General features: G+C 56.7%; 54 protein-coding genes and 1 tRNA gene (2 of these 55 running past the window's edge). 15 read left to right on the forward strand and 40 right to left on the reverse strand.

What is annotated here, in order from left to right; translation table 11 throughout:
• The 4 genes in view from AC812_RS06280 to AC812_RS06295 are tightly spaced (each overlapping or abutting the next) and all read left to right on the forward strand, a layout consistent with a single transcriptional unit that may run on beyond the window.
• Positions 1-848 carry the 3' portion of an ABC transporter ATP-binding protein gene (locus AC812_RS06280; RefSeq protein WP_061919212.1) on the forward strand. It extends 691 nt beyond the left edge of the window, so only the last 848 of its 1,539 coding nucleotides appear in the window; its start codon lies off the left edge, out of view; the stop codon is at positions 846-848.
• Complete coding sequence (locus AC812_RS06285) at positions 845-1,882, forward strand: ABC transporter permease (RefSeq protein WP_061919214.1); 1,038 nt, start codon at positions 845-847, stop codon at positions 1,880-1,882. Before AC812_RS06280 ends, AC812_RS06285 begins: the two co-directional genes overlap by 4 nt.
• A complete protein-coding gene (locus AC812_RS06290; protein WP_061919216.1) occupies positions 1,879-2,775 on the forward strand; it encodes an ABC transporter permease in 897 nt (298 codons plus the stop codon). Before AC812_RS06285 ends, AC812_RS06290 begins: the two co-directional genes overlap by 4 nt.
• Positions 2,772-4,172, forward strand: coding sequence for an ADP-ribosylglycohydrolase family protein (locus tag AC812_RS06295; protein ID WP_061919218.1), 1,401 nt, complete (start codon positions 2,772-2,774; stop codon positions 4,170-4,172). Before AC812_RS06290 ends, AC812_RS06295 begins: the two co-directional genes overlap by 4 nt.
• A 1-nt stretch (position 4,173) precedes the next feature.
• Here the strand turns inward: AC812_RS06295 and AC812_RS06300 are convergent, their stop codons facing one another.
• From AC812_RS06300 to guaB, 6 genes are read right to left on the reverse strand one after another with little or no spacing between them, the layout of a single operon-like run.
• Positions 4,174-5,478 (reverse strand): ABC transporter ATP-binding protein, encoded by a 1,305-nt coding sequence (locus AC812_RS06300; RefSeq protein ID WP_061919220.1) that lies wholly within the window; start codon positions 5,476-5,478, stop codon positions 4,174-4,176.
• Between the two features lie 4 nt (positions 5,479-5,482).
• On the reverse strand, positions 5,483-7,219 hold the full coding sequence (locus tag AC812_RS06305; RefSeq protein ID WP_082149220.1) for an ABC transporter permease: 1,737 nt from the start codon (positions 7,217-7,219) through the stop codon (positions 5,483-5,485).
• On the reverse strand, positions 7,216-8,220 hold the full coding sequence (locus AC812_RS06310; protein ID WP_061919225.1) for an NAD-dependent epimerase/dehydratase family protein: 1,005 nt from the start codon (positions 8,218-8,220) through the stop codon (positions 7,216-7,218). Before AC812_RS06310 ends, AC812_RS06305 begins: the two co-directional genes overlap by 4 nt.
• Complete coding sequence (locus tag AC812_RS06315) at positions 8,213-9,433, reverse strand: thiolase family protein (RefSeq protein WP_061919226.1); 1,221 nt, start codon at positions 9,431-9,433, stop codon at positions 8,213-8,215. The genes AC812_RS06310 and AC812_RS06315 overlap by 8 nt, the downstream gene beginning before the upstream one ends.
• Positions 9,434-9,456: 23 nt before the next feature.
• Positions 9,457-10,392 carry a Gmad2 immunoglobulin-like domain-containing protein gene (locus AC812_RS06320; RefSeq protein ID WP_061919227.1) on the reverse strand — a complete coding sequence of 312 codons (936 nt, stop codon included), beginning with the start codon at positions 10,390-10,392 and terminating at the stop codon, positions 9,457-9,459.
• Between the two features lie 14 nt (positions 10,393-10,406).
• Positions 10,407-11,861 carry an IMP dehydrogenase gene (guaB, locus tag AC812_RS06325; RefSeq protein WP_061919229.1) on the reverse strand — a complete coding sequence of 485 codons (1,455 nt, stop codon included), beginning with the start codon at positions 11,859-11,861 and terminating at the stop codon, positions 10,407-10,409.
• Between the two features lie 48 nt (positions 11,862-11,909).
• On the opposite strand from guaB, the gene AC812_RS06330 reads away from it, so the two are divergent.
• Positions 11,910-12,509 carry a DNA-3-methyladenine glycosylase gene (locus AC812_RS06330; protein WP_082149222.1) on the forward strand — a complete coding sequence of 200 codons (600 nt, stop codon included), beginning with the start codon at positions 11,910-11,912 and terminating at the stop codon, positions 12,507-12,509.
• Here AC812_RS06330 and AC812_RS06335 read toward each other — a convergent pair.
• Positions 12,498-13,442, reverse strand: a complete 945-nt coding sequence (locus AC812_RS06335; RefSeq protein WP_061919233.1) for a 1-acyl-sn-glycerol-3-phosphate acyltransferase — start codon at positions 13,440-13,442, stop codon at positions 12,498-12,500. The two genes, AC812_RS06330 and AC812_RS06335, sit on opposite strands and share 12 nt — an antisense overlap.
• Complete coding sequence (locus AC812_RS06340; protein ID WP_201797733.1) at positions 13,429-14,460, reverse strand: glycosyltransferase family protein; 1,032 nt, start codon at positions 14,458-14,460, stop codon at positions 13,429-13,431. The genes AC812_RS06335 and AC812_RS06340 overlap by 14 nt, the downstream gene beginning before the upstream one ends.
• A gap of 394 nt (positions 14,461-14,854) precedes the next feature.
• Here AC812_RS06340 and AC812_RS06345 point away from each other — a divergent pair, with 394 nt between their 5' ends.
• Positions 14,855-15,568, forward strand: a complete 714-nt coding sequence (locus AC812_RS06345; RefSeq protein WP_061919235.1) for a PilZ domain-containing protein — start codon at positions 14,855-14,857, stop codon at positions 15,566-15,568.
• On the opposite strand, the gene AC812_RS06350 is transcribed toward AC812_RS06345, so the two are convergent.
• Genes AC812_RS06350 through AC812_RS06365 form a run of 4 tightly spaced genes read right to left on the reverse strand, consistent with a single transcriptional unit; the run spans position 15,565 to position 18,847 of the window.
• A complete protein-coding gene (locus AC812_RS06350) occupies positions 15,565-17,274 on the reverse strand; it encodes a glycosyltransferase family 39 protein (protein ID WP_061919237.1) in 1,710 nt (569 codons plus the stop codon). The two genes, AC812_RS06345 and AC812_RS06350, sit on opposite strands and share 4 nt — an antisense overlap.
• A gap of 59 nt (positions 17,275-17,333) precedes the next feature.
• Positions 17,334-17,789 (reverse strand): DUF5680 domain-containing protein, encoded by a 456-nt coding sequence (locus AC812_RS06355; RefSeq protein WP_061919239.1) that lies wholly within the window; start codon positions 17,787-17,789, stop codon positions 17,334-17,336.
• A gap of 1 nt (position 17,790) precedes the next feature.
• Positions 17,791-18,243, reverse strand: a complete 453-nt coding sequence (locus tag AC812_RS06360; RefSeq protein WP_236839277.1) for a YcgN family cysteine cluster protein — start codon at positions 18,241-18,243, stop codon at positions 17,791-17,793.
• Positions 18,244-18,253: 10 nt separating this feature from the next.
• Positions 18,254-18,847 (reverse strand): nitroreductase family deazaflavin-dependent oxidoreductase, encoded by a 594-nt coding sequence (locus AC812_RS06365; protein ID WP_061919241.1) that lies wholly within the window; start codon positions 18,845-18,847, stop codon positions 18,254-18,256.
• 81 nt (positions 18,848-18,928) lie between these two features.
• Between AC812_RS06365 and gatC the strand changes: the two genes are divergently transcribed.
• The gene (gene gatC / locus AC812_RS06370; protein ID WP_061919242.1) at positions 18,929-19,216 is read left to right on the forward strand and encodes an Asp-tRNA(Asn)/Glu-tRNA(Gln) amidotransferase subunit GatC; all 288 of its coding nucleotides are present in this window, start codon (positions 18,929-18,931) and stop codon (positions 19,214-19,216) included.
• Between the two features lie 5 nt (positions 19,217-19,221).
• Positions 19,222-20,700 carry an Asp-tRNA(Asn)/Glu-tRNA(Gln) amidotransferase subunit GatA gene (gene gatA / locus AC812_RS06375; RefSeq protein WP_061919244.1) on the forward strand — a complete coding sequence of 493 codons (1,479 nt, stop codon included), beginning with the start codon at positions 19,222-19,224 and terminating at the stop codon, positions 20,698-20,700.
• Between the two features lie 54 nt (positions 20,701-20,754).
• On the opposite strand, the gene AC812_RS06380 is transcribed toward gatA, so the two are convergent.
• From AC812_RS06380 to AC812_RS06480, 21 genes are all read right to left on the reverse strand, one after another.
• On the reverse strand, positions 20,755-22,350 hold the full coding sequence (locus AC812_RS06380) for a DUF5667 domain-containing protein (protein WP_061919246.1): 1,596 nt from the start codon (positions 22,348-22,350) through the stop codon (positions 20,755-20,757).
• Positions 22,343-22,906 (reverse strand): RNA polymerase sigma factor, encoded by a 564-nt coding sequence (locus tag AC812_RS06385; protein WP_061919248.1) that lies wholly within the window; start codon positions 22,904-22,906, stop codon positions 22,343-22,345. The genes AC812_RS06380 and AC812_RS06385 overlap by 8 nt, the downstream gene beginning before the upstream one ends.
• 52 nt (positions 22,907-22,958) lie before the next feature.
• Positions 22,959-23,267 carry an EscU/YscU/HrcU family type III secretion system export apparatus switch protein gene (locus AC812_RS06390; RefSeq protein ID WP_061919251.1) on the reverse strand — a complete coding sequence of 103 codons (309 nt, stop codon included), beginning with the start codon at positions 23,265-23,267 and terminating at the stop codon, positions 22,959-22,961.
• Positions 23,268-23,270: 3 nt separating this feature from the next.
• On the reverse strand, positions 23,271-24,617 hold the full coding sequence (locus AC812_RS06395) for a hypothetical protein (protein WP_061919253.1): 1,347 nt from the start codon (positions 24,615-24,617) through the stop codon (positions 23,271-23,273).
• Between the two features lie 69 nt (positions 24,618-24,686).
• Positions 24,687-25,907: a flagellar hook protein FlgE gene (locus tag AC812_RS06400; protein ID WP_061919255.1), complete on the reverse strand. Its 1,221-nt coding sequence runs from the start codon at positions 25,905-25,907 to the stop codon at positions 24,687-24,689.
• An 88-nt stretch (positions 25,908-25,995) separates the two neighbouring features.
• Entirely contained in the window at positions 25,996-26,418 is a 423-nt protein-coding gene (locus AC812_RS06405) for a TIGR02530 family flagellar biosynthesis protein (RefSeq protein WP_061919257.1), read from the reverse strand.
• A complete protein-coding gene (locus AC812_RS06410) occupies positions 26,415-26,834 on the reverse strand; it encodes a flagellar hook capping FlgD N-terminal domain-containing protein (protein ID WP_061919259.1) in 420 nt (139 codons plus the stop codon). Before AC812_RS06410 ends, AC812_RS06405 begins: the two co-directional genes overlap by 4 nt.
• A gap of 12 nt (positions 26,835-26,846) precedes the next feature.
• Entirely contained in the window at positions 26,847-28,004 is a 1,158-nt protein-coding gene (locus AC812_RS06415) for a flagellar hook-length control protein FliK (RefSeq protein ID WP_061919261.1), read from the reverse strand.
• A gap of 2 nt (positions 28,005-28,006) precedes the next feature.
• On the reverse strand, positions 28,007-28,411 hold the full coding sequence (gene flgB, locus AC812_RS06420) for a flagellar basal body rod protein FlgB (protein WP_061919263.1): 405 nt from the start codon (positions 28,409-28,411) through the stop codon (positions 28,007-28,009).
• 3 nt (positions 28,412-28,414) lie between these two features.
• Entirely contained in the window at positions 28,415-28,987 is a 573-nt protein-coding gene (locus tag AC812_RS06425; protein WP_201797735.1) for a lytic transglycosylase domain-containing protein, read from the reverse strand.
• Positions 28,980-29,444 (reverse strand): flagellar FliJ family protein, encoded by a 465-nt coding sequence (locus AC812_RS06430; protein WP_061919265.1) that lies wholly within the window; start codon positions 29,442-29,444, stop codon positions 28,980-28,982. The genes AC812_RS06425 and AC812_RS06430 overlap by 8 nt, the downstream gene beginning before the upstream one ends.
• Complete coding sequence (gene fliI / locus AC812_RS06435; RefSeq protein WP_061919267.1) at positions 29,444-30,796, reverse strand: flagellar protein export ATPase FliI; 1,353 nt, start codon at positions 30,794-30,796, stop codon at positions 29,444-29,446. The genes AC812_RS06430 and fliI overlap by 1 nt, the downstream gene beginning before the upstream one ends.
• The gene (locus AC812_RS06440; RefSeq protein WP_061919269.1) at positions 30,793-31,719 is read right to left on the reverse strand and encodes a FliH/SctL family protein; all 927 of its coding nucleotides are present in this window, start codon (positions 31,717-31,719) and stop codon (positions 30,793-30,795) included. The genes fliI and AC812_RS06440 overlap by 4 nt, the downstream gene beginning before the upstream one ends.
• A complete protein-coding gene (gene fliG / locus AC812_RS06445) occupies positions 31,703-32,719 on the reverse strand; it encodes a flagellar motor switch protein FliG (RefSeq protein ID WP_061919271.1) in 1,017 nt (338 codons plus the stop codon). Before fliG ends, AC812_RS06440 begins: the two co-directional genes overlap by 17 nt.
• Positions 32,712-34,385, reverse strand: coding sequence for a flagellar basal-body MS-ring/collar protein FliF (gene fliF, locus AC812_RS06450; protein WP_061919273.1), 1,674 nt, complete (start codon positions 34,383-34,385; stop codon positions 32,712-32,714). Before fliF ends, fliG begins: the two co-directional genes overlap by 8 nt.
• Before the next feature lie 17 nt (positions 34,386-34,402).
• Complete coding sequence (gene fliE / locus AC812_RS06455) at positions 34,403-34,705, reverse strand: flagellar hook-basal body complex protein FliE (protein WP_061919275.1); 303 nt, start codon at positions 34,703-34,705, stop codon at positions 34,403-34,405.
• 2 nt (positions 34,706-34,707) lie between these two features.
• Positions 34,708-35,154: a flagellar basal body rod protein FlgC gene (flgC, locus tag AC812_RS06460; RefSeq protein ID WP_061919278.1), complete on the reverse strand. Its 447-nt coding sequence runs from the start codon at positions 35,152-35,154 to the stop codon at positions 34,708-34,710.
• A gap of 200 nt (positions 35,155-35,354) precedes the next feature.
• Complete coding sequence (locus AC812_RS06465; RefSeq protein ID WP_061919280.1) at positions 35,355-35,729, reverse strand: flagellar export chaperone FliS; 375 nt, start codon at positions 35,727-35,729, stop codon at positions 35,355-35,357.
• A gap of 115 nt (positions 35,730-35,844) precedes the next feature.
• Positions 35,845-36,153 carry a flagellar protein FlaG gene (locus tag AC812_RS06470; RefSeq protein ID WP_061919282.1) on the reverse strand — a complete coding sequence of 103 codons (309 nt, stop codon included), beginning with the start codon at positions 36,151-36,153 and terminating at the stop codon, positions 35,845-35,847.
• Positions 36,154-36,223: 70 nt separating this feature from the next.
• Positions 36,224-37,939, reverse strand: coding sequence for a flagellar filament capping protein FliD (gene fliD, locus AC812_RS06475; RefSeq protein WP_061919284.1), 1,716 nt, complete (start codon positions 37,937-37,939; stop codon positions 36,224-36,226).
• 92 nt (positions 37,940-38,031) lie between these two features.
• Positions 38,032-39,288, reverse strand: a complete 1,257-nt coding sequence (locus tag AC812_RS06480; protein ID WP_061919286.1) for a flagellin N-terminal helical domain-containing protein — start codon at positions 39,286-39,288, stop codon at positions 38,032-38,034.
• Positions 39,289-39,560: 272 nt separating this feature from the next.
• Here AC812_RS06480 and AC812_RS06485 point away from each other — a divergent pair, with 272 nt between their 5' ends.
• Positions 39,561-39,959: a hypothetical protein gene (locus AC812_RS06485; protein WP_061919288.1), complete on the forward strand. Its 399-nt coding sequence runs from the start codon at positions 39,561-39,563 to the stop codon at positions 39,957-39,959.
• A gap of 351 nt (positions 39,960-40,310) precedes the next feature.
• Here the strand turns inward: AC812_RS06485 and AC812_RS06490 are convergent.
• Positions 40,311-40,383: transfer RNA gene (locus tag AC812_RS06490), tRNA-Glu, on the reverse strand.
• A gap of 250 nt (positions 40,384-40,633) precedes the next feature.
• On the opposite strand from AC812_RS06490, the gene AC812_RS06495 reads away from it, so the two are divergent.
• From AC812_RS06495 to AC812_RS06510, 4 genes are all read left to right on the forward strand, one after another.
• Positions 40,634-42,064, forward strand: a complete 1,431-nt coding sequence (locus AC812_RS06495; protein WP_061919289.1) for an FHA domain-containing protein — start codon at positions 40,634-40,636, stop codon at positions 42,062-42,064.
• A 90-nt stretch (positions 42,065-42,154) separates the two neighbouring features.
• Entirely contained in the window at positions 42,155-44,245 is a 2,091-nt protein-coding gene (locus tag AC812_RS06500; protein ID WP_061919291.1) for an acetate--CoA ligase family protein, read from the forward strand.
• A 331-nt stretch (positions 44,246-44,576) separates the two neighbouring features.
• Entirely contained in the window at positions 44,577-48,212 is a 3,636-nt protein-coding gene (locus AC812_RS06505; protein WP_061919293.1) for a two-component regulator propeller domain-containing protein, read from the forward strand.
• A gap of 48 nt (positions 48,213-48,260) precedes the next feature.
• A complete protein-coding gene (locus tag AC812_RS06510; RefSeq protein ID WP_061919296.1) occupies positions 48,261-48,692 on the forward strand; it encodes a twin-arginine translocase TatA/TatE family subunit in 432 nt (143 codons plus the stop codon).
• Between the two features lie 16 nt (positions 48,693-48,708).
• On the opposite strand, the gene tatA is transcribed toward AC812_RS06510, so the two are convergent.
• From tatA to AC812_RS06540, 6 genes are all read right to left on the reverse strand, one after another.
• Positions 48,709-48,888 (reverse strand): twin-arginine translocase TatA/TatE family subunit, encoded by a 180-nt coding sequence (gene tatA, locus AC812_RS06515; RefSeq protein ID WP_061919298.1) that lies wholly within the window; start codon positions 48,886-48,888, stop codon positions 48,709-48,711.
• A 41-nt stretch (positions 48,889-48,929) separates the two neighbouring features.
• Entirely contained in the window at positions 48,930-49,700 is a 771-nt protein-coding gene (tatC, locus tag AC812_RS06520; protein WP_061919300.1) for a twin-arginine translocase subunit TatC, read from the reverse strand.
• A gap of 69 nt (positions 49,701-49,769) precedes the next feature.
• Entirely contained in the window at positions 49,770-50,744 is a 975-nt protein-coding gene (locus AC812_RS06525; RefSeq protein WP_061919302.1) for an acetylxylan esterase, read from the reverse strand.
• 31 nt (positions 50,745-50,775) lie between these two features.
• Positions 50,776-51,405 carry a cupin domain-containing protein gene (locus AC812_RS06530; RefSeq protein ID WP_061919304.1) on the reverse strand — a complete coding sequence of 210 codons (630 nt, stop codon included), beginning with the start codon at positions 51,403-51,405 and terminating at the stop codon, positions 50,776-50,778.
• Between the two features lie 62 nt (positions 51,406-51,467).
• A complete protein-coding gene (locus AC812_RS06535; protein WP_061919306.1) occupies positions 51,468-53,378 on the reverse strand; it encodes a formate--tetrahydrofolate ligase in 1,911 nt (636 codons plus the stop codon).
• 178 nt (positions 53,379-53,556) lie between these two features.
• Entirely contained in the window at positions 53,557-54,648 is a 1,092-nt protein-coding gene (locus AC812_RS06540) for a fatty acid desaturase (RefSeq protein ID WP_201797736.1), read from the reverse strand.
• A gap of 177 nt (positions 54,649-54,825) precedes the next feature.
• Between AC812_RS06540 and AC812_RS06545 the strand changes: the two genes are divergently transcribed.
• On the forward strand, positions 54,826-56,226 hold the full coding sequence (locus AC812_RS06545; RefSeq protein WP_061919308.1) for a hypothetical protein: 1,401 nt from the start codon (positions 54,826-54,828) through the stop codon (positions 56,224-56,226).
• A protein-coding gene (locus AC812_RS06550; RefSeq protein ID WP_061919310.1) for an MOSC domain-containing protein crosses the window boundary here: on the forward strand, positions 56,198-56,329 show its 5' end (the start). The gene runs 438 nt beyond the window's last position; only the first 132 of its 570 coding nucleotides appear in the window; the start codon lies at positions 56,198-56,200; the stop codon falls past the right edge of the window. Before AC812_RS06545 ends, AC812_RS06550 begins: the two co-directional genes overlap by 29 nt.

The raw sequence follows: 56,329 nt of genomic DNA on the forward strand, positions 1-56,329 counted from the left end.
CCACTACCCGCCAGGAACTGGCACGCATGATGGTCGGCCGGGATGTAATTTTCACCACGCGGCGGAAACCGCAGCCGCCAGGTGAAGCCGTGCTGCGGGTGGAAAACCTCAGCCTGCGCGAGGATCACGGGCGGGTACGCCTGAACAACCTCAATTTTGAAGTACGGGCTGGTGAAATTGTCGGTGTGGCTGGCGTAGAAGGCAACGGACAGTTTGAATTGGTCAACACCCTGATGGGCATTCAAAAACCAACCAGCGGACGGATTTTCATCCGCAATGTGGACATTACCCACTTCGATATTCTGCAAAGGCGCCAATACATCTCGTTTGTCCCGCAGGATCGTGGCAAAATGGGCGCCAGTTTGGTAGCACCGCTCTGGGAAGACGCGATTATGACCCATCATCGCCTTAACCCGCGTTTTTCGCAGTGGAACGGACTGCTGCTCAACACCCGCTTTGCCCAGCAATTCACGCGGGACTTGATTGAAAACTTTTCGGTTGTAGCGCCTTCACCGCGCGCTCCTTTCCGCACGCTCTCCGGCGGAAACCAGCAAAAGGTCATTGTCGGTCGGGAATTACTCCTGCAAAGCGATTTTGTTCTGCTCGACCAACCAACCCGTGGGCTGGATGTCGGCTCGATGGAATACATCCACGACCAGATCCTCCGTATTCGCGCCGAAGGCCGGGCAGTATTGATGATTTCGGCGGATTTAGAGGAAATTTTCCTGCTTTCCGACCGTATTCTGGTACTCTACCGCGGCCAGCTGGTTGGCAACCTGCCGGTTGAACAAACCAATCCGCAGGAAGTCGGATCCTTAATGCTGGAGGGGCAAGTTCAAAGCTCATGAGACAAAAGATCCTCAATGCTTTGATCGGGATTGTAGTGGCTCTCCTTCTGGGAGCCGTTCTGCTCCTGTTGCAGGGCTACGATCCGCTGGCCACCTACGAAGCACTCTTCCGCTATTCATTGTTCGGTTACTATCCATTTGCCACTACCCTGCGCAATGCAGTGCCGCTCGTGCTGCCGGGCCTTTCGGCAGCCATTGCTTTTGCCTCCGGGGTGGTCAATTTGGGGCAGCCCGGTCAACTGGTGATGGGAGCCTTGTTTGCCACGGTTGGCGGCCTTTACCTTGACTTGCCCCCCGCCCTGATGATTCCGGTGCTGGCGCTGCTGTCCATGCTGGGCGGATTGTTATGGGCGGGAGTGGCGGCTCTGCTGCGCCGCTTCTTTGATATGAGCGAATTCATCGTAACCTTGATGCTCAACATGATTGCTGACTTCTTCACCGCCTGGGCGATCACGGAACCCTTCAAAGACCCGGCCGCCTTCTCGCCAATGACCCCCCAAATCAACCCCAATGGCTGGCTGCCAAAGTGGGGCGAGTTCAATACCATGATTTTGTTCATGTTCGCCGCCGTCATCCTTGCCTGGTTCGTGTTCAACCGCTGGAAAGCCGGTTATGAATGGCGCATCACCGGGCAGAACGCCCTGTTTGCCCGGCTTGGGGGCTGTAATATCAACCGCAACTTCATGGCGGTGATGCTGATGACCGGCGCACTGGCCGGACTGGCCGGCGGACTGGTGGTCATGGGTGGCCCGCACCGCTTCATCCGCGGGTTGGGTGCCAATTATGCCTGGGACGGTGTCATGATCGCCATTGTGGCTAACAATGGTCTGATTGCCACCTTTTTATACGGTTTGTTTTTCAGCGCCATTCAGACCGGCGCACTGGGCATGGAGCTGATCACCAGTGTTCCCAACGAAATTTCTCAGGTCTTGCAGGCGGTTTTGGTACTGGTGATCGTTGCCAGCCGCGAGTATTTGAATACCTTTGTGGAGCAACGGGCTGCCCGCCGCCGGGCGCGGGAGGCGCGCACATGAAAATCCTCATCGGACTGATCAACGGCATGATTTCGGGGGCCACCCCCATTTTACTGGCCGCCCTCGGCGGCGCCTACACCTACTACGCCGGTGTCTTCAACATCGCCATGGAGGGGATGCTCCTGACGGGTGCCTTCTTTGCCGTGCTGGGTTCGTACTACACCGGCTCCTGGCTGATTGGCGTCCTGCTGGCAATTTTGGGCGCATTATTTCTCTCGCTCATTTTCATCCTTTTCGCAGTGGTGTTGAAAACGGATGAATTTGTCACCGGTATCGCCCTGAACTTGTTTGCTGTCGGTGCCACCACCTACATGCTCCGCAAAATCTTCAGCGTAAAAGGGGTTTTCTCCAATCCCGCCATCCAGCCCATCCCCGCCATCCGTCTGCCGCTGGCAGAAAATATCCCGTTCGTGGGTGAGATTCTCTCCGGACAAATCCTAATGGTCTGGGTCGCCGGGCTGGCCACCATTCTGACCTATTTTCTCATCTTCCAAACCCGATTTGGACTGCGCCTGCGGGCAGCCGGTTACAATCCGGCCCGTCTCGATTCAAGCGGAGTCCCTTCCAGCCGGATGCGTGCCCTTTCCTTACTTGCCTGCGGGGTATTGTGCGGATTAGGCGGATCTTTCCTCTCGCTGGGTTATGTTAACCTGTTCGCCGAGAACATGTCCGCCGGACGGGGATGGATCTCGCTGGCAGCCATCATCCTGGTCAACGGCAACCCCCTGGGAATTGCCTTGATTTCGCTTTTGTTTGGTTTTTCGGACGGGCTGGGTTTATTGCTGCAGGGTTACCGCGTTCCCTCCCAGTTCACCGCCATGGTGCCTTATATCGCCACCCTGATTGCGTTATACTTCTACGCAGCCCGAAAACGGAGGTTAAACTCAGCATGATCGAACTCCCCCACCCCCTGCCTGAACGCGCCTGGCAAATTGATCGAGCCATCCGCCTGAATGCCGTTCCACTTGACCGGCGCATCCATCCCAGCCAGTGGTACAACACCAGCACCGTATTCCCGCACGGGGACGACCTGATTGCCTTATTTTGGAACGCGCGGGTACCGGGCTCCGGCGCGCCGGAAATCCCGTATGTCGAAATGGTGCAGTCCCGCTACAATCAGGGTTTTGAGGTCAGCGAAGCGGAAGCGCTCATCCCGCAAGGACTGCAACTGGCCGCCGAGAAACGGCGCGACGATCTACGCGCCCACACCGCCCGTTTGCTCAGCGCCTTGCACAACGCCCCGCGCATCCCCACCCACCCCTACTGGCAGTATCAGCGCCCGATGGATTGGGAAAGCATCCTCTCCAACATGAAGAATCCCACTTCGCAACCCGAAAGCAGCGCCCAAATGGATCTGGGCGATAAGCTGCTGCATGGATGGCTGGGGCAGCTGGCCGGCGGAAGTTTTGGTACGGTGATTGAAGGCTATCATTCTAGCCAGATCCAAAAAGTGTACGGCGTGATTGACCACTATCTGATCGAGCCTGAAACGGTTAATGATGATGTGGTCTACGAGCTGGTATTTCTGGATGTGTTTGAAAAGCACGGCCGCAGCCTGACTTCAACCGATATCGGGCTGGAATGGCTTCGTCAGATTCCGTTTGGCTGGTCGGCCGAGTGGATCGCCCTGAACAACCTCTCGCTCGGCTTCTTGCCGCCACTTTCCGGCGCTTTTCGCAATCCGTATAATGACTGGATTGGCGCGCAAATGCGCGGAATGGTATGCGGCATGCTGGCACCCGGCTGGCCGCTGGAAGCCGCCCGCCTGGCTTTTCTGGACGGGTGTGTTTCCCATGCGGCTAATGGCGTCTACGGTGGAATGTACGCTGCCGTCTTGACTGCGCTTGCCTTTGTGCGGGATGACCTGCGCGCCATGCTGGAAGAAGGATTGAACTACTTGCCGCAGCGCAGCGAGTACGTGGCAGTTGCCCGAGAAATTTTACAAACGCTCGCCACCACGCCCGACCCATTGCAAGCCTGGCAGCAACTGGACACGCGTTTTGAGGAGTACAACTGGATTCACGCCTATCCCAACCTGGCCGCAGATTTATTTGCCCTGTGGCATTGCAACGGCGACATGACGACCGCTTTCCGCTGGCTGGCCCACGCCGGGCTGGATGTGGACTGCAACGCCGGCCTGGTAGGGACGGTTTTAGGAATCATGTTCGGTACGCCCGCAAAATGGGCGGAACCGCTGCAAGATACCCTGGAAACCTACTTACGCGGTAAAGAACGGCTCTCCATCCGGGCTCTTGCCGAGCGCACCTTGCAGTTAATAAAATCCAGTTAACTCAAACCGCAACGGGCGTGCTTTCGAGGTAAATCGTCTCGCTCTTATCGTCGTAGCCCAGCACCTCGGCATAACGGCCCCAATTCACCACCGTTTCCAGTTGTTTCTCGGCTTCTTCGGGCGGAAATTCCAGTTCGAGCGCAGTTTGAATCACATTCCACTTCAACTGCTGATTCTCCGCCGAGCGCAGCATGTTGATAATCCAGCGGAAAATCGGCAGACGGCGGATGCGGGTTGCAAAAATTTCCTTGCGCGCCAGAATGCTGGCTTCAGCAAAGGTTTCGCCCAGCACCGTCAGGGTAATATCGCCTTTCTGAATGGTCGCAAAGCGCAGCAGTTCGGCTGCCTCGGTCAAGCGCAGCAAGGTGTCCGAGTCAATCGAAAGTTCCTCAGCCAGACGATAGATATCCGCCCCATCTTTGTGGTTCTCAAAAATGTGTTCGAGCATACCGGTCAAATCACTGATGCTGATTTCCGGTAAGGCGCGGGTCGTACCCGGCTCACCCGGCGCCGATCCCAATTCTTCGGCTTCGGTCATGGTCTGTCCGGCAAGGATACCGTAGGTTCGGTCTACCAGCGCCTGAAATTCGGGTGATTTGCGCTGGCGCGGATGCGGCAGATTCACCTCAAAATCGGCTACCACCCGTCCCGGGTTTTTATCCATTACCACCAGGCGGTCTGCCATAAAAACCGCTTCCTCGATATTGTGACTGACCATCAGGATGGCACGGGTTGGGATGTTGCCGCTCAGCCACAACTCAAGCAACTCGCCCCGCAGGGATTCGGCGCTCAGCACATCCAGCGCCGAAAACGGCTCATCCAGGCAGAGCAGCTCCGGCTCAACCGCCATGGCACGCGCAAAACCCACTTTTTGGCGCATCCCACCAGAGAGTTCACGAGGATAAGCATTTTCAAAGCCATCCAGACCGACCCGGTCAATCAGGTCAATGGCCAGCCGGCGGCGGTTGTCCGCCTCCACCCCGCGGGCTTTGAGCGCCAGTTCAACATTTTCCTGAACGGTCAGCCACGGGAAGAGCGCAAAGGTCTGGAAGACAATCGAGGCATAGGGGTTTACTCCCATCAACCTTTGCCCACGGTAAAACACATCCCCCTCCGAGGCCTTTTGCAGACCGGTGATAATCCGCAGTAACGTGCTTTTACCACAGCCGGACGGCCCCAACAGAGCAACATATTCGCCTTCCCGCACGGTCAGGTTGACCTTGTCCACAGCCACAAAACGTTTCTCGCCGCTGCCGTACAACTGAGACACATTTTTCAGTTCGAGTAACACCGAATCGTTGCTCATGGGTTCACTCCATCCGGTAAATTTCTTCGGCCTGCCGGTACAACGGCCGCCATACCAGCCGGTTGATCAGCACCACCACAACCACCATGACCAGAGTGCCTGCCAGCAGCAGAGGATAGTTCCCTTGATCGGTTGCATGAGAAATGACCGCACCAATGCCGATTGTCTGCTGAACCTTGCCGCTAAAGGTCACATACTCTGCCACAATGCTGGCGTTCCAGGCTCCCCCGCTGGCGGTGATCGCACCCGTAATCAGGTACGGGAACAGCGCCGGCAAGATGAGGGTGCGCCAGCGCTGCCAGCCTTTCAAACCCAACAGAGCCGTCGTGTATTTCAAATCCTGGGGGATGGCATTCGCTCCCGCAATCACATTGAAAAGCAGATACCACTGCGTCCCCATTAACATCAACAAAACCGCCGCCAGATTCAACCCACCCGGCACTTGTAAAATGAAGAGCAGCAAAACCGGGAAGAGAGCCGTCGCCGGTACCGAGGCGGCTACCTGCACAATGGGTTGCACCACACTGGCAAAGCGCGGGTTGGTGCCGATCAACACCCCCACCGGAATCGTCCACGCCAGTGCGATCAGCAAAGCCAGCGATACCCGCACCGCGGTCGCCACTACCCCCAGCCCAATCTGCCCCCATTCCGCTCCGTTCAATGCCAACAGCATTGTCACCGCCCGCATCATGCCGAACCCCAACAGGATGATCACGCCGGCTGCGAACACCCTCCCAACCCAGATTTGCCACTGAGAAGTCGGCTGGCTCTCGCGCTCCACCGGAAAGCGGCGCATCAACCACTGATCGAACCGTTCGTTAAGCGGTGCAAACACCCGCTGCCCCAAATAGCGAAACAACCATGAATTGGACAACCAGGAATAAAACCACGAAGTTGGCGGGTTATCGCTCTCCACCATTTCGAGCTTGAATCGGTCAGACCAGGCAATCAACGGCCGCCAGACCAGTTGATCCAGCGCCACAATCACCAGAATCAGAGTTGCCAGGCCATAACCGATGGCAGTCAAATCGCCCTGAACTGAGGCTTCATGCAGATATGCCCCAATGCCCGGCAGGCGGAAGTCCCGCTGCCCGACGGTGAAAATTTCGGCTGCCATCAGGAAGAACCAGCCTCCCGCCCAGGACATCATACTGTTCCAGATCAGGCTGATCATCCCAAACGGCAGTTCCAGATTTTTGAAACGCAACCAGCTGTTCAGCCGAAAGATGGCGCTGGCTTCACGTAATTCTTTTGGAATGGTGGTCAGAGATTGGTACCAGGCAAAAGTCATGTTCCAGGCCTGACTGGTGAAAATCAACACGACCGAAGCCAGTTCAGCCGCAATGTTTTGCGGCAAAATAGCGCTGAGCCCCAAAAGGACAACCGGCAGAAAGGACAGAATCGGCACGCTTTGTAACACATCCAGCAGGGGCATCATCACTTTTTCGGCGCGGGGGTTATAAGCCGCCACCCGCCCGTAGATGAGTGTGAATACGACCGAAAGCAGGTAAGCCCCCAGCATTCTTAAAACCGAGTACAGGGCATAGAGCGGTAAGCGGGACGGGTCAAGCGAAATTTGCCGTCCACCAACCGTTTCCGGCGCATTGACCGCCAGCCGCACACCGACGTAAATCAGCACCACAATACCGATCAACACCAGCCAATCCACCACTTGCAGGCTGCGCAAGCCGGAGCGTTCCGGATCGAAATTCTGGCGGAATGTCAGTTCTGACTTCTTCATCGTGCCAACATGCCCTTTTCCCGCGACCAGTCAATGGCTTCACGGATCGCCTGGTCAATTTCCACACAACACGCCCATTCTAACTCTTTTTTGGCTTTCTGAGGGTCATAATAAAAATACCTCCCGGCCAGATATAGTTCGGAGGAGGAAACCGGTAAGGCCAGCCAGTTCTCAAATAGCCTGTACAAACCAGCCAAACGACGAACCAGCCCGGCGGGTAGAACGGTGCGCGGCGGTGATACACCCGCCACTTCGGCAATCCGCTCAACCAGATGGGCAAGCCTCAGGTTCTGCCCGGCGAGGATGTAACGCTCACCACGCCGCCCGCGCTGCAAGGCAGCCAGATGACCGGCAACCGTATCATTCAAGGAGACCACATTCAACCCCCCTTCAACGATCACCGGCAGGCGTCCTTGCGCCACCTGCACCACCACCGAACGCGACTGACGGTACAAATCACCCGCGCCAATCACCAGACTTGGGTTGAGGATGACCACATCCAACCCGGCTGCAACCGCCCGCTGGACTTCCAGTTCCGCCAGATACTTGGCGTATCCATATGGCCAGCGTTCCGGCTGGTCATTCCAGGTGTGAGTTTCGTTCATGGTGTAAGCTGCGCTGTGACTGCCGGGGATTTGGGGCGGTAAACCCAGCGCAGCGACCGAGCTGGTGTGTACCACGCGTTCTACACCCGATTCCAGTGCAGCTCGAAGTACGGCGCGCGTTCCTTCAACCGTAACGGAGTAATGCCGCCCGGGATCTCGACCTCCGCCCATCAGCGCCGCCGTGTGAAAAACCACCTGAACCTCCTGCATGGCCTGCAGAAGACTCTCCGGCTGGCTCAGATCACCGATAGCATGTTCTACCGGCAGGTCTTTTATCAACAGCAGGTTCGAAGCAGGGCGGTGAAAAGCACGCACCTCAAAACCGGCTTCCAGCAGCGCCCGGCAGACAGCCGAACCGATGAAGCCGGTAGCGCCGGTCACCAGCGCTTTAATCATCCAGCCACTCCACAATCGTGGCTTCGCCCTGCCCCACCCCCACACACAGCATCGCCAGCCCGTAAAACGGGCGCGGCTGAGCCGCGGCGCGCCGGCGCATTTCATACAGGAGGGTGGTCAAAATGCGCGCCCCAGAGCAGCCGAGCGGATGTCCCAGCGCAATCGCCCCGCCGTTGACATTGACGATTTCCTCCGGAAGACCCAACTCGCGAATCACCGCCAGAGCCTGCACGGCAAAGGCTTCGTTCAATTCCACCAGGCCGATTTGTTCGATGGTCAGGCCGGCTTTGGCAAGAGCCTTGCGCGCTGCCGGCACCGGCCCAATGCCCATAATCCGTGGCAGCACCCCCGCGGCGGCACTGCTGACGATCCGTGCCATGGGTTTCAACCCCAGTTGGCGGGCTTTGCTCTCGCTCATCACCAGCAGCCCGGCGGCACCATCATTCAAGCCGGAGGAATTACCAGCCGTTACCGTACCGCCCTTGCGGAAAATGGGCGGCAGCGCCGCCAGCGATTCGAGAGTCGTATCACGGCGCGGACGCTCATCCTGCACCACCCGGAGCGGTTCGCCCCTGCGCTGGGGAATCTCCACCGGCAGAATTTCCTCGGCAAAACGGCCTTCGTCCTGCGCGGCAACCGCCCGCCGGTGACTTTGCAAGGCAAAGCGGTCCTGCTCGCTGCGGGGGATACCGGTCATCTCAGCCAGATTTTCGGCCGTTTCGCCCATTGCCTCGATTCCATACATTGCTTCCATCTTAGGATTGGGGAAGCGCCATCCCAGCGCTGTATCCCAGGCGGTCAGGTTGCCGAAGGGAAAACCTTTCTCGGCTTTGGGCAGAGCGTACGGTGCCCGGGACATGCTCTCAACCCCACCCGTCAGAAAGACCTCTCCATCGCCGGTTTGGATGGCGCGCGCCGCCAGATTGACCGCCGCCAGGCCCGAAGCGCAAAGTCGGTTGACGGTCAAAGCCGGCACTTCCGGCGGCAGCCCGGCCAGCAGGGTGGCCATGCGGGCCACGTTCCGGTTATCCTCCCCGGCCTGATTGGCGCACCCAAAATACACTTCGTCAACCTCTATGCCCTGCAGGCGATTGCGCTCCACGAGGGCCTTCAAAACCATGGCTGCCAGATCGTCCGGCCGAACGGCAGCCAACACCCCGCCGAGATTGCCAATCGGCGTGCGGATGGCATCTACGATGACTGGAATGGACATGCTACCTCCCAAATGTGGATGGATTATTCGCGAATCAAACGAACTGCTTTGAGCGCCAGCACACTGCCGTCGGCGGGGCTCAATTCAAATACCTCCAGGTAGATCACCCCCGGCGGTACACTGCTCAAGTCAATTTGCTCCTGAAAAGTGCCGGGGTAGCCGTAATCCGGGGCATCCACCATCAGATAACTGTACCGGTACTCAACCCCTTCTTCGGAATAAATCCGGTAGTTCAGGGTGGCTTCGAATGGCATGACCGGTACACCACCCCTTACCTCCACCCGATCACCCACCCGGCTGTTTTCGAGGGGTGCTTCCAGGTTGATCTCGCGCCACAAATCCCCAATCCGGGTTGAAATGGAAACCGGCTTCAAGCCAGCCGGAATCAGCCGCAGTGACCAGCGCACCGGTTGATTGGGACAACAGCCCGGATCACTGGGGCCGTGAATCAGCCCTTCAAGTTCGATTCTGGCATCTACGATTTGCAGACTTTCAACCCTTGGGCGGTCATCCACAAAATACAGACCGGCTTGCTCGCCGCTGCCGTCCCGGTTCAACACCGCAACAATCCATACAAATACGCCCGTCCCCCCGTAATTGGCTGCCAGCACAACAGCCGCATCCGGTAGACCATCACCGTTCAAATCCCCAAAAGCCAGCGTATCTCCCAGCCGTACCTCCATAAAATCTACCGCTGCCGGATCCTCGCCCCGCTGAAAGACGCCATCCGTCAGGCGGAAGGAAACCTGCTCCCCTTCCAACCCAACCGGCAGGGTATATTCCATGTTCTCCAGGTGGTTTCGGCTTAGCAATACCGGGGTAGTGGTCAGCGCCAGGGTGGGAGAGGGAGTGGGCATGATCGTCTCTGTGGCTGCAGCCGGCGGATTGAAAGCAACCGGCAAATTACAGGCAGACGCCAACCCCAGCAGAATCATCCACAACAACAAACCACGCCGCATAGCACCAATCCTCCTTATATCAAGCTCACATCGTGCGCCCCGGATTCTTTCTGACCGGCGGGGGTAATGCGGATGAATTCAGCGTTTTGCCATAGTTCCTGTAAGGTATGAGCGCCAGCGTAACTCATCCCGGAACGCAATCCGCCCACAATTTGATGCAGAATATCCCGCACCTTGCCACGGTAGGGCACCAACGCTTCCACCCCTTCCGGCACCACTTCGCTCCACAATTCCTCGGAGTATTCCTCCTCCTGCAGCGGTTTGTCCAATTTGCGCCGCTCGACATTGGCAGAAAGAGATGCCATTCCCCGCACGACCTTATAACGCCGGCCCTGCCGCACAATTTCAGCGCCGGGAGCTTCGTCCGTACCGGCCAGCATGGAACCCAACATCACCGCGCTGGCGCCGGCTGCCAGGGCTTTGGTCACATCACCGGAAGTGCGCATCCCGCCATCAGCGATAATGGGCACATTCAGGCGGTGACCCTCCTCGGCGCATTCGGCTACCGCCGTCAGTTGCGGCACGCCAAAGCCGGTAACCACCCGCGTGATGCAAATTGAACCGGCCCCCACACCCACCTTGACTGCATCGGCGCCGGCTTCCGCCAGTTCGCGCACGCCTTCCGGGGTAGCCACATTTCCTGCCACCAGCGCAACCACCGGAAAAGTCTTTTTCAAACGGCTGACCATCTCGAGCGTATGCTGGGAATGGCCGTGGGCAATATCCACCACCAGCACATCCGCACCGGCTTCCACACAGGCCGCCGCACGCTCCAGATCCTCCGGTCGCACACCGACAGCAGCGCCCACCCGCAAACGGCCATGCTGGTCTTTGGTAGCAAAAGGATGGTCCTGAATCTTGATGATGTCCTGCACGGTAATCAGCCCTGCCAGCCGCCCTTCCTCATCCAGCAGGGGCAGTTTTTCTACCCGTGCCTGATACAATTTCTGGCGGGCCGATTCGAGTGATTCCCCCGCCTGCGCCATCACCAGCCGTTCACGCGGCGTCATCACTGTGCTGACGGAGGCCATCTCATCGGTTGCCAGCAGCACATCGCGGGTTGCCACCAGCCCCAGCACATGCTTCTGCTCATCCACGACTACCAGACCGCCGACATCCTCCGCCTTCATGATCTGGCGCGCCTCCGCAACCGTTGCGGAAGGGCAAATGGTCAGTGGATTCAACACCACCAGACTTTCAGCCCGCTTGACCTTGCGCACCTGCTCGGCCTGCCGTTCGATACTCATAAAACGATGAAGTATACCCAGACCGCCCTGCTGCGCCATCGCAATCGCCATGGATGACTCCGTCACAGTATCCATGTTGGCTGACAGGATGGGGATGTTCAATTCAATCTCTTTGGTAAGCGTGGTCTTGGTGGACACTTCGCTACGGGAACGGATGGAAGATTTTTTTGGCACCAGAAGCACATCATCGAAAGTTAAGCCAGTCTCCGGGCGAAGGTTCATGCTGCACCTCCTGCTGAGCAACAGTTTAGAATCAGGTAAAATACGCTCATGCTGTCTATGTCCATTTTACCGCCAAACTGGTACGAACAGGATGTGGTTTGTGCTGCTCAGCAGTTGCTGGGCAAGCGGCTGGTGCGTTGGTTGAACGGTCAACGGGTGAGCGGTATCATCGTTGAAACCGAGGCCTACCGGGGTGAGGAAGACCTCGCCTGCCACGCCCGTGCCGGATACACCCCGCGAACGCGGGTGATGTACGGGCCACCCGGCCGGGCTTATATCTATTTTACCTACGGGATGCACTGGCTGTTGAACGTTGTCTGCATGGCTGAAGGTTACCCGGCGGCTGTTTTGATTCGCGCCATTCAACCGGTTGAGGGGATCGAAGTCATTGCCAGCCGGCGCCGCGGTCAACCGCCCCCCCAATGGACAAACGGGCCGGCAAAGCTCACTGCCGCTCTGGAAATTGACGGCAGCCTGAACGGGGCCGACCTGACCACCCCCGCAGCCGGTTTGTGGATTGAAGAAGCGCCCCTGCCCCTAAACGCCGTCATTCGAACCTCCCCCCGTATCGGCATCGAGCGTGTGCCAGAACCGTGGAAATCCATGCCATGGCGATTCCATTTGAGCGAAGCAGGCTCAACCGGGTAGTTCCACGCCATAAAATAAACGCTGGTGTTCACTCATCGAACGCAGCACATGCGCTTGAATCATGGGGAAGATGCGACTTTCCCCAGGAGACTCGTTTTGTAAAGTATTCCAACTCAACGGGACAGAAAAGGTGACCCGCGGTTGAATCTTCCAGCGCTGTGGGAATAGCGCCTGAAAAGCCACCTGTACGATCTCTGCCGCTACCTGAGCGTTCCATTGCTGGCGGAAGAACAGCCGTCCCATCCTCAAAGCCAGCGGAGAAGTCACCTGACTGATGATACCAATGACCAACCTGGTCTCCGGCACTTTGCGTAACCATAATTCGAGGCTGGGCAGCCAGGCACGCACCTCGCGCATCGCTCCGCGCATGGTAGCCGGATCCGGTTCAATGGTGCCGCGCGGAAAGGTCAGCAGCACGCCGCCGTTCTTCAAATGTTGAATTACCTCTCTTAACACATTCACCCGCTGTGCCGTATCGCGGGTTGAAAAAATCAAATGTCGGCTGACATGCGGCAAACCCCGCAACAGGGGCATGTCGCGGGCAATCACCTTAACATCCTCTCTTTGCAGTAATTTAGCCAAAATGAACCCGTCAAAAGTACCGGGATGGTTGCAAGCCACAATCAGCGGACCACACTGCGGAATGGACTGCTCGGCGGCCCACTCGATGTTGCAGGTAAACTGCCCTAGAAAGCGCGTCAACCCCACCCTCAGCCCAAAGCGGCGGATATCATCATCCAATCCCGCCAGAACCTCCGCCATGCGGTAAAGCGGGCGCTTCAACAACCTGCTTGCCATGCGCCTGCGCCAATCCTCGGTTGACCAGCCGGAAACCCGAAAGATTTCATATTCCAGCGCAGTATACAGGTCAACGATTTTACGCTGAGGGGGGAGGTGAGCATGGGAATCTCGCCGGTGGTCATGCGCGGACATGCGAAGCCTGACGGGCCAGTTGCAGCCGATAGCGGCGCATCACCTGCCGGCGCTTCCGTTCCGGCAGAGCAAGGATGTACCGGCAAACATTTGCAATCTTTTCCGCCGAGGTTCCCCCATTCTGAAGCGGAAGTAGCCGGCGCGCCTGTTCCACATCCACTTCCGCATACACCGGCTTACCCAACGCCAGCGCTGTGTAGATCACCGTCGAATTTTCCACGACCAGTGCATCACAATTGGCAATCATGTGGTGCACATTACCATCGGTGAAAACCCGCGCAAACGGTGCAATCCATTTGATCTCCAACATGGCCAGTTCAACATTTTCGTTTGGGTGCAGTTTGATAAACAGCGGCCGCCCGTCGGCAATTTGCAATGCCCGTTGCAAAAATGCCAGCCGGTTGTGCAGTTTACCGGTTTCACGGCTGGCAGAAGTAGCCGCCAGTACGTACCCGCGGTAGGGAAAATCGTTTTCAAGGTACTGACGGGCATTGTCGTAATTGGGGATGCCGGTGACAAAGATCTTTTCGGGGCGGATTCCCTTGCGGATGAACAAATCCCGATAACCGGTGGAGGCCACACAAAAAGCCTCGTACTGATCAGAAAGCCCGGTTGCCGCTGTGTTCGCCAGCCAGCGCGGCAGGCGTAAATCTTTGACCAGCTGATAACGCAGGCCCTCCGGCTCGGTCATCCCCTCCTGCACCAGCACAATCGGCTTTTTGCGAATGTTGCGCTGAACGATCAAATCCGTACAGGTCACCACCAGATCGTAATTACCCCGCTGGCCGCCAAAATCCACCGGCAGATGATGGCGCTGCAAGTAAGCCTCTGTTTCCCGGCGATGCCGCCCGCCCAAAATGGTAAAATCCAGTAGCCCATGGCGGGCAGCCCAGCCCATCAGCCCTTCGGCGTAAAAAGGCGTGAACACGCATTCATGTTCCGGTAAAGCCTGGGCAATTTTGTGCATCATCATGGTTTGATTGAGCGATCCGCCGATCAGTAAAATTCTCTTCGCCATTCCCCTGCTTCCTCCGCCATATAACCCGGATGAAAATTCCCTACATTAAGTATCCTTGCCAGATTTAAGAGCCATTCAACTTTTTGATAAGGGGGTGTTATAACCCGGCTAACAAATGATTAAGACCCACACAACCCGGCGTGGGATTTCAATTCATCCCTGGCGTTCCAAATCTTAAAAAGTCGGCAAATGGATAGAAATTGAAAGAGATTTTTGCTATACTTTAATCGTGGAGTACAAGTTGTCCATACCAATCCGCTCCCACGCGTTATTCGTACTGATTCGCCGCGCTCGTCATCGGGTCGCCTGAATTTGCGCATCTGATCATTCATCCCAGGTGACCCTGTCAAAAAGTCAGGGTCTTTTTTTACTCAGTTTCAGGGAGGTGGTTGTGATGTCATACCCATTTCTGAATGATGCCTTACAGGCCGTCAAGTCGCTGGCTTTTCAGCGTGTACCGCTCAATCTGGTCAGCACCTACAAAGGGGTACATTTCATCGAACGGATTGAGCCAATCAAAATTGGAGTGGATTCCATCACGTTCCGCGCTCCCCGCCTGCAAGTGTGCGTGACTTTGCGAGACCCGGTGTACCTGTATTCGCGGGTGCTGCCCGAAACAGTACGCGCCAAACCTCAACTGCTCAATACCAATCCGCAGGAATTAAGGCTGAGCGACTTTTCTTTCAACGGCAACTTGTGGTTTGACCGCATGGAGCAGCGCGTCCAACCCGACCGACCCATCGAGGTCATGCTGAAACTCCACAACCGCATCTACTCAGCCAGCCTGCGGGATATTTCTCTGCACGGTGCCGGGCTGATGCTTTACATTGGGGATCAACCGCAGTTCGATGTGCTGGTCAACACACCGGTGGATTTGCGCTTTGACCTGACCCCCACCACTCCCATGGACGTGCACGGACAGGTGGTTTGCCGCCGCCGTGTTGGTTCGACGATGATGTATCTGGGTGTACGAATTTTCCCCAGCGAAGAGCAAACCCGCTGGCTTGAAAATTACATCGTCCGCCGCAAGCTGGAAATTTTGAACGAGCTGGATGACTTGATCAACGAACAGATGGAGCCGCAAACGGCTGCCGATTTGTACTTCTAAGGTGGGGCACACCGGTAAATCCGGTACGGTTCGATCATCATCGCCGGCTGGCATCCCGCGCTGGTGAGCGGTTGGCGCCAATCCTCTGTCCGTTCGAGAAGCGATTCAAGGCTCTGGTTTGGGTCACGGGTATTGACCACCACAAACGCCTGCATAATAGAATCGCGCTGGTTGAGTTTATCAAACCATTCGGATTGGCCGCCGGCTCGCAGCAGATAATACCAGATCGGCGGTGCGTCCATTCCATCGGCAATCACCACGCCGTCCGCCCCCAGATGTTCCGCCAGCCAGACCGCCGTGAGTTCGGGGGCGGCCGGCTTGGCCAGTTGCATCCCTTTCTGAATTGCCCAGGGCATTGCCAGCAGGATCAAAACGATCACCCAGCCCTGGACCACAATCCCACTCAAATTCGCAGGCCATTTTTTTCGTTTGCTCCACCAATCGAAAAACGCCACCCAGCCAGCGGCTGCCAGCACCAGCAGTAGCACCAACAACCAGATCCAGATCTTTCGCCAGGCGTTCGGCCGTTGAACAATTAAAAGCAAACCCACCCACAACCCTACTGGAAATAATACCGGCACACGCTGACGGCTGGCCGTCGGATGAAACATCAACGCCAGAATCACCCCCGCCACCGCCCAAATAGTGAAGAAGGGATGTACATCCATCTGCCATTCCCGCCATGTTTCACTCAAGCGAGTCAACAGGGTTGGCCAGAAAACATCCCACCCCAGTGGTTGAACAAAGGGATTGCCAAACAGACTTTGCGGGCCGCTGACCAGCAAAACCGGAAGGTAAAGGACGTAAATCCCCACTCCACCGAGCAGACCGCTGACAATCAACGCCAGCCAAAATCGCTGACGGCTGCCGTATGCCTGAGAGATTTGCGGCTCCACCCATGCAGAAAGGAATAACCACAGATACGACGCCCCCAGCGGATAGAGCATGACCGGCACGGTGTAAAAACCCAGCGCAGCAATCCATGAGAAAATCAGCCATCCCGCCCAATTGGGATGCGTTTTGAGATACGTCGCCAGTGTCCAGGCTGCCAGGCTGAAGCAAGCCAGCAACGTATATCCCCGCCCGTCAGCCGAACCGCCCACCAGCAGGGGCGTAACCGCTACCAGACCGGCTGCCAGCCAGCCAGCCCGGCGGTTGTACCAGACCCTGCCCAGTCCGTAGGCAGCCGCCACACTCAAAACTCCGCCCAAAAAAGCCGGCAGGCGCATCACCGCCGGGGCATCTCCCAGCAAACGGGTTGAAAGGTGAACCAGAATGCTATGAAACACATGATTATTGGGCAAATGATAATCGCTGATCACCGCCCACAGGGAACGGCGCGCAAAGCCAATATAGGTATAGGCTTCGTCATGCCCAAGCGGCTGATCCAGAAACGGAATTCGCAAGGCGATAGCAGCGGCAATCAGCAACCCCAGGCGCAGCCACTCCGCCCTTTCCGCCCCCGCCGGACGGAAATCAGTCCGCAGATCCTGCCATCCGCGGCGGAGTTTCAGGGAACTTTCCTTCAACCAGTGCGGTTTACGGTCAATCATCCACGCCAGCACCAAAGCCGACAGGCCCGCCAGAGCGAAGGCCGGGCGCAGCATCCAATGCCGTTCAGGGGTGAACCCATCCATTGCGCCATCGGCTGCAAGTCCGTCCATCAAAGAACGCACCAGCGGGAAACCCGCCAGCGCCGCGAACATTCCTGCCAGCCCTGCAATCAAAGCCAGCAGCGCAAGGATGCGCCAGAATCCGCTTTTACTCAGTTGATCATCCCTCCGCTGAAGGTCAACTGATAGGCAATCCGTTCGCGATGGAAAATGACTTCCATTCCCTCGAACCATTCGACCGTGCCGCGCCATGCACAGGCATAGCGAAAATCGCCGTCCTCAAAGGAATCCGGCCCGCGGAAAGGCGCCTGGGCATCCACTTGTTGCAGGGCTTGCCGCAAGAATTGAAAAATCTGCCCGGCAGGCGGCTCTTCCAGCTTCACCCCCCCGGCATAGACCATTGACCACCACGGCCGGTTGCGATAATAAACCATCTCCTGCCCGGCGAAGAACTCTTCCCCAAAGTACACGTCCCGGTAGAACCAGTCTCCCAGGCGGTATTCCAGTTGAATGCTGCCCGGCAGGAGCGGCTCGACGCTGGCAGTCATGCCGGCAGCGTAAGCATGGCGTTTGGCTTCAATCAAAAATGGAACCAGTTGAGAACTCATTTCACTCCTCATCCAAAATGTAATTTTCCAAATCGTCCAGGTCTACCCCTAATTCAGAAATTGCCCTCCCCAAAGCAGATGCGCCGGCGCGGTGAACGCTGCGCGGATCGCCGCTGATCAGCGGGTGCCAGTCCGGCAGGTCTTTGCCCAGCGCCAACCGCCGGTAAGCACAGGTCTCCGGCAGCCATGTAAAAGTGCGCGCGGTTTCGGGGGTGATTCGTACGCAGGTGCTGACTTTTTGGAAGCGGTTTGGGTAATCCTTGCAACGGCAGGTTTTCAAATCCAGCAGACGGCAGGCAACCGCAGTGGTCAGAATCGCTCCGCTCTCCTCATCTTCGATACGGTAGAGACAGCACCAGCCGCAGCCATCGCACAGCGATTCCCACTCGGCAGGGGTCATTTCCTCCAGCGATTTGCGTTTCCAGAACGGCACAGCAGTCGGATTCTCAAGCACGCCGATTACCTCATCCTTTGCGCGGGCGGCGCTTGAGCAGCAGAAACAGCAGGAAGAAGGTCGTCAGCGGCCATACCCATGCCAGGTCGCCTGGCCCGCCTTCACCGGTTCGGGCAACCGTGCGGCGGATACGGATCAAGCGGTAATCGCGGGTCAGGCGTTCCAATTCTTCATCATTGAGTTTGATCGGGTCAACCCCAAACAACCGCGCCGCAAAACCGCTGGCGATCAGCACCTGCCGCATAATCGGCAGGCGTACATCCGCATCCAGCACTTCCTCGGCAATTCCAGCCCACCAGCCATCCGGTAGCCACACCTCCACCTGCGGGTTGACAATGATGTTGCGATACCAGTCCGAAACCTGCCCAAAACCAGCCACACAGTAGATCTCGCCGTTGACAATGGCGTAATTGACCGGCGTGCGGTAACGTTTGCCGCTCTTTCTGCCGCTGTGTTCCAGCACCATCACTTGCCCGGCGTATTTGGGAGCAGCGTTAATGTGTTTGCCCAGTCCCAGGCGCCACAGCCACACCATCAGTAAATTGCCCTTCTTGAAGTACCCCCGTAAACGGTGCGCCATTTCAGCGGATATCGGCTCTTTCATCCTCTCCCTCCCTCCAAAAGACCACCAGACGTTGCCCGTTTTGGTTGCAGTGAAGTCATACTGTCTATTATAATACGCCGCATGACTCTGACTCTGGCGGAAGTTGAACACATTGCCCAGCTGGCGCGCCTGCACCTGAGTGAAGAAGAAAAAATTCGCTTTCGGGAGCAGCTCTCGGCCATTCTGGATTATGCAGCGCGTTTGCAGCAGGTGGATACACGCGACATTCCACCCACTTCCAGCGTTCTGCCGCCGCGCAGTCGGCTGCGGGAGGACGAACCACGCCCGGCTTTGCCGCAGCAGGTGATTCTGGCGAATGCCCCCTTCCCCTACCAGGGATACTTCCGCGTGCCGCCGGTGCTGGAGTGAATCGCATGGATGATCGGCTCACCCTTACCGTCCGGCAGGCGTTGCAGTCCCTACAAAACGGCTCACTTTCGAGTGAGGAATTGACCCGTGCCTGTATTGAACAAATCGAACGGCTGGAAAGCAAAATTCACGCCTTTATCACCCTCACCGCCGAAAAAGCCCTTGAAGATGCCCGTCGGGCAGATGCGCGCCGCATCGCTGCCCACCGCCACCCGGATGAGACTTTGCCATCTTTGCTTGGGCTGCCAATTGCCGTCAAAGACCTGTTGACCGTTGCCGGTGTACGCTGCACCTGCGGTTCTCGCATTCTGGAAAATTATGTTCCTCCCTTTACGGCCACCGCTGTCCAGCGGCTGGTGGATGCGGGAGTGGTGATTGTCGGCAAAACCAACACCGATGAATTTGCAATGGGATCATCCACCGAAAACTCGGCCTACGGTGCAACCTTCAACCCGTGGGATACCGGTCGCGTGCCAGGCGGTTCCAGCGGTGGTTCGGCGGCTGCCGTGGCTGCCCGCATGGTGCCCGCTGCGCTGGGCACCGATACCGGCGGGAGTGTCCGCCAGCCGGCGGCTTTTTGCGGTGTAACCGGCATTAAGCCCACTTACGGCAGAGTTTCCCGCTACGGGCTGGTGGCGTACGGCTCATCGCTGGATACGGCAGGTGTGCTGGCGCACAGCGCCGAAGACGCTGCCATCTTGTTCTGGCCAATGGCAGGGTTTGACCCGCTGGATGCCACCACCGTCGAACAGCCGCCTTCGGTCTGGCACACCCCGGAATCCGAAACGCTGAAGGGGTTGCGGATCGGCGTACCCAAAGAATACTTTCTGCCGGGCATGCAGCCTGAGGTAGAAGAAAAGGTCCGCGCAGCCATTCGGATGCTGGCAGAACTGGGTGGCGAGGTGCATGAGATCAGCCTGCCGCATACCGAATACGCCCTGCCGGTTTATTACCTGATTGCCCCGGCAGAGGCTTCCGCCAATCTGGCGCGTTATGACGGTGTACGTTTTGGCTACCGCGCCAGCGCAGACACCCTCGGCGAATTGTTCAACCTGAGCCGTTCGCGGGGTTTTGGAGCAGAAGTCAAACGGCGCATCATGCTGGGCACCTATGCCCTCTCGGCCGGTTATTACGAGGCTTACTACGGACAAGCCCAGAAAGTCCGCACGCTCATTCGTCGGGATTTTGAAGAGGCATTTCAACAGGTGGATATCATCGCCACGCCGGTTACGCCAACCACCGCTTTTCGGGTGGGTGAACACCGCGATGACCCGCTGGCAATGTATCTCGAAGATGTGTTCACTCTGCCAACCAATCTGGCCGGTGTGCCGGGGCTGGCTTTCCCGGTGGGATTTGACCGGCAAGGCTTGCCGGTCGGCATGCAAATCATGGCTTCTCACTTTCGCGAAGACCTGCTCTTCTCCGTGGCTTACCACTACCAGCAACACACGGACTGGCACCGACGACTGCCGCCGCTTTTATAAAAAAACAACCGGCAGGGGGAACTGCCTGCCGGTTGATGAGGAATGATCCGCCGCTCAATCAGGGCTTCCCTGGCCCGGATTTACGGGCGGCTGTTTGTCTTTGGGAGGTTTATTCAAGCCGGGCGGGGTAACTTTCTTGCCCGGATTTTCATCCGCCGGTTTTCCACCACCGGCTGGCGGTTGTGCGCCGGGTTTATTGATCGTCTCCGGGCTGGGAGTGGCTTGCGGTGTGGTGACCGGCTCTTCAGCCTCGCCAGGCGGTGATTTGCGGTCTTTGCCAATCCAGCCCATCTCCTGCCAGACCTTGCCCCAACCGCCCTGTTGCTGTTTCATGGCAAAGAATTGATCGGCGGGCAAGCCGGATTTCTGGCTGGCTTGCAGGGCTAGCATGATCTCGCCCATGCCGTACCCCTGGCAGAACCAGCCCATCACCTGTTCGTAAGTCACGCCATATTCTGCCGCCAGCTTTGCGCCAACCGGATGCTGCTGGGTTAAGTCGGAGCAGTAATTACCCTGATTGACCAGCTCCGGCGTCGGTGTGACGGTACCTTCGGGAGTTGGTATTTCGGTTGCGTCAGATGGTGTTTCCTCAACCGGCAGGGTAGGCGTTGGCAGGGGTTCAACCGGCTGATCCAGCATTGCCAGATGACGCCAGACTTCACCCCAACCGCCCAATTCGACTTTGAGCAGCAGGATTTCCTCCGGAGTCAACTCGCTGTGCTGACTGGCCTGCAGGGCAAGCACAATCTCACCAAAACCAAAGCCCTGACAGAACCAGCCCATCACCGTTTCGTATGGAACGGCATAGGTGGCCGCCAGCTTCACGCCTACCGGATGAGTCTGGTTGGTGCAACCCGCCAACGGAGGCTCGTTTTGGGGAGGTTCTTCTCCTTCAACCGGCTCAGGCGCAGGGGTTTCCTCCCCAAGGCTCTGTTCAAGCGCGCTCAGTTGATCGGCCGGCAGTTGATCCAGCAAAGCCGTCATCGTATCCACCTGCCGGGCAATCAATTCAGCCGGGTTGTCCGCCGAATTCTCCATCAAACCTTCGGTCAGGCTGGTTTTTTCCAATGCCTGTCGAGTCAGCTGCCAGTAACCAGCGACGACTTCCGGGAGATAATCATAGACCTGATTTTCAATTAACTTTTCGGCTTCCTCTAACCGACGGTTGGCAAATTCCAGCGCCAGTTGAGTTTGAGCCGGCTCACTACTCACCGCCAGACGCAGGGATTCAATCCCGGTTTTCAGCGGATACAGAGGGCTGTCAGGCAAAGCCTGACCGGATGCCTGCACAGCAGCTCCTCCGCCGAACAGGCTTGCCAGCAAAACCACAATCGCTATCCAGTTCATCACCATTCTCCTTGACCATTGCAGGGGTTGAGTGGAAATTTGCTTAAAGAGACGAAACGGATTGCGATTCGTTACAGCCGGAACGTCGGGGAGACGTGCGCTAAGGCGCGCCCGCGCTGAGCGGCGGAACGCTGCCCGCGGCTCGACCATGCCGGCCGTGCGCACATGCATAGCCATCTTCAGCAGACCTTCCAATTCCTGCCGCTGAGCGGGATAATGTTGCAAACACTCTTCGATGCTCCATCGGCCGCTTTCTACCGCTTGCAGGCACTCATCGAAGATTACTTCCAGATTTTCATCCATCCTGTTTCCCTCCTCTATCCAGCAGGGCTTGTAGTTTTTTCAAAGCCCGGAATTGCAAAACACGCACATGACTTTCACTCACACCAAGCACAGCAGCCGTTTCAGCGTGGCTGAGCTGGCTGACAAACCGGCAGACCAGCACTTCCTGATCCTGTTCGTCCAGCCGGGCAATGGCTCGTGCCAGCACACGCCCGTCTTCACGGTTCAGCAGCACCTGTTCGGGATTACCCTGCCCATCAGCCGGAATTTCCAATGGTTCCAGTGTGACGGTATTCTTGCGGGTACGCAGGTAATCCACCACCTGATTATGCGCGATGCGGTAGAGCCACGCTCGAAACGACTGAACCTGCTTTTTGGGCAGATTTTCCCAGGCTTTGAGAAAAATCATTTCCGTCAAATCCTCCGCATCCAATTGGCTGCCAATACGAAAATAGCAGTACCGGTAAACAGGCACCAGATAGCGTTCGTACAACATGCCATAGGCTTCCTTGTCACCAGAGGAGACTCGTTTCAGCAGGTCGTCGTCGCTGATGAAGTGCGGCGCGGCTTTCGTCATAACCTGAAGTATAAGACGAATAAGGACAAAATTTGTTACAGATTTCCTGTGTTTAGAGACCCTTTTTCTGGACAACCCGGTAGATGTACGCCAGTACCTCCGCCACCACCAGATAAAGCTCCGGCGGAATCTCCTCATCAAGATTGAGCATGGCCAGTGCTGCGCTCAATTCGGGGTCTTCGTAAACCGGCACCTGATACTGACGCGCCAGCGCCACAATCTGCTCGGCAATTTTCCCCCTGCCGCTGGCGACCACCCGCGGCGCCCCATCTGTCTGCGGGTCGTAAGCCAGAGCAGCCGCCGTTGGACGACGGGACGCCGCCCTTTTTTCCCCACTGTAAAAGCGTACCCGGCGGTTCACCGCTCACACCTCCAGATCAACCCATGCCAGCGAGGGGCGCGCCGGCGCAGGACTCAGGGCGGACGGCATCCAATCCACCTGCCCCACTTCCACCCGGCTGTCTTGCAGGTTGTAGCCCAAATCCTGCAACGCCTCTTCCAAAGAGGGCATCTCGCTGCGGGTTTCGCTCAGCCATTGCACATCCGGCGCGGTCACAACCACCCGCATCTGCCTGCCGACCACCGAAAGCGCCACCTGAAAGACCCGATCCGGCTGTACCTCGACCTGAATATTCAAGGTGGTGTGCAGAGGATCAATCCGGGCTGCCCCACCTTTCTCGCGGCGCGCCACGCGCAGGCGCACCGGTAGAAAACCCCGCTCATCCCCCGATACTGGACGGGCAAGCAGCATTCTGGCTTCCGCCCAGGCCCCCTCCCCGGGGACGGGCTGCGGGGGCAGGTTGAGCAGCCCGCTCATACGCGCCTGATCCAGAAAGCGTTGAACCTGCTCGGCAACTTCACCCAAACCGTTTTGACGCAGTGCAGTAATCAGACGCACCGCTTCCATCCAATGTGACTGTCCGGGCTGTCCCTCGATCCCCTCACCGGCTCTCAGCAGGATGTTTTCGAGTGTTCTCCCCCCAAAACGAACCGCCTCACGGATGCGGCTGGCAAGCGTTTGAGCATCTGCTCCTGCCGGCAGCAGCAGATGCTGAAAAAGATTTTGTAAGGTTTGCAGCAACTTTGTCTGCTCCGCTGTCAGGGAGGGATTGGCCTGAGCGGATTGCAGACCTCCAATCAGATTAACCAACCCCTGCGGGTAAATGGAGCGAGCACGCAGGGCTACTGCCAGGGTTTCCTCATTCAACGGCAAACCGGCTGCCAGCATGGCAGCCGCCATTTCCGCTTCAGCCTGGCCCCAACTCCCGCCCCCCAGCGCAGCCAGCATTTTTTGCAGGTTTTCGGGGCTGATTTCAAGGTGCTGCGCCAGCGCCGCCCGTGCCAGCAGCAGCAACTCCGGGCGCACCGGCAAACCATACTCCTGCAGAATGCGCAGCGCCATTTCCTGCACGGGTAAACCGACTCCACTCCCTGCCGCGCTGGGTTGAGGCGGATTGAAAATCTTGAGTGTGATCGCCTCCTGATCCATCGCCGTCACGATGAATTGAGCGACCTTCTTCCCCGCCAGTTGAGCGGCTTCCTGCTGGGAGACCAGCCGCGCTACAATCGGGTGGCCGTCTATGGAAATGACCGCTTGCGTGCCGTTGATTTGCAAAATCTCGGCCGTCACCCGCTGAAACAGGCGCAGCCCCGAATCGGGTTGGGCTATATTCGGGCTGGGGTTGAGCGGGAGGGGCGCCTGGATATTCATAAAAGCCCTTTCATCCAATTCAATTGGCTGGCGCACCCAGTGCGGTGCGCCAGCCGTATGCTTCTAGGCTTAGCGTTTCAGGTTGACCAGTTCCTGCAGAATTTCATCCGAAGTGGTGATCACCCGCGAGGACGCCTGAAAACCGCGCTGCGCCAGAATCATGTTGGTAAATTCCTGCGCCATGTCCACATTGGAGGCTTCCAGATAGCCAGCCGCCACCAGACCACGCCCGCCAGTGCCGGGCAGACCGATTTCCGGCTCGCCGGAGTTGAGACCCTGCTGGAAACTGGTGTGGCCAACGTGAATCAGACCGGCCGGGTTGTTGAAGCGTGCCAGCGCAATCTGAGCCACTTTTTCGCGCATGCCATTGGAGTAGACCAGAATGATCGCCCCATCGTTCGGCGAGATGTACACATCCGAAACGGTGCCGGTCGGCAGACCGTCCTGACTCTGGACGGTGATGCTGCTGGAACCGGACAGCATGGTGGCGGAGGAAAGATTGAGGTTCAGGTTGTTGATCGGGTTGGCTCCCGGACTGGCAGGAATGGAAACCGCTGTCCCGACCGTATTGCTGACATAATGCCCGTCACCATCGAACACGAGGGTACCCTGCCCGGTTGCGCCGGTCGGGGCAGTGACCTGCCATGTCCAGGTATTTGCAGCCGTGCGGGTGAATTGCACCGAAGCCGTGTGCAGCACCCCCAGCGAGTCGTACACCCCCATGGTTGTGGTAACCGATCCGCCGATGGCCGTATCGGCGCTCAGATTACCCCCGTAGTTGACCGTGTTGGTGGCGCGCGCCAGCGTGCGGTTGGCGTTCAGGCGGATATCGCCGATCGGGATGTTGAAATCAAGGTTTCCAGCCGCGTCCGCCTGCCAGCCTTGCAACCGCAAACCGGTCGAGGAATTAACCAGATAACCTTCCGAATCCATGGCAATTGAGCCTTCCCGCGAGTAGTTGCGCTGCGTTCCGCGCCCGTAGATGAAAAAGCCATCACCCTGCAGGGCTAAATCCATGTTGCGGCCGGTGCTTTGCAGCATCCCCTGCGTAAAAATCGGCGAGATGAAGCCCAGTTGCAAACCCAACCCGATTTGAATGGGGTTGGTGCCGCCCAGCGTAGAACTGGGGCTGGCGCCGGGGTTCATCAATTGCGAAAACTGATCGTGGAACAGAACCCGGCTGGCTTTGAAGCCGGTTGTGTTGGCATTGGCGAGGTTGTTGGCAACCACATCCAGATAATTCTGGTGCAGATTCAAGGCGCTGATGGCCGTAAACATTGAGCGTAACATTTTTTGTGCCTCCGGATGATTTTTGATTTGTTCACAGGCTTCCTCCGAGAGGGCCGACCTGTGTGTGTTTGTAGAGAGTCCTCGAACTTCAAGCAGTTTGGTCTAATTTACCGTGTTGCGAACGGGTTGGTTCGGCAATCACCACGCTGTCAATCTGGGTGAAGACCCCTTCTCCGCGATGTTGAGCATCCACTGCCGTGACCACCAGCCGCTCGCGCACATTGACAATAAAAGCCAGATCGTCCATCATCACCAGCGATGACTTACCTCCGCGCTGCTCGGCTTTTTCGATGGCCTGGGCAAGGCGGTTGACATGTTCGTCACTGAGGGCGATTTCGCGGCTTTGCAACCGTTTTTGGGCATGGTTGGAAAAGCGTACCTGTTGAACCTGTGCAAGGGTTTCCGCAAATGCCGGGGTGGACGCCTCTGGCGCTGGACGGGCAGGTTTGGCTGGCCCGTTTGCCGCGTTATTTTGAGCGCGTTCCAGCTGGACGCGGAAAACCTCACTCATGCAGCACCTCCACGAATTTCAATCACATCGCTCAGCGGAGCTTTCTGGCTACCAATTTGCAGGTAAAGCACCCCTTTTTCGCTGGTGACCCCGCCGACCACCCCCTCCAGCGTCGAGCCGTCCTTTTGGGCAACTTTGACAATTTTGCCGATCAGGCTGGCCGCATAAGCATTCTGGTTGGCGGCTGCCGCACTATCCAGCACCACCCGCATCGCTTGCAGTTCTTGCAGTGAATTGAGCTGGGTAAACTGGCTCATCATTTCACTATCCTTCATCGGCTCCAACGGATTTTGATGGGTCAATTGCGCCACCAGCATGGTCAAAAAGTCGCCCATGCCCGGCTGATTGCCGATTTTGGGGGTATTTGTCTGACCCACACTGGAAAACAACGATGGAGAAACTTCCGAAACTTGCATGGTTTTACCTCCTCAAATGCGATAATCCACCCCGCTGACCGAAAGGTTTTGCCAGCGTTCGGCGGGTTCGATGAACGAACCGCTGCCCTGCTCGGTTTCCCGTCCGCCGAACGAGCGGCTGCGCGGGCTGTGGCCCTGAAAGCCGCCCTGGGGTTGGTGGGACGGGTTTTCGTGATGAATGTTCAACTGAGCAAGGTTGACCCCGGCTTCTGTCAAAGACTGGCGCAGCTGATTCAACTGGGCTTCAAGCAGCCGTCCGGTGCTGGCTTGTTCGGCGTAAACCGTCACGTGGACGCCCTGTGAACTGCTGGCAAAGCGGATATCAATACCGCCCAGTTCCTGAGGATGCAATTGCACCCGCAGGCTGGAACGCCCCTGCTGGATTGACGCCTCCATTTGACTGGCAATCTGGCGGACCACATCTACCAACGTCCGTCCATGCACCGCAGGAGTTTCGGCACGAATTGGAATGACCGCTTCGGCTGTGGAGGAATGCCCCGCTGGAGGGTGCTCCACAACGCTTTCGACCTTGACCGTTGGGGTTTGCTGCGGTTCTTCAGCAAGTCTGGTTCTGGCCGGACTTTCTGCTTTGCTTTCAGGTTTGATCTCGGTGGTTACGGGTTTTTCGCTTTTCACCTCCGTAGGGGATTGGGGTTGAATGAGGGTTTCTTCTTCTGCCGGCTGGCTCAGGCTTTGTTCCAGCGCAGAAGCAAAATCAACTCCGCCCTCGACGAGGGCGCCTTCTTCGGCCGCAGGCAAAGGCTGTAACATCCCGCCATCCGCCGGTTGAATCTCTCCTTCGGCAAGGACGTCCGGCTCTCCCTGCACTACCGGTAGCAGCACGCCTTCGTTGAGCAGGGCGGGTAAGCCGCCGCTGATTCGGGCTGTCGGCTGTTCGGCAGCGGTTTCGGCAGGGGACATGGGATTCTGATCCGGTTGATTTTCGTTCTCAACGGCCGGCTGCCGGGCTGCTGCCGTGCCTGCCGTTTGAGATGCCGCCGCCTCTGACTGAGCCTGAGTTTGTTTTTCCTCCTTCTGGCGCGCCCGCAGGGTCTGCTCAAAAGTGAGCGATTCGCTACGGTGCGCTTCTGCATGCGGTTTGGCCGGACGCAGCGCGCTTTCAGGAGGCGGTTTGCTGACGGGCAGCACTTCCAATAAATTGATGTCCATTTTCACCTCGACATTGCAATAGTTTTGAGGAGCGCCAGTTTTTTACTGACCGACTGAGTCAGCGCCTGATACTGAATGCCGGTCTTGTTCATTTCCAGCAGCTCCACATCAATATCCACGCTGTTCAGGTCGGCCCGCAGGCTGCCGCCCGGACGCTGCGACACCTGAAAGCCGACCCGCCGCGCGGGTGATGCCAGATGAGCCTGATGCGATTTTTCCAATTCCACTCCTTTCTTCCGCTGAAAGACCTGTTTCAGCGTATCCTCAAAGTTAACCTGTTGGGCACGGTAGCCCGGCGTATCCACATTCGCCAGATTGCGGCTGATCACCTGCTGGCGCAGGCTCAAACCATCCAGCGCCAGCCGGGCAGCCTGCAAAGCATCGTCACTGATCCAATTTCTTGTCATACTTCACCCCGACCACCGGTATAAACTGCTCTGAAAATACCCCATCACCCGCTGAACGTAAGTTTGGGTTTCACGGTAGGGAGGGATGCCCTGATAGCGGTCAACCGCCCCCGGCCCGGCGTTGTAGGCCGCCAGCGCCAGCTGCACATTGCCGTTATAGCGTTTGAGCAAATTGCTCAAAAAGCGCACGCCGCCGTCAATGTTCTGGGCCGGATCGAATGGATCGCTTACCCCCAGACTGCGGGCTGTTCCGGGCATCAGCTGCATCAACCCCATGGCGCCCGCCGCCGAAACTGCTCGCGGGTTGAAGTTAGACTCAGCCTTGATGACCGCCTGTACCAACGCCGGATTGACAGCGTATTTTTGGGCAGCCTGCTCAATCAGCGCATCGAAACCGGAAGGCGAACCCGCCATCCGTAAGCCTTGCGGCGAGTAACCCCCGCCGGCTTCACCGTCCAGGGGGTTAGCCCCCGTTGCGGCCTGATTCTGCCCCGGCTGTGCCAATTTTTCGATCAACTGGAACAGCAACCGGTAAATGACCGCCTGAAATTGACTGCTGAAAATTGAATTATCCATGGGGAGCCGCCTCCGAAAGCCGCTGGCGGTAAGCATGGGCAATGTAAATGTCGTCCTGCGCGCGGGCTTCTTTTTCCGCCTCCAGCTGAGTGTAGTGTTCGATGTGCTTGCGTTTGAGAATTTGGAGGGTTTCTTCCTCCTGCCGGGCTTTGACCAGTTCCACCCGTTTGCTTTCCACAGCCGCGCGGGCCTGCTCCAGCTGGCTTTCCAGGGTCTTTTTCTGCCGGTCGGTATCCTGCAATTCAGCCCGCAGCAGAGCCAATGCTGCCAGGTCCAGCTCGCCCATCTGCATTTCGGCAATCTGGCGCATCAGCCGTACCCGCCGCTCGCAGAGATGCTCCAAAGCGTTCTCAATCTTCATCTGCTCCATCAGCCGCTGGCTCAATTCCAGCTCGCAAGATTCCACACGGCTGTGACGCACATCCAGCACACTTTGTAAATTAAAACGCGGTACCATTATTCAACCTCCTTTACCGGCTCAGCCGTCTTTTCTCCCACCGCCATCTGCAAAATTGAAAGGGTTTCTTCAAAGGACGAAACTTCCTTGCTGCCTTGTTGTAAAAAGGCTGTCAGCATCGGCATCACCGCAATGGCAGCATCAATGTCCGGGTCGGAACCGGACACATACGCGCCGATATTGATCAGATCGCGCGCCTTTTCATACGTGGCGAGGTGCTTGCGGGCAGCCGCCGCCAGTTTGAGGTGCTGTTCATCCGTGAGCGCCGGCATCACCCGGCTGACGCTGTTCAACACATCAATTGCCGGGTAATGATTGCGAGCCGCCAGGGCACGGCTGAGGATGATGTGGCCGTCCAATATACCGCGCACCGCATCACAAATCGGCTCATTGAAATCATCTCCTTCCACCAGCACGGTGAAGAAACCGGTGATCGAGCCGTGCTGATTGCGCCCGGCCCGTTCCAGTAAGCGCGGTAGCAGCGCAAAGACAGATGGGGTGTACCCTTTGCTAGCCGGAGGCTCGCCCACCGAAAGACCGATCTCGCGCTGAGCCATCGCAAAGCGGGTGACCGAGTCCATCAGGAAAGTTACATCCAACCCGCAGTCGCGGTAGTACTCGGCAATCGTCATCGCCACAAAGGCGGCTTTCAGGCGCACCAGCGCCGGCTGATCGGAGGTGGAGACCACCACCACCGAACGCTCCAGCCCATCCTCTCCCAGGTCACGTTCGATGAATTCGCGCACCTCACGGCCACGCTCACCGATCAGGGCAATTACCGAGATGTCACTGCGCGAATTGCGGGCAATCGAACCAAGCAGGGTACTTTTACCCACACCGCTGCCGGCGAAGATGCCCAACCGCTGGCCCTTGCCGCAGGTTAGCATGCCGTCAATCACCCGCACTCCCGTGACCAGCGGTTCGACAATCGGTGGGCGTTCCAACGGATGGGGTGCAGCGCGGTTGGTGATCTTCCACTCGACCGTGCCGAGCGGGCCTTTACCGTCAATCGGCTGTCCCAAGCCATCCAGCACCCGCCCCAGCAGGGACATACCCACCGGCGCTTTGAAAACGCTGGAAACCGGCCGCACCAGACTATCCGGTTGAATGCCTTCCATCGTCCCCAGCGGCATCAGCAGCATCCGCTCATTGCGGAAGCCGATCACCTCGGCCTGAACTTTACCCCGGTGGCTGGTCTGGATCTCGCACACCTCTCCAATCTGGCAATTCAACCCGACCACCTCGATGGTCAGACCGATCACCTGAGTGACCCGTCCGGCAACCTGCACCGTGGTCAGGTTGCGCAGCATGGTGCGGTATCGGGTGAGATCGGGCGGCTGGATCTCGTTCATAGTGGCATCTCCTGATTGGATTGAACTTCGGCAAACGATGCCAGAAGATTGCGCAGTTGGGTTTCAACCCGTGCATCCACCGCCCCGTACTGCCCCTGAATGTAACAACCGCCGCGGGTGATCCCCTCAGCCGGGATCACCTGCACCTTATGCCCCAGCACCAGCGCCTGATACTCCTTCCACTCCGGGTCGAGGCAGGCTGCATCCTTGGGATTAAGGTAAATCTTCAACTCGCCCAACGTGCTGGCCTGCTCCACAATTCGGTTCAGGTTCAATTGGAGAGCCTGATCATCCAATGCGACTCCCTCTCCAAACAAAGTGACCGCCATCTCGCGAATCATTTCCAGCACAATTCCTTCGCTGGAGGTGGTCAGATTTTGCTTCCAAGCCTTTGCTTCGGCAATCAATTCAGCACAGGCTTGCAAGGCCTCCCGCATTTCCTCTTGAGCCTGCGCCAGCCCTTCCTGATAACCGCTTTGGCGCATGGCTTCCAGTTCATCGGCTGCCCGCAGGCGTATTTGTCCGGCTTCTTCCTCGGCCCGCCGCAGGATCTCAGCTGCTTGCGCCTCAGCCTGTTGGATGAGGGACATGGCCTCTTGCTGTTCACGCCAGCCGGCCTCGTGCGGCTGATCGCCGACAAAAAAGCGATTTCCTCCCCCGTCCTCGTCCACAAACGGCGGGATGTGCTCCAAATCGGGAACATTCCAGACCTGCAAGCCTCTCAGCTGCTCACCCCGCAGCAGGCCAGAGCGGACGCTACTGCTGAGGGACGGTTGTGCCTCGGAAAGCATGAACAGATTGAGAATCTCGGCAGCCTGTTCGCGCGTTTCAACCCCGGCTTGCTGGTCAAAATCCGGCAGTTGCCACGGGGAAAAACCCGCAGCCGACGGATTGTGTTTGTAAATCCTAGAGGATGACTTCATTTTCGCCACCACCGCCAATCACAATTTCGCCGGCTTCTTCCAGCGCCCGCACTGCGTCCACAATCTTGCGCTGGGCGGCATAGACGTTCTTTGCCAGTTGCGGGCCTAAGATCTCAATCTCTTCTTTCAAGTTTTCGCGCGCCCGTTCGGAAAGGTTGTTGAAGATCTTTTCTTTCAATTTTTCCGGGGCGGCTTTGAGCGCCAGCGCCAGCTCAGACTTGCTGATGTCGCGCAGCACCCGTTGGATGGCGCGGTCATCCAGTTTGATCAGGTCATCAAAGGTGAACATGTTGGCGCGGATCTCTTCCACCAGTTTGGGATTGCTGGCTTCCAGCGCTTCCAGAATAGTCTTCTGCACGCCACGATCCACCATATTGAGCATTTTGACCAGAAAAGTCACCCCACCGGTGGCGCGGAAATCGGCCTCGCTCAACACGCTGGAAAGCTTGTTCTTCAAGTTGCGCTCGACCACCTGTACCACTTGTGGAGAAACGCGGTCCATGACCGCCAGCCGCAGGGTTACTTCGACCTGCAATTCTCGCGGCAGGCTGGTGAGAATATCGGCAGCCACTTTGGCCTCCAGGTAAGAAAGTACCAGGGCAATCGTCTGCGGCATTTCCTCCTGCAACAGAGCAGCGACCTCTTCGGGGTTGGCATTCCGCAGCATCTCGAACGAGGACAGTTGTTGATGCACCGAAATGCGCTCCAAAATCTCAGCACCCCGCCGCGGTCCAACCGCCCGGGCCAGTAATTGACGGCTGTACTCGATCCCGCCGCCGCGCAAAGCCGCATCCGCCGTGCTGAACTCAACCGCTTCCTGCAGGGCTATCCGACGTACCTCCGGCGGGATCGGCCCGGTTTTGCCCAATGCCAGCAGCACCCTTTCGATCTCACCCTCGGTCAGGTACTGCAAAACTTTGGAGGAGGTATCCACCCCCAGGGTCAGCAGCAACGCCGATGCTTTGTCAATTCCCGAAATCGCCGTGGATGGATTATCCATGGTTCCTGTTATCCTCGTTCAACCAGAGTTGGATAATTTCCGCTACGGTGGCCGGGCTTTCCTCCGCCAGCCGGCTGACGACTTTGGCCCGTTGTTCATCTTCCGCAGTGTTGACCGGCGTAAAGCGGGAGGAAAGTTCCACCATCACATCTTCGGTTTTCTGATTGAGAGCCGCCCGTTGAGCCGACATGGGAGGCAATCCGGCGGCGGCTTCGGGCGCAGCAATCTGCCCCAAGGGGACAGCAGCCTGCCCTTGTAAAGCCGCCAGTTCACCGGCCGGCATCATCACCGGCTGCCAGGCCTGCGCCGTGGCTGTGCGCAACTGGCGCATCTGACGTGAGAAGAAGAAGATCAGGGCTGCCAGCAAAATTACCGCCGCTACAGCCAGCCCAATTTGAATGTACAGGTTGGTCTGTTCGGCCTGAGCCATTTCAGCCGCCTGTTGCTCGTAGTAAGTGCGGTCAAACGGCATGGACTGCACCACCACCTGATCGCCACGCGCCTCATCCACACCAGCGGCTGCCGCCACCGCCGCTTTGACCGTCTCGACCGACTGGGCATCCAGCCCATCCACCATCACCGAAACGCTGATGCGGCTGATGCGCCCCGGGGACTGCACTTCGCGGGCTTCCACCTGACTGACTTCGTAATTGACGGTCTCCTCGGTACGCGAGTAGGTCATCGCCCCGTTTTCACCCGTCACCGGCGGCAGCGGAGTTGGCAGGTTCGAATCTGCTCCCGGCACCCCACCTTCAACCGCGCCTGATGTCGTGTAATTTTCCACAATCTTTTGTGAACTGCGCACCACCGGGGTGGGCTGCTGCTCCATCGTGCTGGAAACAATTTCACGCTGGGTCCAGTCCATCGCCACGGCTGCCTGCACCACCGCGCGGTTCGGGCCCAGCGTGCGGTCGAGCATCAACTGCACCTGTTTGCGGATCTCCGCCGCAGCCGCCTGCTCGGCAGCCCGCTGGCTGTCGGTTTGAGCGCTCAGCGAACCGGCTTCGTTGCCGCCGCCCGCCAGCAAATTGCCGTTACTGTCCACCACCACCACATTTTCAGGCTGCAAACCTTCCACACTGCTAGCCACCAGATGGGTGATCGCCCGTACTTGAGCCGCATCCAGCGCCTGTCCCATGCGTTCCTTGATGGTAATCGAGGCGGTCGTGGGCGATTGCTCGCTGCTCAACAGGGTGCGTTCGGGGCGTACCACATGTACCCGCACGGCTTCCACAGCTTCCAGGCTGCCAATCGTGCGTTCCAGTTCGCCTTCCAGAGCGCGCTGGTAATTGACTTTTTGTGTGAATTCGGTCATGCCCAGCGTATTACCGCTGAATAATTCGTAACCGACCGTCCCGCTTTTGGGCAGTCCTTCGCGCGCCATGCGCAGACGCACCTCGTAAACTTGTTCGCTGGGGACGAGAATGGTGCCGCTGTCCCGCAGGCGATAGGGGATGCGGTTTTCGTCCAGTTTCTGCACAATTTGGGCAGCGTCATTTTCGCTTAAGCCGCTGTAAGCCACTGAATACGAAGGGGTATTCGCCCAGTTGATCAGCACCGGTACCAGAATCAGCGCCGCCAGCAGCAAAGAGATGATCACAATCCGCTGGGATTGACTTTGTTTCTTCCAGTAATTCAGAAATTGGTTTTGCAGGGGTACCATCATAAGCGTTTCTCACCCGTTTAGACTTGCATGCGCATGATTTCGTGATAGGCTTCCACCAGTTTGTCGCGGATTGCCAGCGCCACACGGAAATTGACATCGTTTTCTTCCAGCCCAATCATCACCGTGTGCAGGTCAACATTCTCGCCCAGCGCCAGTTTCTGCACCAGATCATCCGCCTTCAGCTGCGATTCGTTGAGCGAATTGAGCATTTCCTCGAACGTCTTGGTGACCGACTGCAGGCTGGCGGAAGCCGGTTTGGGAACACCCTGCGGCTCACTGGCACGATAGACCGATGAAATGGAAACCGGCGGTATGTTCACGGCTACCTCCCAATATCCAGCGCCCTCAGCGCCATGCGCTTGGCAGCTTCGATCAGCGTTAGGTTGGCTTCGTAGGAACGGGTTGCCGAGATCATGTTGGTCATTTCCACCAGCGGGTTGACATTGGGATAGGTAACATAGCCTTCCTCATCCGCGTCCGGGTGGGTGGGATCATAGACCCGCGGGCCGGGTTCGGGATCGGTGATGATTTGGGCAACCCGAACGCCACCTTGAACAGCAGCCGGCTCGCCGCGCCGCGCTGCCACAAACGGTGGCAGAAAGCCGCGTTTGTTCTCCGGCATGAAAACCACATCCTTACGCTGATACGGCCCGCCCTGGGCTGTACGTGTGGTTTGGGCGTTGGCAATGTTGTTGGCAATCGTATCCAGCCTTAAACGTTGAGCCAACAGGCCCGATGCACCAATTCGTAGAGACTCCCAGAAACTCATAGCACCACTCCTTGACTCCTGACAGCAGGATAGCACAAGCCGAAACGAATTTCCGTAAAGTTGAGATGAAGGCTGAATAAAAAAGGCGTTAAAAACGTAAAATACACCACCGGTGAAGGGGGGTGTATTTTACTGTGGGAGAAACGCTATGCAATTGTTTGGAGTGGCACTACCGATAAGCCGATCGCAGGGTGTGGGAGTCAGGCTGCCTGCGTAATCGTCGAGGTATAGGCGGTTGCCGGAACGCTGGGCTGGGGCGGCGGCGCAAAACGTTTTTCGGTCATCTTCCACGCGTCTCGCAATTCTTTCAGCACGTGAATCGCTTCGTCATAATCACCCTTGCGGATGCAGTCCAGACACCACTGGTACAGGCGGAACAGACCAACCGCCACTTCGGGATAATCAAAGTTGAGGGCATCGCGCAGGACGCTGATGGCTTTAGTCGCTTTCTCAAAGTCCTTGACTTCGCAGGACTGAATCGCCAGGTCGTACGCCATGATCACCAGACGGAGCGGGCTGGCGCCCATCACATCTTGCTGCCGGTATTCTTGAGTGCGGTATGCAGTCTGGTACATGATTCGGGTCTCCTCTGAATTCGTTCTTGCCGGGGTGATTTTGGTATTGACTACCCTTAGTTTCGACTGACCGGCGGCAAACTTTAGCCCTGCGCGGTAAATTCTGCGTAAAAACTCACGCCAGCAGTTCAATCAAATCGCCGGCTTTGAGTTTACTCAATTCATCCGGCGGGATGGTGCGGATAATCTGGCGCGAGGCGCGGTCCATAATGTACACCGTCACTTCGTGGGTTTCGCGGTTCACATTAAAGCGCAAAACCACGTCCGAGGTACGCGGTTGGGAAGAAGGGCTGGGGGATGACTCGCCTATTTCGCTGCGGCGTGGAGCAGCTGCCTTTTCGCTGTAAAAATCCACCACCTGCTGAATCCGTGCGGACGAATCGCCAGCCGGTGGGGAAACCGGGGTAACGTTCATTTCGTTCATCTCGTCACCTCATTTCTTGCATCCTTGCATGTCCAAAAATTCGGTTCAACGGTTCCATCCGTCCCGCAGATCAACCGCTGCGGAAGAAATTGCCGTAGATACTGTTCATTTGTTGAGAGGTGTACAGCATCAGCGTCATTTGAGTTTGCATTTCGGCAAACTGTTGAATCAGGGTCTGTTCGCGCTGCGCCAACCGTTCGTTCATCTGGTCAATGGCTTTGCGGGTCAATTCAATCTGGCTTTCAACCGACTCCTGAGATTTCTTGACGTAACCATCCGCGCCGGTAAACTGGTTCAGGCGGCTGTCCAGGGCTCCAAGCGCCGCATCCAGCAGGGCTTTCACGGCGTTACGGTCGCTACGCAGGGCGTTTTCCAGCGCGCTGCGGTCGCTGATGCCGGCTTTCAGGTCGCCGTCCAGTTTCAGCCCAATGTCTTCCAGTCGGCTGAATGATTGACCGGTGGCGTAAGAAGCCTGAAACTGACGCAGCAGGTCGAAACGCAGATTGCGGAACATGCCATCTCCCACCAGCGCGCCGCGTGTGTAGGTGTTGTCGCTGTTCTTGACGGTGGCGGTTTTATCCGCCAGATACTTTTGCAGCGCGTTGAATTGATCCAGAAAAGACTGGACGGCTTTGACATCCGCGCTCAGGTCATCCTCAATAACGAGGGTTGCAGCCTTGCCTTCCGCATCGGCGCTCAACGAGAGGCTGACTCCGTAGATTACATCGCTCAGGTTATCATTACGCCCGCGCTGGACGGTCAGACCGTTGACGGTGAAGACCGCATCACTTGGGGTTTGCAGCACGGTTTTGAACGCCCCGCCCTGCAGCACACCCAGCGACTCCAGTACCGTGCCGCTCTCATCGGCGGCTTGAAGCAAAATGTCCGCCCCGCTGCGTTGATGGGTCAGTACCAGATGATTGTTGACAATCGAAGCGCTAACGCGGTTGCCCTCAGCGTACACCGCCTGATTGATCTTAAGCGCCAGATCGGCGAGGCTGTCGCCGGCGCTGACGGTGATGGCAACCCCCTGCGGGGTGTAGGTGACCGAAGCCGCTCCACTGCTGCGCGAACGCGCCTGCAAAGCCGCCGGGTTGAACTCAATTTGCAGGCCACGGCCGGTATCCACCCAACCGGCTTCCGTGGGAGCGGACTGCCACTCGCTGGTGTAACTACCGTCCGCCCGGCGGATGGACTGCGCCTCGCCGCGACTGTTGACCAGCCGGAACTGCCAGACGCCGTCCTGCTGGCGGGTCTCAACAAAGTAGGTATCGCTACCCAAAGCCGTTTTACCGTCCAGTGTCGCAGCGGTTTGGAAGCCGAGAATGCCTTCCGCCGTCGTTACCCCCGAAACCTGCGCAGATGCCAGCCCACCCAGGCGAAATGTGCCGCTCAACCCCAGCGCCTGGTTGACGTACTCCACCGCATCCGAGCGGACGCGGTGCGCTCTGGCCAGCGAGGTCACGCTGACTTCGTACTGACCAGCCGCCGCAGTGCTGCCGGCGCTGGCAGCCAGCACCGTGCTGCCTGCAACCGAGGGAGTCACCTTGACCGAACGCGCGCCGCCGAGCGTGTAAGACGGCTGGCTGCTGATCAGATTGCGCAGCGCGCTTTGCAGGTTGTTGAGCAGGTTGCCCAGATCGGTGTAAATGCCCTTTTGCACCTGCAATTCATCGCGCCGGGCGGTTAAACGCTTCAACGGCTGGCGTTCGGCTTCCAGCGTCTGCTGAATGATGGTGCGAAAGGTCGGGTCTAAATTGGTTGCGGAAATTGTGTTACTGCTCATGGGCATCTCCCTCATTCAGGGGGTGAGCGGGGGGCGGCTCACTTACGGCTGCCCCCCGCTTGCTGCCATCGGCGGACGGTCAGGTCCGGGGTTTAGCGGAACAGCGAGAGCAGGAACTGCGGAGCAGTGTTGGCCTGCGCCAGCATCGCGGTTGCCGTCTGTTGCAGGATCAGGTACTTGCTGGCATTGACCTGTTCTTCGGCCATGTTGGCGTTCATGATGCGGTTGTAAGCGGCTTCAACGTTGATCTGGGCAGCCGCCACCTGGTCTTCCTTGAAATTCAAGCGGCCGATGAATGCACCGAGGGTTGACATTTGCTGTGCGACATAGTCCAGCTTGCCGTCCAGGTAGGTCATGTAGTCACGGAAATCCTGGGCGGACACCAAAGCGCCACCCGTATCGCCGTTCTTCTGCACATCATACGTGCCGGCTTTGGTGTAGTTCACTGTGGCAGTGTAAGTACCATTTGCCAGGCCGCCGTTCAAATTCACGACCAGACCATTACCAAAGTTGACGGCAACATCACCACCACTCAGATCAACCGTTAATCCATAACCAACGGCACCAGTCCCATTGGCATTTTGAGCAATCAGGTATTGGGTTGAGCCACTAGCGTCAAACAGGCGAACCACCGAGCTGGCTCCATTGGCTTGTACTTGCACCGTATAGGTACCGGATTGGAGTTCACTCAAGTTAGAGTTAATCGTTCCGCTGGTGCTGACACCATTGGTATTGTCAATGATGTCGCTGGCATCGGCAGAAACTGAGGCAGATGAGGTACCCGTCTTGAGTGCCAGTTTCAGACTGTCTCGCCCATTGTTAATGCCGGTTGCTGCAAGGTTGTCCAAACCGCTGACGGATGTGAAATCATTCTGCCCATAACCGGTCTGGAAGGTCAACGCTGTGGAGTAGTAGCTGGCGTCAATGAGTTTGTTGCCATTCCACTCTGTCTGAGCGGCAATGTCATCAATTTGAGCAGCGTAGGCAGCCAGTTGGGTCTTGATGATCTGGCGCTCGGCAGACCCCATCGTGTCGCTGGCAGCCTGAGCGGCTTTGTTGCGCATCTGTACCAGGATGTCATTGATCCGGCTTACGCCTGCTTCTGCCACGGCCAGCAGGTTCTTGGCATCGCCGATGTTGCCAAGGGCAACTTTCAAACCTTCTGAACGGAACTGCAATTTGCTGGCGATGGACAAGCCGGCCGGGTCATCCGCTGCGGAGTTAATCCGTTTACCGGTTGCCAGACGGGTCTGGTAGATCGCCAGTTGCTTGTTGATGCCCTGCAAAGAATTGAGGGCGTTCATTGCGCCGATATTACCGGCAATTCGAGTGATATCTATCTCAGCCATTTCAAACCTCCTTGTTTGTGTGTGGCGGGGATCCTTCCCCTTGTGGATTAAGATTTGGAAAACGATTGTGATTTTTGGGTTACCGCCGGGTTCTTTCTACCGTTCCGGCGCTGGGCGTGGAACCCGGTACCAGCGCACTCCGCCGATTGGTTACCTATCCGTTGCTCCTCATCTGTTCGATATTTCAACACCTCCGTCTTTCAATTTGCTATAATAGTTATCGTCCGATGCGCTTTTTTCTTTAGCCGCTGGCGTTAAAAAGGCGTAAAAAAATGCAATCATCCCCCCGTCCCATCTCCCGCCCGGTCCTGTTGCAAATTATGCTGGTGATCGCTCTGTGCGCAGCCTCGCTCTGGTTGTTGAATTTTTTAGGCGTCTTCCGCCCCCCGCCAACCGAAGCGGTGCTGGTCTTCCGGGTGGAAGCCACCGGCGGTTATGCCAACATCACCCTGCAGGCCGGCAAAGAGGTGATTTCCAAAACCACCACCGTAACGACGCCGTGGGAAAAGCGGGTGGTAGTGGCGCGCGGTGAGGAAGTTTACCTGACTGCCTCCAACCCCAGCCAGACCGGTCAGCTGTCCTGCACCATCACCCTCGACGGGCGGGTTTGGAAGCGCGAACGCACCGAAGCCCCCAAAGATGGCGTCGCCTGTGCCGGCATCGTCCCGTAAGGAGATAGGATTTTCTGAGTGTGGGTTCAGGCTCAAACAATCCTGGGAGGGGACAGTCTCCCCTGTACTCGGCATGGCCTTAACAAGATCAGCTCACCGCGAACGAGCGCGGCGGCGTGGCAATCTCCCGCAAAGCCGGGTTCTCACACACTGGCAACTGGCGCTTCGTTCCGGGACGAATGATGATGATGGCATGGAATTTCTCCTGAACGGACGATAGAAAAACAATAGATTGTGCCCCCAAGGGAATTCGAACAACGTCCCCTTCCGGGGATCACGGTTTGAACAATCTGTGCCCCCAAGGAAATTCGAACAACGTCCCCTTCCGGGGATCACGGTTTGAACAATCTGTGCCCCCAAGGGAATTCGAATCCCTGTTTGAGCCTTGAGAGGGCTCCGTCCTAGGCCGCTAGACGATGGGGGCGGTCAGAACGGCTACATTCTATCACGCCATGAAGCGCCTGTCAATTAAACCAGCGATTTTTTTCCAACCCTTTGATCAAAATGGTCTATACTTATATGTGTTACTTGTCTCTCAATCGGGGGATGGGGTGAATATTGGCGCAGTACGCTACCGGCGTCGCTTTGCTTGAAAAGATCTCAACAACCTCATCTCGCATTCGGGTGTACGCAAAAACGGGGAAAAAACCGACACAACCACTGAGTCCACTCCCATGAACATCGGCAGGAAAAACTCTCATCCCCATCCGACCGGGGAAAATCTGCTCGGCCAGATCACCCTCAACATGCGAGGGATCTGGCAGCGCCAATCCCCCCGCCAGCAAGCCGGATTGTTGATTCTGGTGCTTGCCGCGTTGTTGCTTTCAACCCTGCCGCTTGCCAGCCTGGCGCTTTCCTTAAATCCCTATCTTCCGGTCATCGAGCGGGTTAGCGGACTGCTCGCCTCTCAACCCGGTTTTGAAGACAAACTCGCCGCCCTGGAACAATTCAAAACCACCTTGCTGCCAGCCGACCTGGTTCAGTCCGTCAGTGAGCAGCTCATCCTGCCGGAGGAAAGCACGCCCGGCTTGTCCGACCCCACCCCAGAGCAACTGCAGACCAACACCCCTGACCGGCAGCAGCTTTCAGCAATCGCCCACTCGATTTTAACCCTGCAAAAGTCCTTCGAAATTCCGCTCAACACCCCTCAACTTGCGGTCTGGCTTCGTCAATTAAACAGCGAGGATGCGCTGCTCAGGCTGCAAGCCGTTGAAGGGATTTACCGCAATACCCCAGCCGTCTTGCGTAGATTGTACGACGTTCGGCGTGCCAACCTGACTCTCATCCGTCAGATCAACAGTTTGACGGGCGACAACGGGTTGAATGCTTTTACCCTGAAACAGCCCATCTCTTCACCGGTCAGTTCCTTGCCGGATTCAACCTACATCAGCTTAATCCGCTTAAGTCGCGCCTGCCAGTCGGTCGAAATTCAACTGGCTAACACCACCTACCTGCTCAATCAAATCTTTCAGGAAATTGAGCCGGTTTACCGTCAGGACCTCCTCTGGGGATTTTCCATCTGGCTGAAGGCAGCCGGCTGGATCTGGCAGCAACGAATGACCTTGCTCATCCTCTCCTTGGGGTTACTGGTGTGTTCCGGTTTGCTGTTATTTTGGCAGTCCTTGTCCAAAAATCTGCGGCCAGGCAGTCTGCTCGTTCGATTCGGCTTCCCCAGGGAAACTCCCCGTCCGCACGCCGAGAGCCGGAAAGCCGGCCATTCCTTTGCCGCACAAAGCAACTGGCTGGTGAATGACCTTGCCCGGAGGCATGGGGGAAAACCGCTGCAAATCTCGCGGAGGGGCAGCATCCAGCGTCCGCATCTGCTCATCCCCGTCAGCGGTAAAGCGCCGATTGAAAAGCCGCTGCCGGCCGATGGAATCGTGCGCATCGGGAACGACCCCGCTTTCCCGGTCAAGATTCCACTTTCCGGTGCGGAATATATCGAACTGTGGATCCGCAAGGCCAGGAAAGGGTATTATCTGGAAGTTATGTTCAGCGACATCCCGGTGTTGATCAATCAAGAACCGGTCAAATCTGCCCGCACGCTGAATGATGGAGATACCATCCAGATTCATGATAGCCTGCTCGTATTTCGAGAGCGCTGATCGAGAGTGGTTATTTTTATCACTAACAAAATAATCCCGAATTGGCTACAATAAATTAGCCATCCCCAGTCAGAAAATCAGGAGGAATTCATGCAGCACGGCTTAAAATCCTTCTTCGCGCCGCGCGGCGTTGCCATTATTGGCGCATCGGCCACACCCAATAAATTAAGCTACGGCATCCTTCGTAACATGACCCTGTATGGCTATCAGGGACAGATTGCCCCGGTCAACCCCAAAGCCGATCAAATTCTCGGTTTGAAGTGTTACCCGGATATTACCTCCGTTCCCGACCCGCTGGATCTGGCTGTGATCGTCTTGCCGGCCCCGGCTATTCCCGCCACCCTGGAAGCCTGCGGCCAGCGCGGCATTCGGGCCGTGATCATCATTTCCGGCGGCTTCAAGGAGGTGGGCGAGCAAGGGGCAGCCCTGGAAAGACAGATTTTGGAAATTGCCTCCCGCTATCAAATGCGGTTGATCGGCCCGAACTGTGTCGGTACGCTCGATTTGTATTCCGGGTTGAACACCACCTTCATTCAAGGCGTGCCCGAACGGGGTGGCATCGGTTTTATCTCCCAATCGGGGGCTGTTGGCGGTGGAGTGGTAGATTACATCCGGGACAAGTTCATCGGTTTTGCCAATTTTGCCAGTCTCGGAAACGAAGCCGACATCACCGAAACGGACGTCATCGAATACCTGAGTGAAGAAGAGCATACCCGCGTCATCGCCGTATATGTGGAGATGATTCGCGATGGTCAGCGGTTTATGCAGGCAGCCCGGCGGGTCACCCCGCAAAAACCGATTGTTCTGCTGAAAGCCGGACGCACCGGCGCAGGTGCGCGGGCGGTTTCCTCACACACCGGTTCACTGGCGGGTTCCCATGCCGCCTATCGGGCCGCCTTTCAGCAATCTGGCGTCATCGAAGCCCAAACGGTCAGCGACCTGTTCGATATTTCCATGGCACTTGCCCATCAGCCTCTGCCCCAAGGTAATCGGGTTGCGATCATTACCAACGCCGGAGGGCCAGCAGCCCTGCTCTCCGACAGCCTGGCAGAAAACGGTTTGCAAATTGCCGATCTGGAAGAACACACCCGCTCGGCGCTGCGCGGGCGGCTTAACCCGGCCGCTCAGGTTGCCAACCCAATTGACATGCTTGGCGGGGCTGAGCCGCCGGAGTACGAATTCGCCCTGCAGCAAGCCCTCGCCGACCCCAATGTGGATGCGGCGGTGGTCATCCTCGTACCGCAGGCTCTGGTTAACCCACTGGAAGTAGCCGAAAAGATTATTCATGTCAGCGGTTCCCGCCAAAAACCGGTGCTGACCTGTTTCATGGGTGAATGGAGTGTACAACAAGCCCGCCAGCGATTGCACAGCAGTGGCATTCCAATGTACGTCTTCCCGGAAATTCCCGGGCGAGTCTTGGGCGCCATGCTCCAATATGCACGCTGGCGGCAGCAGTCGGAATTTGAAGCCGCCCAATTCAATGAATTTGACCGCGCCGCAGCCGCCCAAATTTTAGGCCAGGCTGGCGGGCAGGAGGCCCTCGGTGAGGCTCAAACCCGCCCGCTGTTCGAGGCTTACGGCATCCCGCTGGTTGCCGGTCAAGCCGCCCACAGCCCTGAAGAAGCCGCTGAGGCTGCTCGCCGGCTCGGATTTCCGGTCGCCCTCAAAATCATTTCCCCGGATATCCTGCACAAATCGGATTTTGGCGGAATCCGCCTGAATCTGAACGATCCGCAGGAGGTCAGAACAGCCTATCAGGAAATGATGGAAAGCATCGCCAACCGCCTGCCCCAGGCACGCCTTGAAGGGGTGCTGGTCGAGCGGATGGCGGACAAAGGGCAGGAAGTCATCATCGGCATGCGCCGCGACCCCAATTTTGGGCCGCTGATCATGTTCGGGCTGGGGGGTGTTTATGTGGAATTGTTTGGGGATGTATCCTTCCGGGTTGCCCCCCTCACCCGCCGCGAGGCGCTGGACATGATTCACCAGACTCATGCCGGAAAACTGCTCAGCGGCTTTCGTGGAGAAGAACCCTATGATTTGCAGGCCGTGGTGGATGTCATCCTGCGCCTCAGTCAGCTGGCATTGGACTTTCCCCAAATTGCTGAAATGGAAATCAATCCGTTGCGGGTCTTCCGGCAGGGCGCGCTTGCGCTGGATGGGCGGATCATTCTTTCCTGATTATCCGCTTCGGCTACAGGTGTTTAAAGCGCTGAGCCGTCCATCTAAGGACGGCTCAGCATTCCAAACCCAACCCGCGGCTTCCCATTTTTCACCGCTTCACCCAGGAGGAGCAATTGGCAATTGAACCAACTACACCTCTATTTTACGAAGAGGGTGGCGATCAGGGAAGAGACCCTCGACGCTTGTACAAGGTTTTCCGGGTAAATCAGACCATACATTAAAAAAAACCTCCACACAGGCAAATAAACCTCCCCGAATGACGGGCGTAAAAATCTTCACAAACCGGTATAATCTCTGAGCAAGTTTCTGAAATTGAAAGCGTGAAAGATTGAACTTCCGAAATTTTCTACGCGGTTTGATTTTCCTGCTGGTGTCCATTGTCTCATTGGGGACGCCAGCATACCCCGCTCAAGCGTACACCGGTCAGATCCGCTTCGATCATCTGACGGTTGAAGACGGTCTTTCGCAAAGTTCTGTTTGGGCAATTGTTCAGGACCGGCAGGGTTTCCTCTGGTTTGGCACCGAGGAAGGGCTGAACCGCTACGACGGTCTTGGTTTTGAAATCTTCAAACACGACCCTCAAAACCCGAACAGCCTGCAATCGAACGTTATTTCCAGCCTGTACCTTGACCGCAGCGGCGACCTGTGGATTGGCACCACCAGCGGTCTGGATCGCTATCGCATCAGCCAGAATGAATTCGATCACTACCCGCTGGTTGAAATCGGCCAGGCTGGCTTATGGGGCAGCACGATTGAAGCCGTGTTACAAGATGAACACGGCATTCTTTGGGTGGCAACCCAGGCCGGCGGGTTGAACCGCCTCAACCCCGCAAACGGAGAAATTCTCCACTTCATGCCGGTTGAAAACGACCCCAAAAGCCTGCCCAGTCGGGATGTTTACGACCTTGCTCCTGATGGATTGGGCGGTTTGTGGCTGGCAACCGATGGGGGTTTGAGCCATTACGACCCGACCAGCGGCTATTTCACGCATTATCGTTACAACCGCTTCAACCCCTACTCGCTCAGCGATAATCGCTGCCGTTCGCTTTTCGTTGACCATGAGGGAACTTTATGGATTGGCACGGAGCGCGGCGGCTTGAATCGGATGATTTCGGCAACCGGACGATTCGAGCGCTACCAGAACGACCCCGATGATCCGGCTTCTTTGATTTCCAATCAGGTGTTCGATATTCTTCAGGACGAGCGGGGAGTTATTTGGGTTGCCACCCGCGAGGGAATCAGCCTGCTGCAACCGGGCAGCACCCAATTCAGCCACCTTCGCAAAGACCGTAACGACTCTGCCAGTTTAAACAACAACGTGGTCACTGCCCTTTATGAAGACCGCGGCGCGGTGATGTGGGTGGGGACATTTGGCGGGGGTGTCAATCGGTTTGCACCTTTCGCCAATAAGTTTCAGCGCTACACCCAGCGCCCCGGCGACCTCTCCAGTCTGAGCGACAGCACAGTTTTCGCCATCAGCCAGACGCCGGATGGGACAATCTGGATTGGCACGCTTTCCGGTGGTCTGAACCGCTTGGAACGAGAAAGCGGGCGGATGCGTTACTACTATCACCTGCCAAACAACCCGGAAAGCATTGCCAGCAACGATATTCGCGCATTGTTCACCGATCACACAGGCACACTCTGGATTGGCACAGCCAACGCCGGCGTTGACCGGTTCGACCCCGTAACCAACTCCTTCATCCACTATATGCTGGATCCACAAAACCGCAATCAAACGGCTCAGTATTCCATTACCACCTTCTTCGAAGACTCCCAGATGCGGCTTTGGGTGGGCACCCGAGGTTATGGATTCCACCGCTTTGAACCCGAAAGCCAGACCTTCGTGCGTTACACACTTCCATCTGCGAACAATTCCGCTCAATTGATACGGTCAATCCGCGAAGATGAAAACGGCTACCTGTGGATTGCCACATATGACGGCGTTTTTGTCTTTGATCCGCGCACGGAACAATTCGTCCGCCAATACCACGCCGGGGATCGCCAGAACGGTTCACTTTCGTCGAATACCGTCCTCAGCATGTATCTTCAAGATGAAGAGACGGCCTGGTTCGGCACATGGAGCGGCGGTTTGAACCGGCTTGACCGTCAAACCGGCGTCTTCACCGTCTTCACCGAGAAGGACGGCCTCGCCAATGACACCGTCTATGCCATCCTGCCCGATTCGAGCGGTAATTTGTGGCTAAGCACCAACCGCGGACTTTCGCGTTTCGATCCGGTGACCCGCAACTTTCGGAATTATGATGTCAGTGATGGACTGACCGGCAACGAATTCAACGCCGGGGCAGCCTTTATATCCCCTCAGGGAGAATTCTTTTTCGGCGGCGTCAACGGAATGATCAGTTTTTACCCCGATCAAGTTAAGGATAATCCCTTCCCGCCGCCGGTCATAATCCGTTCCTTCTCTCTCTACAATCAGGTTGAGCGGACAAACCTGCCGGATGGCGAAACCATCTCATTGAGTTATCGGGACACCTTCATCAGTTTTGAATTTGCCGCCCTTGACTTTACCGCCCCGCACAAAAATCGGTTTGCCTACAAACTGGAAGGTTTCGACAGTGACTGGAATGATTTGGGCAATCGCAATTTTGTGACCTTCACCAATCTGCGCGGCGGCGATTATGTCCTGCGGGTCAAAGCCGCCAACAATGACGGAGTCTGGAATGAAGCGGGCATTGCCGTAAATCTTCAGGTAACTCCCCCGTTTTACACACGCGGCTGGTTCATCCTGCTCAGCGGGCTGGGCGTGCTGGGACTGGTTTATGCCGGTTACCGCTTACGCCTGCAGCGGGTCGAAAGCCAGAAACGCGCCCTGGAACAGATCATCCTGGAACGCACCCACGAAATTGAGCGCCGCCGAGAAGTTGCCGAGGGCCTGCGCGAAATCATCGCCATCCTGAATACCAACCAGTCCCTCCAGGAAAGCCTGGATTACATCATCCATCAGGCTCTCCAATTGGTAAATGCCCGCCATGCGCTGATTTTTTACCACCCTCCCGGTGAGCCGCCTCAGGAAATGGCCGGAGAACTGCCCCCGAACCTGCAAGCCTACGCGGCTTTGGTGGAAGAAACCCTCAAAGGACAGATCACCTTAATCAAGGACATGCGCGAGTACCGCCAGCAGCATCCCCGAAAAGCCTTGTTCCCCGGCGAAAATGGGGCTTTGCTGGCCATTCCTCTTGCAAGCGGTGATCATGTGGATGGCGGGTTGATCCTTTCCTTTTCTCAACCGGGGGCTCTCTCCGAAGAAGATTATAAAACCGCCCTGACGCTTGCCGATCAGGCTGCCCTGGCCATCGGCAATGCCAATTTACGCCGGCAGGCAGAGGAACTGGCCAAAATCAGCGAGCGCAGCCGAATCGCCCGCGACCTGCATGACGCCGTGACCCAGACCCTGTTTGCCAGCACGCTGATTGCCGATGTGCTGCCCCGCCTCTGGCAGCGTAATCCCCAGGAAGGCCTGCGCAGGTTGGAAGAACTACGCCTGCTCAGTCGTGGCGCCCTGGCGGAGATGCGTTCCCTGCTGGTGGAATTACGCCCCGGCTCACTGTTGGAGGCCGACTTGTCGGAGTTGATTCAGCAATTGTGTGATGCATTCACCAGCCGTACCCGGCTTCAAATCACCTGCAGCATTCAACCGGTGGCAAAGCAGCCCGCCGATGTGCAAATTGCCTTTTACCGCATCGCTCAGGAAGCCCTGAACAACATCGCCCGCCACGCTCACGCCCAACGGGTAGGAGTAGATCTTATCCATGATGGAGACAGCCTGAGGTTGACCATACGCGATGACGGCCACGGCTTTGACCAGCACAACGTACCACCGGCTCATTTTGGGCTGGAAATTATGCGGGAGAGAGCCCTGTCCATCAAAGCCGACCTGCAAGTCCAAAGCGCACCTGGGAAGGGCACCTGCATCCGCCTGACCTATCGGTACGCCAAATAGGGTTATAATTCAGGTCAACCCACAACCACCGACCCAAAAGTCTCACCAATGGAAATTTTTAACGTTGGATTTGGCGAATTACTGTTTATCTTCCTGCTGGCCTTGATTTTGCTGGGGCCGGAAGGGATGAAAAAAGCCGGCCTGACCATCGGCAAAGGTGTGCGCGCCATCATTCGTTCGCCATTTTGGAAAATTTTTATGGATACCACCCGCGAAATCCGCGAAATGCCAACCATCCTGGTTCGAGAAGCGGGGCTGGAAGAATTTAACGAAAAAACCCGCAAATCCTTGCGGGAGTTTTCAGAGGAATTGCCTCAAGAGAGCCAACTCACCGAGGCAGATTTTCAACAATTAGACCCGCGCCTGCGGCCGATCCCATGGGACGCCAAACCGTCCTCCTCCAACCCTCCTTCACCGGCTGATGCGTCTGAGCAGCCGGCCGAAAGATCCACACCCCCCTCTGACGAAAGTCAGGGCTGAGAGGGAAAATCCCCTCTCACTCCGTATCGCTTTTATCCCTGTCTGGCTGTTCTTCTTCGCCTTTCAAACCTTCCCGAAAGGCGCGGATACCACTGCCTAACTCTTTGGCAATTTTAGAAATTCGTCCCACTCCAAACAGCAGCAGCACAATCACCAGAACGACAAGTAATTCCCAACCGCTGAAATTCCGAATCATCTCTCACGCTCCTTCTTCCTGAATTCTAACACAAAAAACGATCATTTCTCCGCCCCGGCAGGCCTTGCAATTTTAGCCATAAGAATACTCAATCCGTATAGCACCAACAGCGGGATCATCAACAGTCCCATGTTGACCGGGTCGGGAGTCGGAGTAACGAAAGCCGCCAGCACAGCAATGACCACCACTGCAATCCGCCATTGCTTAGCCAGTACCTCCGCCGTCACCAATCGGAAACGCGCCATTAGATATACTGCCAGCGGCGTTTCAAAGCTGACCCCAATCCAGAACAACAAACCGGTAACAAAGCTGAAATAATTGGATAAACGCGGTGTGGTGGTAATACCGATAAAACTGATCAAAAAGGGCAAAGCCGCCGGTAGCATCACAAAATAGGCAAACAACACACCGCTGACGAATAAAAGGGTGGCAAACGGAATGGCTATCAGCAAACCACGCCATTCGTGATCTTCCAGTGCCGGACGAATGTAAGCCAACGCTTCATACAAAATGTAAGGAAAGGCCAGGATAAAACCGCCCAACAGCGAAACCCGCATAAAAACCGAAACATTTTCGGTGACTTCAATCGAAATCAGCCGGTCAATTCCCCCAATCGGGTAGGCGAGAATGGCGATCAGTCGCTCGCCAAAGGCAAAACAGATCAATACCGCAACAATCATCGCCAGCAGCCCGCGCAGCAAACGCTGACGTAATTCATTGAGATGTTCCGGGATGGTCAAATCCGCCCGGTTGACCTTCTTCTTAGGAGGAAGGGGCGGTTTTACGCCTCTTTTTTTACCGAATTTCAACATGCCATTTCTCTGAATCCGTGCAAGGGAGTGAACAGGCTTGTTCGGGGCGGTCGAGATTCAATCTGGCGGTTAATGATCAGCCAGCGCCGCATCCAGAAAACGGATTTTTTCAATATCGTGATGAGCGCCACCACCCTCATGATGATTATAGGTATAAATGCGCATCTCTTTGGGAGCCGTAATGCGGTTATAAGCCGCAAAAATTGTCGAGGGAGGACAAATCTCATCCATCAGCGCCACCGAAAACAAACAACGGGCTCGGATACGGGTTGCAAAAAAGACATTATCGAAATATGCCAGGGTTTTGAAAACCTGTTCGGTACGCTGACGATGCACCTGACAGAACTGAGCAATTTCCTGATACGGCCCGGAGGGGGTAATTTCTATCGCCCGCTGATAGTGGCACAGGTACGGCACATCCGGCATGCACACCCTCACCTCGGGCATCAAGCCGGCCACCGCCAGGCTGATACCACCCCCCTGACTACCTCCCGTCACTGCCACCCGTTTGGCATCCACCAGCGGAAAACTGCGTCCAGCCTGTACCGCGCGGACGGCATCCACAAACACCCGCCGGTAATAATAGGTCTCGGGAGAAAGCACACCCAAAGTCATAAACCCCGGCGAATGCGGGCTGCTACCTTCGGCTACATCCGGTGTATCTCCCTGCCGCCAGACACTGCCCTGTCCGCGCGTATCCATGACCAGATGAGCATACCCCGCACTGGACCAGAGCAGCCATTCGGTAGGAAAACCGCGCCCGCCGCCGTAGCCCACATATTCGACCACCAGCGGCAATGGTTGGGCGGCGTTAGCCGGCAGCATCAGCCATCCCTTGATCGGTTGTCCGCCGTAACCGTTGAAAGTCACATCATAAGTTTTGACCGTGCGCAAGCCAAAATCAACCGCTTCAAAGCGGGCATCCAGCGCATACCGCTCAGCCTGTTCCAGAGTGGCCGCCCAAAACGCATCAAAATCCGGTGGCTCGCTCACAGCCGGCTGATAGCGGCGCAATTCGTCCAAAGGCAGATCAAAAAAAGCCATGTTTCACCATGTAAATGGTCAAAAACACGCCTTATTCGGCTTCGGATTGGATGTTTTCAAGGATGTGCTTGAATTCGGCGGCCTTGTCACCCTCGGCATGACACGAGATCACAACAATCGCCGTACAAACCACCGGCCCAGGATTGCGCCAGCGGTGAGGCAGGTGAGCCGCAAAAATCAGGCTGTCGCCTGCCTCCAGCTGATAGCGATCATTATCCACTTCGTACTCCAGATGCCCGCGCAGGCAGAATACAAACTCGGAACCGGTGTGGACGATGGGATGCGGGCCGCTGTTGGCGCCGTTTTCCAATGTGATCGTAAAGGCGTTCAATCGCCCGCTGAAGGATTCACTGCCCATACCCTCCCACACCCCCCGTAAGAAGGGAATGCGGGTTCGCTCGTGGGCCTTGCTGAACACCACTTTTTTACGCTCGGCACCCTCGCGGAAAAAATCGGTGATCGGCACACCCAGTGCCGTAGCAATTTTGAACAGAGTACTCACCGATGGGGATGTCAAGCCACGCTCAATCATGCTCAACGCATTGGCCGAAAGGCCACTGTTACGCGCCAGCGTGCGCATGGAAATACCGCGTTCTTCCCGCAACGCCTTCAATCGCTGCCCCACATCCACCGAAATGGCTTCCTTACCGAATAAATCCACTCGGGCACCTCCTGACAAAAGGTCAGCAACCTGCCACGCAGGTCACATGGCCTATTTTACCGTTAAAACAAGCCGATGACCCGGCCGGTTTCCAGATCCAGATCCACATCATAAAAAGCAGGGCGGGTCGGAAGACCGGGCATGGTGCTCATCGTTCCCAATAAGGGGTAAAGGAAACCAGCCCCCACCGAAGCCCGTATATCCCGCACCGGAATGCGGAAACCCTTGGGTACACCTTTCAGTTCCGCATTGTGGCTCAGGCTGAGGTGGGTTTTTGCCATGCAAATGGGCAGGCGGTCGAAACCCAGGCGGGTGTACTCGGCAATTCGCTGTTCGGCCAACGGCTCGTAATCCACACCGTCCGCTCCGTAAACTTCGCGGGCGATGATTTCAATTTTTTCCTTTATCGGTATATCCAACGGGTAAAGGAAACGGAACTGGGAAGGCTTTTCGGCAGCTTTGACAACTGCCCTGGCCAGTTCGACGGCGCCCTCACCGCCCAAAGCCCAGTGATTGCAAATCACCGCATCCTCCGCACCGCCTTCCTCCACCGCCACCTTGCGAATCAGGTCCAATTCTGCCTGGGTATCGGTGGCAAAAGCGTTGATGGCGACCACAACCGGCACACCAAATTTGCGCGCAATCCCAATGTGCGCCAGTAAATTACCCAAACCTGCCCGCAGCAATTCCAGGTTTTCATTGGTGTAGGCGTGGTCGAGCGGTTTACCCGCCACCACCTTTGGCCCGCCGCCGTGCATTTTGAGAGCGCGGACGGTTGCCACCATCACCACCACGTTGGGAATCAGGCCGGAGTAACGGCACTTTATATTGAAGAATTTTTCCATGCCCATATCCGAGCCAAAACCGGATTCGGTCACCACATAATCGGCCAGTTTTAAGCCGATCATATCGGCAATGATAGAACTGTTACCGTGGGCGATATTGGCAAACGGCCCGGCATGGACGAACACCGGAGTACCTTCCAGTGTCTGCATCAAAGTCGGCTTGATAGCATCTTTCATCAGGACGGTCATCGCCCCGGCCACCCCCAGGTCATCGGCGTTGATCGCCTCACCCTTGCGGTTGGTACCGATAACCATTTCCCCAAAGCGACGGCGCATGTCAGCCAGGGAGGTTGTCAGCGCCAGGACGGCCATAATCTCACTGGCAACGGTAATATCGAATCCGGTTTTGCGTTCCATGCCTTTCTCATTCGGCCCCTGCCCAATCGTAATTCCGCGCAAAAAGCGATCGCTGGTATCAATCACCCGCCGCCAGGTGATCGAATCGGGGTCAATGTCCAGCCGGACGAAACGGCTGCGTTCTTCCGGCGTCATTTCATCCGGATCGGTTTTATCTATTCCCAATTTTTTCAGGCGGTTGAGCATGTTCACTGCAAAATGACGCTTGCCCTGTTTATCCTTGGGGAAAAGGCGCTCGAACAACTGCTCATCGGTGGCTTCGGATTCGTGCAGCATCCGTACATCAATCGCCGCCGCAAGCAGGTTGTTCGCCGCCGTGATGGCGTGAATATCGCCGGTAAGGTGCAGATTAAAATCCTCCATCGGCACCACCTGACTGTAACCGCCGCCGGCCGCTCCGCCTTTGATGCCGAAGGTCGGCCCCTGACTGGGCTGGCGGATGCAGGTCATCACCGACTTGCCAAGGTGCGCCCCCAGCGCCTGACTCAGACCGATGGTGGTGGTCGTTTTTCCCTCTCCTAGGGGCGTTGGGGTGATGGCCGTCACATCAATGTACTTGCCGTTCGGTACATCCCGCAGCCGCTCTAAAACTTCCAGTTTGACCTTGGCTTTGTAAGGGCCGTACAGCTCAATCTCATCGGGCTGCAGGCCCAGTTCTTCGGCCAGTTCAGTAATCGGTTTCAGAAAGGCCTGCTGGGCAATTTCAATATCCGCCGGTACAGGGGTCTGGCGTTCAAGTCGAGTGGGTTTGACAGCCTGCTTGACAGCCATTCTTTTCCTCCTCAGGTGATCCAAGAAAATGGGGACAATCCCCTTTATTATGGACGAATTAAAGGGGAAACGCAAGCATTTTGGGCTGCTTTTCGGCTGAATTGTCAGACAAAAGCAGGGTTCAGAGAACCCTGCCGGATGGTAAGATTTTGCCTGATTTTCAGAAGGACGGAGAAATCTACTGACTTTCCAGTTCGGCTTTCTCCAACGGCTTTTCGATTAACCCTTCGGTCAGGTTGCGTTCAACTTTCACGCGCGGAAAGCCAACCAGTTTCTTGCGCGGCTCATCCCACACCTTCAATCTTACGGTTTTGATACTATCCGGAATGGTAATGACCCTCGCCCACTGCTGCATGATCGGTGAATTGCGCTGACATTCTGCCAGATAGTAATTGGGGATGCGCGGGCTTAAGTGATGGATGTGGTGATAACCGATGCTGCCGGTGAACCATTCCAAAATTTTTGGCAGTTTGAAATACGAAGCCCCCAGCAGACCGGCTGCCACATAATTCCAGTTTTCCTGACGCTCCCAGTAAGTATCCTCAAACTGGTGCTGGACGTAGAACAGGAAAATTCCCATCGAACCGGCAAAGAAGATCAACGGCAGTTGAATCATCAAATAAGCCTGCCAGCCGATGATCAGGCTGATGCCGACCGCAATCCCCAGCATAGCGAGATTGGTCAACCATACGCTGCGGGTCTGGCGCTTGCCGTAATTGGGCAAAGGCAGGCGGTGCATGATCACAAACATGAAAATCGGGCCTAGGATGAACATCACCAGTGGATTGCGAAAGAAGCGGTAACCCAATCGCTGCAACCAGTGCCGGTCGTAAAATTCTTCTAACGTGAGCGTGGTTACATCCCCCACCCCGCGTTTATCGAGATTGCCGCTGGTAGCATGATGGATCGAATGGGAATGCCACCATTGTTCACCGGGGGTAAACACCAGCACCCCCAGCCAGAATCCTACCAATCGGTTCAGTCGGGTGGACGGGAAAAAGGAATTGTGTCCACAATCATGAAAGAAAATAAACACCCGCACCAGAAACAAAGCCGCAATGAACGCCAGCGCCAGGGTCAGCAGGTAAGAAATTTGCAGCGAGTAGACCATCAAAACCCACAAACCCACATACGGCACCAGCGTATTCACCAGCTGCCAGATACTGCGGCGGGTGTCCGCTTTCTGGTAGGGGGCAATTTCGCGGTTGATTTCACTCATGCTCGGCAAGGGTTTTCCATTAATAACCAATGGGGCTGTTGCTTTTGCCATTTTTTGATTCTCCTGGTGATGAAGTTTTCTCCGTGCGTTCATTCTAACCCGCCGTAATCAACGATAAAATAGATAAATAGGGTGTAATGGGTCATATTTTTGGTCATATTCCCGCCCTTCACGCCATCCTTTCAATTACCCATCAGCCCGTCACAAATCGGTATAATTAAAGGGACAATGCCAATAATTCTCAAGCGCATCCTGAACCTGCTACTTGTTCTTCCAGTCATCCTGCTGAACGCTGCCCCCGCCGCGGCAAGCCATGTTGCCCAAGATGCTCCACCCGGTTTTTACCCGGTTGCCGAAGCGCCTGCCGTAACCCTCTTTCGCAAAGAATATCCCGGCGGCACACCGGATTATGTACTGGTCGTAAATCTCGCTCACCACGCCGCCCTGCAGGTATTGACCGGCGAGACTTCCGCCGCCAACGATCCCAACGCTGGCGCTTCTTTCGTCCCGCAACCCATGGATACCTTTTGGGAACAATTTGCCAACAACAACAAGGACGCCTTTTGTGTAATTGGCGGGCCTTTCTTCCCTGATGCTCCATTCAACGACCGTTTGGGCCTGAAAGCCAACAGCGTCGTGCGCCGTGCCGACAATTCCGCCGGCGAGTCGCTTCCACCGCTGGTCATGCTGGAAGTGTGGGATGATTCTGCCCGTCTCAGTCCCTACACCGACACCGCCTTTCAGCAGTCACCTGCCCCGCTGGTCATCGTCGGCCTTAGCCCGCAAGCCGAACGACAGCCCCAGGCCTTCCTCAGCCGCAGTCTGGCAGGTGTACAAGACCGGGACGGGGATGGAGCCTTTGAAACGGTGTTGTTCTTTGCGTCCAAAACCACCCGTCAGTCGGATGCCGTCGAGGTTTTGCGATCTTTTGGCGCCCAGGAAATTTTCCTGCTGGCGGATGGGGAGGCGGCTCAAATCAATTGTCAGGGTGTTCCCTTTGTCTTTGCCGAGCGCCAGTTGCCGGTCGGATTAGGGATTTCAGCCGGATTCATCGCCGATTACGAATCGGTTCTCGTCCGGCACACCGAATGGCCGATTGCCACCCAAGGCGAATCGGTACAGGTGGAAATTGTGGTACGCAATAACGGCAGCCAGGTCTGGCAGCCGGGAGAAGTGTACCTTGCCAACCTGCGCAACGATTGGGGCATCGGCAATCGCCTTGAAATCGGTACACCGGTCGCCCCCGGTCAAACGGCCACGTTCTCCTTCACCAGCCAGCCCTTCAAGCGGCCGGGTGTGTACACCTCCCAGTGGGCAATTCAACGTGGGGGGCAAAACATCAGCGCCCGGCCAATTTTGGTCAATGCCGTCGTTCTACCGCAGGAGCTGGCCGCCCGTAAGCAGGAATTGGAAGCTCAAATTCAGGAATGGGCACGCCAGAAATTGGAAAATATCGAAGAAATGATCTTGAACTGGATTGAAAGTCAGATCCGCCGTGGTTTTGACCGCATCTGTCCCTCTGCCGCCCTGCTACCGGGCTTTGCTCTGCTGGCGGGATGGGTCAACAGCCGTTTGAGTCGTTCACAAAAGGAAAACGGAGATGAAAAACTCACTATCCGGAGTCGTTGAGGGGTTGTTTCTCGGCCTGCATGCTGACTCGCTGGTGACCACACCGGTCAGTGAAGTTCAGGTCACCTTTGAGGGATTTGTGGGGGATAAACACGCCGGCTGG

Source organism: Bellilinea caldifistulae (assembly GCF_001306055.1).
GTDB lineage: Bacteria > Chloroflexota > Anaerolineae > Anaerolineales > Anaerolineaceae > Bellilinea > Bellilinea caldifistulae.

What these genes read in the sequence shown, in the direction of transcription:
- AC812_RS06285 (WP_061919214.1), top strand. Translation starts at nt 845, where the DNA reads ATGAGACAAAAGATCCTCAATGCTTTGATCGGGATTGTAGTGGCTCTC.
- AC812_RS06290 (WP_061919216.1), top strand. Translation starts at nt 1,879, where the DNA reads ATGAAAATCCTCATCGGACTGATCAACGGCATGATTTCGGGGGCCACC.
- AC812_RS06295 (WP_061919218.1), top strand. Translation starts at nt 2,772, where the DNA reads ATGATCGAACTCCCCCACCCCCTGCCTGAACGCGCCTGGCAAATTGAT.
- AC812_RS06300 (WP_061919220.1), bottom strand. Translation starts at nt 5,478, where the DNA reads ATGAGCAACGATTCGGTGTTACTCGAACTGAAAAATGTGTCTCAGTTG.
- AC812_RS06305 (WP_082149220.1), bottom strand. Translation starts at nt 7,219, where the DNA reads ATGAAGAAGTCAGAACTGACATTCCGCCAGAATTTCGATCCGGAACGC.
- AC812_RS06310 (WP_061919225.1), bottom strand. Translation starts at nt 8,220, where the DNA reads ATGATTAAAGCGCTGGTGACCGGCGCTACCGGCTTCATCGGTTCGGCT.
- AC812_RS06315 (WP_061919226.1), bottom strand. Translation starts at nt 9,433, where the DNA reads ATGTCCATTCCAGTCATCGTAGATGCCATCCGCACGCCGATTGGCAAT.
- AC812_RS06320 (WP_061919227.1), bottom strand. Translation starts at nt 10,392, where the DNA reads ATGCGGCGTGGTTTGTTGTTGTGGATGATTCTGCTGGGGTTGGCGTCT.
- guaB (WP_061919229.1), bottom strand. Translation starts at nt 11,861, where the DNA reads ATGAACCTTCGCCCGGAGACTGGCTTAACTTTCGATGATGTGCTTCTG.
- AC812_RS06330 (WP_082149222.1), top strand. Translation starts at nt 11,910, where the DNA reads ATGCTGTCTATGTCCATTTTACCGCCAAACTGGTACGAACAGGATGTG.
- AC812_RS06335 (WP_061919233.1), bottom strand. Translation starts at nt 13,442, where the DNA reads ATGTCCGCGCATGACCACCGGCGAGATTCCCATGCTCACCTCCCCCCT.
- AC812_RS06340 (WP_201797733.1), bottom strand. Translation starts at nt 14,460, where the DNA reads ATGGCGAAGAGAATTTTACTGATCGGCGGATCGCTCAATCAAACCATG.
- AC812_RS06345 (WP_061919235.1), top strand. Translation starts at nt 14,855, where the DNA reads ATGTCATACCCATTTCTGAATGATGCCTTACAGGCCGTCAAGTCGCTG.
- AC812_RS06350 (WP_061919237.1), bottom strand. Translation starts at nt 17,274, where the DNA reads ATGTTCGCGGCGCTGGCGGGTTTCCCGCTGGTGCGTTCTTTGATGGAC.
- AC812_RS06355 (WP_061919239.1), bottom strand. Translation starts at nt 17,789, where the DNA reads ATGAGTTCTCAACTGGTTCCATTTTTGATTGAAGCCAAACGCCATGCT.
- AC812_RS06365 (WP_061919241.1), bottom strand. Translation starts at nt 18,847, where the DNA reads ATGAAAGAGCCGATATCCGCTGAAATGGCGCACCGTTTACGGGGGTAC.
- gatC (WP_061919242.1), top strand. Translation starts at nt 18,929, where the DNA reads ATGACTCTGACTCTGGCGGAAGTTGAACACATTGCCCAGCTGGCGCGC.
- gatA (WP_061919244.1), top strand. Translation starts at nt 19,222, where the DNA reads ATGGATGATCGGCTCACCCTTACCGTCCGGCAGGCGTTGCAGTCCCTA.
- AC812_RS06380 (WP_061919246.1), bottom strand. Translation starts at nt 22,350, where the DNA reads ATGGATGAAAATCTGGAAGTAATCTTCGATGAGTGCCTGCAAGCGGTA.
- AC812_RS06385 (WP_061919248.1), bottom strand. Translation starts at nt 22,906, where the DNA reads ATGACGAAAGCCGCGCCGCACTTCATCAGCGACGACGACCTGCTGAAA.
- AC812_RS06395 (WP_061919253.1), bottom strand. Translation starts at nt 24,617, where the DNA reads ATGAATATCCAGGCGCCCCTCCCGCTCAACCCCAGCCCGAATATAGCC.
- AC812_RS06400 (WP_061919255.1), bottom strand. Translation starts at nt 25,907, where the DNA reads ATGTTACGCTCAATGTTTACGGCCATCAGCGCCTTGAATCTGCACCAG.
- AC812_RS06405 (WP_061919257.1), bottom strand. Translation starts at nt 26,418, where the DNA reads ATGAGTGAGGTTTTCCGCGTCCAGCTGGAACGCGCTCAAAATAACGCG.
- AC812_RS06410 (WP_061919259.1), bottom strand. Translation starts at nt 26,834, where the DNA reads ATGCAAGTTTCGGAAGTTTCTCCATCGTTGTTTTCCAGTGTGGGTCAG.
- AC812_RS06415 (WP_061919261.1), bottom strand. Translation starts at nt 28,004, where the DNA reads ATGGACATCAATTTATTGGAAGTGCTGCCCGTCAGCAAACCGCCTCCT.
- flgB (WP_061919263.1), bottom strand. Translation starts at nt 28,411, where the DNA reads ATGACAAGAAATTGGATCAGTGACGATGCTTTGCAGGCTGCCCGGCTG.
- AC812_RS06425 (WP_201797735.1), bottom strand. Translation starts at nt 28,987, where the DNA reads ATGGATAATTCAATTTTCAGCAGTCAATTTCAGGCGGTCATTTACCGG.
- AC812_RS06430 (WP_061919265.1), bottom strand. Translation starts at nt 29,444, where the DNA reads ATGGTACCGCGTTTTAATTTACAAAGTGTGCTGGATGTGCGTCACAGC.
- fliI (WP_061919267.1), bottom strand. Translation starts at nt 30,796, where the DNA reads ATGAACGAGATCCAGCCGCCCGATCTCACCCGATACCGCACCATGCTG.
- AC812_RS06440 (WP_061919269.1), bottom strand. Translation starts at nt 31,719, where the DNA reads ATGAAGTCATCCTCTAGGATTTACAAACACAATCCGTCGGCTGCGGGT.
- fliG (WP_061919271.1), bottom strand. Translation starts at nt 32,719, where the DNA reads ATGGATAATCCATCCACGGCGATTTCGGGAATTGACAAAGCATCGGCG.
- fliF (WP_061919273.1), bottom strand. Translation starts at nt 34,385, where the DNA reads ATGATGGTACCCCTGCAAAACCAATTTCTGAATTACTGGAAGAAACAA.
- flgC (WP_061919278.1), bottom strand. Translation starts at nt 35,154, where the DNA reads ATGAGTTTCTGGGAGTCTCTACGAATTGGTGCATCGGGCCTGTTGGCT.
- AC812_RS06465 (WP_061919280.1), bottom strand. Translation starts at nt 35,729, where the DNA reads ATGTACCAGACTGCATACCGCACTCAAGAATACCGGCAGCAAGATGTG.
- AC812_RS06470 (WP_061919282.1), bottom strand. Translation starts at nt 36,153, where the DNA reads ATGAACGAAATGAACGTTACCCCGGTTTCCCCACCGGCTGGCGATTCG.
- fliD (WP_061919284.1), bottom strand. Translation starts at nt 37,939, where the DNA reads ATGAGCAGTAACACAATTTCCGCAACCAATTTAGACCCGACCTTTCGC.
- AC812_RS06480 (WP_061919286.1), bottom strand. Translation starts at nt 39,288, where the DNA reads ATGGCTGAGATAGATATCACTCGAATTGCCGGTAATATCGGCGCAATG.
- AC812_RS06485 (WP_061919288.1), top strand. Translation starts at nt 39,561, where the DNA reads ATGCAATCATCCCCCCGTCCCATCTCCCGCCCGGTCCTGTTGCAAATT.
- AC812_RS06495 (WP_061919289.1), top strand. Translation starts at nt 40,634, where the DNA reads ATGAACATCGGCAGGAAAAACTCTCATCCCCATCCGACCGGGGAAAAT.
- AC812_RS06500 (WP_061919291.1), top strand. Translation starts at nt 42,155, where the DNA reads ATGCAGCACGGCTTAAAATCCTTCTTCGCGCCGCGCGGCGTTGCCATT.
- AC812_RS06510 (WP_061919296.1), top strand. Translation starts at nt 48,261, where the DNA reads ATGGAAATTTTTAACGTTGGATTTGGCGAATTACTGTTTATCTTCCTG.
- tatA (WP_061919298.1), bottom strand. Translation starts at nt 48,888, where the DNA reads ATGATTCGGAATTTCAGCGGTTGGGAATTACTTGTCGTTCTGGTGATT.
- tatC (WP_061919300.1), bottom strand. Translation starts at nt 49,700, where the DNA reads ATGTTGAAATTCGGTAAAAAAAGAGGCGTAAAACCGCCCCTTCCTCCT.
- AC812_RS06525 (WP_061919302.1), bottom strand. Translation starts at nt 50,744, where the DNA reads ATGGCTTTTTTTGATCTGCCTTTGGACGAATTGCGCCGCTATCAGCCG.
- AC812_RS06535 (WP_061919306.1), bottom strand. Translation starts at nt 53,378, where the DNA reads ATGGCTGTCAAGCAGGCTGTCAAACCCACTCGACTTGAACGCCAGACC.
- AC812_RS06540 (WP_201797736.1), bottom strand. Translation starts at nt 54,648, where the DNA reads ATGGCAAAAGCAACAGCCCCATTGGTTATTAATGGAAAACCCTTGCCG.
- AC812_RS06545 (WP_061919308.1), top strand. Translation starts at nt 54,826, where the DNA reads ATGCCAATAATTCTCAAGCGCATCCTGAACCTGCTACTTGTTCTTCCA.